This window comes from Rhodococcus sp. LB1 (assembly GCF_001583455.1).
GTDB classification, from domain to species: domain Bacteria; phylum Actinomycetota; class Actinomycetes; order Mycobacteriales; family Mycobacteriaceae; genus Rhodococcus_F; species Rhodococcus_F opacus.
This window is the reverse complement of the sequence record NZ_LTCZ01000406.1, coordinates 1-46,619: the sequence shown is the minus strand read 5'-3', so window position 1 is coordinate 46,619 and position 46,619 is coordinate 1. Positions and strand designations below refer to the sequence as shown.

Below are 46,619 nucleotides of genomic sequence, written 5' to 3'. Positions count from 1 at the left end.
GCCACCGCGCGCGGTGGCACCGTCGTGCAGGTGGGAAACCTGCCGGGTGCCCCAGTTCCGGCGAACCTCGGCGATCTCGTCACCCGGGAGATCACGTGGATCGGTTCCTACCGATTCGTCGACGAAATCACCGACGCGGTCGGGGCGATGCACGACGGACTCGATGTGAGCCCACTGATCACGCACCGGTACCCGATCGACCGGGCCGGCGAGGCGATGGACGTCGCCGCCGACCGCGGCAGCGGCAGCAGCAAGGTGCTCATCCGACTGTCGTCGTGACGTCGTCGGGCGGCGGCCCGCTGTCGCCGCCCGACGACGCACCGCGAAGGCTGCCGGCCGCGCGGCGGCGCTCGAAGAGAAACCACGCGGCCGCGCCCAGGAGCGGGACGATCCAGACGGCGACGAACCAGAGCGCGCCACGGAGGACGCCTGGTCTCGCCAGGACGATCGAGAGGGTCGCCGACATCGAGATCGCGAACGCCATTCCAATGGTGAAGAGCGTGAGCAAGAAGAGAACGAGGAACGTGCCGAAGCCCGGCATGCAGTCCATGTTCGCCCGCGCGCATTCGCTGAGGCCGGCTTCGGCGAATGCGCTCATGGAACCGAGCGTAGTGATCGCCTGTGCACAAACGCAGGTGACGGCTGCAATTACCGGGGCACGGCAGGTTCGCGGTCGTCGCCGGTGTCGACGGTCGTCTTCTGCCTGCTCGGCCACCAGAAGGCGCGACGTTCGAGTGCCGACAGGCTCGGTACCAGCATCGGGGCCATCGCGAAGGCTCCGATGGCGACACCGATCGCGACACCGAAGCCGAGTTCGGCGAGGTTGGCCAGTCCGGTGAGGGTCAGGGAAGCGAAGGTCAGCGCCAGGATCAGACCGGCGGCGGCCACGGTGGGGGCGTCGTTGGAGACGGCGATCCGCGCGGACTCACGCGGGGTGTACCCGTTGCGGAATTCCTCGCGCAGTCGCGAGGCCAGCAGGATGTTGTAGTCGGTGCCGATAGCGACGACGAACAGGTACAGCACGATCGGAATCGAGAAGTCGATCCCGTCGTAGCCGAGGCCGTGCAGGAACAGGAGCACCACGGCGCCGAGGGTGGCGACGAACGTGAGTGCGACGCACACCAGCAGGTTGAGCGGGGCGAGCACGGCGAGCAGGAGGAGGGCGAGAATCAACGCGATCGCGACTGCGGCGACGGGGAACACGAGGCGCGTATCCGCCGCGAGTTGCGCGCGGACGTCGACGAACGTGGACGTCTGCCCTCCCACAACGACTTCCGAACCGGGGACCGCGCCGTGGGCGGCATCGCGGATCGGTCCCTCGACGAGGTCGAGGGACGCGTTCGAGTAGGGGTCGTCGGCGAGTACGACGTTGACGAGCGCGGCGCGACCGTCCTGACTGGGTCGCGGCGGGGCGACCGAGGACACTCCCGGCACCTGCGTGAGAGCGGTGACGAGCGGGGTCAGCGACGCGGGATCGAGTGGTCCGGGAGCCACGACGTACACCTGGGTCGGGCTCAGCGCACCCGCGGGGAAGGATTGATCGAGGGTGTCGAACGCCCGCTGTGACGGCGTGTCGGAGGGCAGTTCCCCCAGCGTGTTGTACGTCGACTTGTAGCCGGACGCGAAGGAGGCGAGCGCGATCAACACGACGCCGATCGCGATGGCGAACACGGCTGGGCGGTGCCCGATCGCGGCGCCGATCGAGGCGAACGGTGTGTGGGGGCTGTCGTGCCCCGGTCCGAGCGGCCAGAACAGGCGGCGGCCCAGCACGGTGAACACGGCGGGGATGAGCGTCAACGCCGTCACCAGCATGACGGCCACGGCGACGATGAGTCCCGGCGCGAGCGTGGTGAGCGAGCCGAGTTTCGCCAGCAGCAGGGCGGCGAACGCGACGATGACCGTGAGCGCCGACGACGCCACGACGCGCCCGACGACGTCGGTGGAGAACACGAGAGCTTCTCGATGCGTGTCGGTGGTGGACCCTGCCGCGGCCTGCTGCCGGAGACGTTCGCGATAGCGGAACAACAGGAAGACGATGTAGTCGGTGCCGACACCGAAGAGAACGACCACGAGTATGGATTGCAGCGACGTGCTGACCTGGAAGTCGAACAGATCGGCGAGCACGGCGGTCAGTCCGGTGACCACCGACAGCACCACGCCGATCACGAGTACCGGCAGGACGGCGATGACGGGGCTGCGGAAGATCAGGCCGAGCAGGGTGAGGATGACGATCACCGTGGCGATCGTGATGACCTTGTCGGCGTTGTCGTAGGCGGCGGTGGTGTCGACCTGAATGGCTGCGTTCCCGGTCAGCCCGCTCACCAGGCCTGTGCCGTTCAGTTGCTGCTCGGCGTCGCCCCGGATGACCGGCACGGCGTCGTTGACCTGGTCGTCGCCGGGTTGTCCGTCGAACACCACCTGCAGTGCGGCAGCCTTCCCGTCGGCGGACAGCGACGCAGGCGACCCCTGCACGCTCACAACTCCCGGGATCGCCGAATTCTGCAGCGAGGTCGCGAGATTCAGTGCCGTCTGCTGGTCGGCGGGTGACAGTGGGGCGGCGTCGGCACGGACCACCACCAGGCTGCCGGTGGCGCCCGACAGGCTCGGGAAGTATTCATTGCCGACGGCCTGCGCCTCGGAGGACTCGAATGAACTGGGCAGGAACGTCTGCTGGTTACCGGTGGTGTAGTCGTCGAGACTCGGTGCGAACAGGATGACGGCTATCGCCGCGACCACCCAGGTCGCGATGACGTGCCACGGGTGTGCGACGACGGTGCGCGCGATATAGGCAAACATCATTCCCCGTTCCGGGAGATGAAGGGTCGGCCGGCGCCCGGCCGGGCGGTCGAACCGTGCTCAGTCATCGTCGCATGCAGGGCGGCGCGAAGGCTACGGGTTTCGCGGCATCGACAGACCGCGGCCCCGCTCCGACGTCAGGGAGCGGGGCCGCGGTACGTCATGGTGCTCGCTACCGCAAGGGGGTGAAATCCCGGCTACCGAGATAGTCGGGGCGCGGTGCGGGCGCCGAGAACGGTGCCGTCAGGGTGTTCTCGACACTGTTGAACACGATGAAGAGGTTGGAACGCGCGAACGGCGTGATGTTGCCGTTCGAACCGTGTATGCAGTTGGAATCGAACACGGTGGCGGAGCCGGCCGGTCCGGTCATCATGTCGATGCCGTACTCGTTCGCCATCCGGGTGAGCGTCGGCTGATCGGGCGACCCCGTGGGTGGAACGTAGCTGACCAGCGATTCCTTGTAGTAGTCCTCGGGGGTTTCGCCGGCGCACGACACGAACGCGCGGTGAGATCCGGGCATGATCATCAGCCCGCCGTTGTGCCCGTAGTTCTCGGTGAGCGCGATCGAGATACTCGCGGCGCGAGGAGTGGGCATGCCGTCCTCGGCGTGCCAGGTCTCGAAGTCGGAGTGCCAGTAGAACGGGCCGCCGGTGAAACCGGGCTTGAAATTGAGTCGCGACTGGTGGACGTAGACGTCCGAACCGAGGATCTGCCGGGCGATACCCACGACCTCGGGGCGGCGGATGATCTCGTCGACGACGTCGCTGAGGCGGTGGACGTCGAACACGGAACGGACGGCGCCGTCGCCGTTCTCCCGCACGACGCGGTCGTCGCCGCGCAGTGTGTCGGTCTCGGCGAGGCGGGTCATCTCGTCGACCAGGTTGAACACGTCGCGTGGTGGGATGATCGACTCGGCGGAGTGATATCCGCGTTTGTCGTAGACGGCAATCTGATTCGCGGTGAGCGGACCGGAGCGGATATCACCCCGTTTCTGGTCCGACCAGGTGACCGGGTCCTGGCGGACGGTCATCGTGCACTCGTTGCGGTCCCTCGTGGGGTAGTTGTCGGCTACGGCCGTACGCATAACTCGTGTTTCACCCTTTCGGATTGGACAACGCTTTACTCTTCCGACGTTCCCACTGGTCGTCGACGAATGCAACCCGGACACAGGTCCACCGAGGCCGGACTGGACCGCGACGGCGCGGCGCCGCGGTGGGATCGTCACGGGCATGATCGATTCGGCGGCGGTATTCGGAGTGGCGGCGATCGCCCTCGGCATGGTTCTCACACCGGGACCCAACATGGTGTATCTGGTCTCGCGCAGCATCACTCAGGGCAGGGCGGCGGGACTGGTCTCGCTGGCCGGTGTCGCTCTCGGATTCCTGTGCTATCTGGCTGCTGCGACACTGGGTATTTCGGCGGTGTTCTCCGTCGTACCGCAGGCGTACACCGCGCTGAAGCTGGCGGGCGCGTGCTATCTGGGCTGGCTGGCGTGGCAGGCGTTGCGGCCCGGCGGGCACACACCGTTCGCGCCTGCACGGACGCTGCTGCCCCGGGATTCGTCTGCCCGGCTGTTCCTGATGGGTCTCACGACCAACCTGCTCAATCCGAAGATCGCGGTGATGTACCTGGCGCTGATCCCGCAGTTCGTCCATCCCGGCGCCGGGCCGGTGTGGTTGCAGAGCCTGCTGCTGGGCACCGTGCAGATCGTGGTCGCGCTCACCGTGAACGCGCTGATCGTCTGCGTCGCAGGAACTGTCGCGACGTTCCTGTCCGGACGCCCGGTGTGGCTGCGTGCGCAGAAGTTCGTGATGGGAAGCGTCCTCGGCGGCCTCGCCGTTCACCTCGCCCTCGACCGGACGCGGCCCGCGACGGTCTGAATCGGCAGTGGCCTGAATCATGCACGCATGAGCATGTTTCGCGGGTACCGTCGGAAGCGACGACGACGAAGGGGCGAGAGATGGCGGAGACCATGCGGGCGCAGCGATTCCATGCCGACACGAAAAGCATTGCGGTCGAAGATGTTCCGATTCCGGAACCCGGCCCCGGTGAAGTGCTCGTCAAAGTGGAGTTCTGCGGCATCTGCCATTCCGACCTGAGCCTGATCGACGGCACGTTTCCCGCACTGCTGCCCGAGGTGACGCAGGGCCACGAGGCGTCGGGCACCATCGCGAAACTCGGTGCCGGAGTGACCGGCTGGTCCGAGGGAGACCGCGTCGTGCCGTCCGCGGGCAGGCCCTGCTTCGCGTGCCGCAACTGCCGCCGCGGGGACCTCACGAACTGTCTGAACATCCAGCTCATGGCGTTCGCCTACGACGGCGCGTGGGCCGAGTACACGGTGGCGCAGGCCGGGGGACTGACCCGCATCCCGGACAACGTTCCGTTCGAGCAGGCGGCCATCCTCGCCGACGCGGTGTCGACGCCGTTCGGCGCGGTCGTGCGCACCGGCAAGGTGGTGGTCGGGGAGACCGTCGGGGTGTGGGGCGTGGGTGGAGTCGGCACTCACATCGTGCAGCTGGCACGCCTGGTCGGAGCTGTCCCCGTGATCGCGTTCGACATCAATCCCGCTGTGCGGGAACGTGCCCTGGAGCTCGGGGCCGATTACGCGTTCGACTCCCGGGACGAGAACCTGAAGGAGAAGGTCGCCGAGGCGACGGGCGGCCGGATGCTCGACGTCGCGTTCGACGCGGCCGGACTGAAAGTGACATTCGAGCAGGCACTCGACTGCCTGACGGTGGGTGGCCGACTCGTCGCGGTCGGGCTGAGCGCGCAGGAGGCCTCGGTGGGAACGACCGCACAGTTCGGGCTGTCCCAGAAGCAGGTGCTCGGCCACCTCGGCTACAAGAACGTGGACATCGAAACCCTCGCCGAACTGGTGTCCCGTGGCCGCCTCGACCTGTCGCGGTCGATCAGCGAGATCATCCCGCTCGAAGACGTCGCAAAGGGCATCGAGAAACTCGCGAACCATGAGGGAGATCCCATCCGGATCCTCGTCAAACCCTGAAACCGGCAGGTCCTGGACTCGGCTCACCGGCACCTGTCGGTGCCCCGCTGTACCGTCGGGCCATGGGATATGAATTTCAAGTCACAGTGGACTCGGAGAACCCGCATACCCTGGCCAAATGGTGGGCGCAGACGCTCGGCTGGGAGGTGGAGCCGAGCAACGAGGAGTTCATCCGCGGGCTCGTCCAGGCCGGCCACGCGCAGGAGTCCGACACCATGGAGTTCGAGGGTGTCCTGGTCTGGCGGGAGGGTCAGGCCATCCGCGATCCGGAGCACCCGGAGCGCCCGCGTGTGCTGTTCCAGCTGGTTCCCGAACGGAAGACGGTGAAGAACCGGCTCCACCTGGACATCAGGGTCGGGGACGCCCGCTACGAGGTCGCCGAGAAGCTGGAGCAGTCCGGCGCCACCGTGCTCCACCGCGGCCGGCAGGGGCCGAGCGAGTGGGTCACGATGGCAGACCCCGAGGGCAACGAGTTCTGCGTCAGCTGACGCGCTGTCACGCTCCGCGGTAGGAGCTCGGGGTGCTGCCGGTCCAGCGTTTGAAGGCGCGGCGGAACGCGCTGGGCTCGGAGAAGCCGAGCCGCGCCGACAGGTCCTCCACGGTCTCGCCGCGCCGGAGCCCGGCCACGGCGGCGTCGCGGAGCACTTCCTCGCGCAGCTGATTCAGCGACGTCCCGTCCTGCCGGAGCAGGCGGCGCAGGTGGGGGACGCTGATCGACAGCATCTCCGCGATGTCCTCGGCCGTCGACGTCCGGCCTTTCATGCCCAGCTCGAGGACCCGGCGCACCTGCGCCGACGCCGTGCTGTCGTAGTCACGCTCCGACATCAGCAGCGTCGGTGACTCTCGGAGGTAGTCCTCGAGCGTCTCCTCGGTCTGGATGATGGGCGCCCGCATCACCGCGTTGTCGAATTCGACTGCGGGAATATCGGAATCGAAAGTCACGGGGACGCCGAAGATGTGATCGTAGTTCTCGGCGAGCTGCGGCAGCGGCGCCGGATACGGCAGTTCCACCGCCAGCAACCGGACCCTCTTGCCCACGAGCCACGCCGCGAAACGATGAAGCAGGATCAGCAGGAAATCGGTGGTCACCCGCGTCGCCTCGAGCGACGACTGCACGTCTTCGATGGACCGTTCGGCCGCGGCCGGGCGGATGTCGATGGTCATCCGGGTTCCGCCGTTGACACCGGGACCGATGTGCAGCGCGGGCAGTGACGGCAGGGCGCGCAGGATGTCGGCCATCCGCTCGAGGGCGGCGGACAGATCCGCGGTGTGGATCAGTGCGAGGCAGACGAGCCGAAACGTGCCGCGGGGGACCGGGGCCGGCCCGAGGCCGAACAATTCGTCGCCCGTGATCTGCCAGACCGCCTGGGTGAACGCGGTGACCTGGGTCGGCGTCAACCGGGCCAGCGGATCCTCCAGCGACGCCGTCGTGATTCCCGCCGCCGACAGCGCGGGGGAGAGATCGACCCCACTGCGCGCCGACAGTTCGAGCGACCGCCGGACGAAGTCGGCGGGGATGGTGCGGGCAGTCACGATCCGGGCTCCCCGAGGGTCCGGAGCCGCCGCGCCGCCTCCTCGAGCACGTGATCCTGCTTGCAGAACGCGAACCGCACCAGCGGGTTCCACGGCTGCGGATGGTCGGTGAACACACTGACCGGCACCGCGGCCACGCCGATGCGCTCCGGGAGCCCGCGGCAGAAGTCGATGCCGTCGCGTTCGCCGATCGCGGTGATGTCGGCGCACAGGTAGTACGTGCCGCCGCCCGAATAGACCTCCAGACCGGACGCGACGAGCGCGTCGTACAGCACGTCCCGCTTGGCCTGGAGACTGTCCCGCAGCTCTTTCACCCACTGCTGCTCGTGGCTCAGCGCATGCGCCACCGCGGGTTGGAACGGTCCGCCGCCGACGAAGGACATGTACTGCTTCGCGGTCCGGACGGCGTCGATCAGTTCCGCCGGACCGCACGCCCAGCCGATCTTCCACCCGGTGACGTTGAACGTCTTGGCGGCGCTCGACACCGAGACGGTCCGTTCGTACATTCCCGGCAGAGTGGCCAGGGCGGTGTGCGTCCGGCCGTCGAACACCAGGTGCTCGTACACCTCGTCGCTGAGAACCAGCAGGTCGTGCTCGCACGCCAGCTCCGCGACGGCGGCGATCTCCTCCGGGGTGAACACGGTGCCGGTCGGATTGTGTGGGGTGTTGATCACCAGCATCCGGGTCTTCGGTGTGATCGCGGCGCGCAGAGCGTCGAGGTCGACGACGAACTTCGTGCCGGAGCGGGTGAGCGGCACGCTGCGGCGCACCGCCCCCGCCAGCGCGACAGACGCCGCGTAGGAGTCGTAGTACGGCTCGATCAGCACCACTTCCTCACCCGGTTCGACCAGCCCCAGAATGGCGGCGCTGATGGCCTCGGTGGCGCCGACGGTGACCAGCACCTCCGAGTCGGGGTCGTGGTCGAGCCGGTACCGGGCCAGGCGGTCGGCCGCGATCGCCTGGCGGAGCACGGGCATGCCGGGGCCGGGCGGGTACTGGTTGAGCCCGTCCGCGATGGCTCGGCGCGCGGTGTCGAGCATGGACGCGGGACCGTCGGTGTCGGGGAAACCCTGACCGAGGTTGATGGCGTCGTGGCTCACGGCGAGCGCCGTCATCTCGGCAAAGATGGTGGACGCGAACGGCTGCAAGCGCTGGACGGTGCGGTTGCGCGGCGTTGCGGGCATTACTGCAGCGTAGTCGGTGTGACGGCGAGGGTTGCACAGGGCCGCGTCACGTTCTGCAGGGCTGTCTCGTCTTCTCGGTAGACGGCGCGCGAAGGGCGCCCGGTGACGATGGAGGACGCAATGCCCCGCATTCCCGCAGTGGCCCCGGCGGACGCGAGCCCGCTGGTGAAGGTCGCCTACAAATATGCTGCCCACAAGTTCGACGAGGTGCCCGAGCCGTTCACCGTGCTCGCCCATCACCGCAAGCTGTTCGTCGCCTCGGCCCGGCACGAGCTGGCGGTGCAGAAGGCGTCGACCGTGCTTCCCGCGAACGTGCGGGAGATCGCCGTCTACCGCGTGGCGTGGACGATCGGCTGCTCGTGGTGCGTGGACTTCGGCACGATGCTGCAACGCCTCGACGGCCTCGACGTGGAGCGGCTCCAGCACATCGCCGATTACGCCGACTCGCCCGCGTACAGCGAGGACGAGCGCGCGGCCATCGCATACGCCGACGCGATGACGGCGACGCCTACCACGGTCACCGACGAACAGGTCGCAGACCTCGAGCGCCGGTTCGGCCGGGCCGGTGTCGTCGAACTGTCCTACCAGATCGGCATCGAGAACATGCGCGCCCGGATGTACTCGGCGCTGGGCATCACGGAGCAGGGTTTCGGCACCGATTCGTGCCGGGTGCCGTGGGCCGACGACGCCGCGGTCACGAAGGAGGGTCCGGGAGCCTGATCCCGCCGAACTTCTCCGGATTGGCGATGTCGTACGCCGCGTAGACGAGTCCGTCCCGGACGGTGAACCCACCCACTCGCGGCGGCGAGCTGCGGTGGGCCTCGTCGCCGGTGAGTGCGGAACTGAAGAAGCCCAGCTGGCCGTTGACCAGGACCGGCTGCATGACGGTGAACACCGCCGGCCCGTACCGCTCGATGAGACCGAGGAAGAAGCGGGCGAACTTGTCCGCGCCGCGGATGACGTTGACGGCGGTGCTCGTGGTGCCGTTGGCGTCGCCGATGACGAGAGCGTCCGGGTGCAGCGCCGCGACCACCGCGTCGAGGTCGCCGGCGGCGAGTGCCTCGAGCAGTCGCTGCACGGCGAGCGCATGCTCCTCGTCGGGAACGGCGGGTGTGGTTGCGGCAGCGGCCTTGCGGGCCCGCGACGCGAGCTGACGCGCCGCGGGCGTCTCGATTCCGAGAATCCCGGCTACCTCGTCGAACGGCACCCCGAAACCGTCGTGCAGCACGAACGCGACCCGTTGCGCAGGGGTGAGCGTGTCGAGCACGATCAGCGCGGCGAGGCGGTTGTCCTCGTCCCTGACGACCGCTTCCAGCGGGTCCGGCTCAGCTGACGGCGACAGTCCGGTGACGATGGGTTCCGGAAGCCATTGGCCGACATACTGTTCCCTCCGCACCGCGGCCGACCGCAACCGGTCGAGGCAGATCCGCCCGACCACCGTCGTGAGCCACGGCCGGAGGTCGCGGATGTTCGCGGCGTCCGCGTCGTCGAGTCGTAGCCACGACTCCTGCACGGCGTCCTCCGCGTCGCTGACGCTTCCCGTCAGCCGGTACGCTACGGAGAGCAGATGCGGCCGGTGGGACTCGAATTCGTCTACCAGCGTCGCAGTGGGCATGCCGATATCCTACGTGCGGTCCAGACATAAAATCCGTCGTGTGCGTAACCGTTGACCCTGGTGGTGGGTCCGGACGTATGGTGTGGCGACCACACCACGTCCAGGGAGTCTGCCATGTTCCAGTGTTTCGGCTGTCGTAGCTGACCTGGCTTTTTCGCACCCCTTTTTCTTCTGCACGTCCTGCTCACCCGTCCGGCGACCGCCGGGCGGGTTCGGGAGTGCGCTCGCACGACCCGCCGCTTCGTCGTGTGCGGGCATCACACACTAGGAAGACCTTCGATGATTCGTCCACGTTTCGCGCGGACTCTGGCCGCAGCGGCCGCCCTTCTCACGTTCACCAGCCTCGCTGTCGCGTGCTCCGGTTCCGAGACCACCACGACAGCCGACGGGAAGACGGTGTTGCGCTACGAGGGGACCACGGGGCAGGTCTCGTTCCCGGAACTCGCGGCCGACCTGGGCTACTACCAGAAGGTCGAACTGAACTGGATCGGCGACACCACCAGTGGGCCGCAGAGCATCCAGAATGCGGCCACGGGGCAGACCGACTTCGGTGGCGCGTTCAACGGTGCGGTGTTGAAGCTGGCCGCGGCCGATTCGCCGATCACGTCCGTCATCGGCTACTACGGCTCCGACAAGGAGACGTTCAACGGGTACTACGTGCTCGACGGAAGCCCGATCACGTCGGCACGTGACCTGATCGGCAAGAAGGTCGGCATGAACACGCTCGGCGCGCACCACGAGTTCCTCGTGCGTGAGTGGCTGGCGCGGGAGGGCCTGACCCCCGACGAGATCAAGCAGGTCGAGTTGACCGTCGTTCCGCCGGTGAACACCGAACAGGCGTTGCGGCAGGGTCAGATCGACGTCGGCACGCTCGGAAGCGTGTTCCGCGACAAGGCGGTCGAACGCGGCGGCATCCGCCCGCTGTTCACCGACGAATCCATCTTCGGTTCCTTCACCTACGGTTCGCTGCTGTTCCGCGACGACTTCATCGCGAAGAACAAGGACGCCGTCGCGGACTTCGTGCAGGGCACGGCACGCGCGATCCGCTGGACCCAGACGACTCCGCGCGACGACGTGATCGCGAAGTACAAGGACATCATCACCAAGCGCGGCCGCAACGAGACCACCGACCTCGTCGACTACTGGAAGTCGCCGGGTGTGGCGGGTCCCGGTGGCGTGATCACCGACAAGGAGATTCAGACCTGGATCGACTGGCTGGTCCGCAACGGGGAACTCGAGGACGGCAAGCTCACACCCGCCGACGTCTACACCAACGAGTACAACCCGTACGCCAACGGCACGTACCCCGCCGACAGCGGCCCCGACGGACAAGCGCTGGCCGCCAAGTGAACTCCACCCCAGATCCCCACGAGAAGAAAGTGACGTCGATGTCCCACTCCCGGTTCCGGCGCGGCGCCGTGCGCGCCCTCGCGGCAACCGCAGCACTGTTCACGTTGGCCTCGGGAGTGGCGGGGTGCGCCGGCTCGTCGGAGACCGCCACCACAGAGGACGGGAAGTCGGTCCTGCGCTACCAGGGGTGGGCCGGGGACGTGGGATTCCACGAACTCGCCGAGGACCTGGGGTATTACGACAAGATCAAGCTCGAATGGGTCGGCGACACCACCAGCGGCCCGCAGGACATCCAGTCGGCGGCCACCGGTGACATCGAGTTCGGCTCGGCGTTCAACGGAGCCGTCGTCAAACTCAATGCCGCGGGGGCACCGATCACGTCGGTGCTGAGTTCCTACGGTGCGGATGCCGGCGAGTACACGGGATACTTCGTGCTGGACGGCAGCCCCATTCGCTCGGCGCGCGACCTGATCGGTAAGAAGGTCGGGATGAACACGCTCGGTGCGCACCACGAGTTCCTGGTCCGGGAGTGGCTGGCCCAGCAGGGGTTGACCCAGGACGAGATCAAGCAGGTGGAGCTGACCGTCGTCCCGCCGGTGAACAACGAAGCGGCCCTGCGCGAAGGTCAGATCGACGTGGCCGCCATCAACGGGATCTTCCGCGAAACAGCCCAGGAGCGTGGGGGTATCCGGCCGCTGTTCACGGACCGGGATCTGTTCGGCGCATTCAGCTACGGAACCTACGTGGTGCGCGACGACTTCCTGGCGAAGAACAAGGACGCCGTTGCGGACTTCGTGCAGGGCACGGCCCGGGCCATCCGATGGACCCAGGTGACTCCGCCTGAGGAGGTCGTCGCACGGTTCAAGAGCATCATCGACAAGCGTGGCCGCAACGAGAGCGACGAGGCCATCGACTACTGGCGCAGCTCCGGGATTCCCGTCGCTGGGGCCGTGATCCAGGAGAAGGAGCTGCAGACCTGGATCGACTGGCTCGTCCGCAACGGTGAGCTCGACGAGGGCAAGTTGACCGCAACCGACCTCTACACCAACGAATTCAACCCGTACGCCAACGGCACGTTCCAGCCCGAGAGCGGGCCCGACGGAGAAGTACTGGAAGGACAGAAATGAGCACCACCGCCTCGAACCCCGATCGGGTTCAGACGCCCAAGCTCCGCCTCGAGCACGTCACCAAACAGTTCGACGTGCGAGGGTCCAAGGACAAGTTCACCGCGATCGAGGACATCGACATCGATCTCGCGGACGGTGAATTCCTCGTCCTCGTCGGGCCGAGTGGTTGCGGGAAGTCCACGCTGCTCGACCTGCTCGGCGGACTCAGCACCCCCACGTCGGGCCGGATCCTGCTCGACGGGCAGCCGGTGACCGGGCCGGGTCTCGACCGCGGAATCGTCTTCCAGCAGTACGCACTCCTGCCGTGGCGGACGGCCCGGCACAACATCGAGTTCGGGCTCGAGGCCAAGGGACTGCCCAAGAAGGAACGGCGCGAACTCGCCGAGCACTACCTCGAACTCGTCGGCCTGAAGGGCTTCGGCGACCGGTACCCGCACGAGCTGTCGGGCGGCATGAAGCAGCGCGTCGCGATCGCCCGCAGCCTCGCGTTCGATCCCGAGGTGCTGCTGATGGACGAGCCGTTCGCGGCGCTCGACGCGCAGACCCGTGAGTCGCTGCAGGACGAATTGCTACGCATCTGGAAGGCCACCGGCAAGACCATCCTGTTCATCACGCACGGCATCGACGAGGCCATCTACCTCGGGCAGCGGGTCGCCGTCCTGACGTCGCGGCCCGGCCGGGTGAAGACGTTCGTCGACATCGACATCGACCGCAGCGGTGAGGACGTCCGGTCCAACGAGCAGTTCCGGCACTACCGCCACCGCATCTGGACGCTGCTGCACGGCGAAGTGGAGCGTGCACAGGTAATCGAGAAGGAGGAAGCACATGTCTAGCGCACTCGCGTCACCGGAGGCTCCCGTCGCAATCGATCGACCCGGGACCTCGGCTCCGTCGCCCGCTTCCACCCCGCCGCAGCCGGGTGCCGTCCAGCGTGCCGGTGCGGCACTGCGTCCGATCGTCTGGCGGATCCTCAAGCCGTCCGTCGCGATCGTCGCCTTCCTGGCACTGTGGGAGATCGCTCCGCGGGTCGGTCTCGTCGACGAGGTGTTCCTTCCCCCGTTCACCACGGTGGTAGAGGCATTCTTCGATCTGGTCAAGAGCGGTGAGCTGTGGCAGCACGTCTCCGCCAGCCTCTCCCGCGCCCTGATCGGATTCTTCGTGGCGGTCGTGATCGCGATCCCGCTGGGCATCGCGATCGCCTGGTACCGCCCGGTGTCGGACTTCCTGAACCCGATCCTGGAGCTGTTCCGCAACACGGCGGCGCTGGCGTTGCTCCCCGTGTTCATCCTGATCCTCGGCATCGGTGAGGAGTCCAAGATCGCCCTGGTGATCTACGCGTGCACCTTCCCGATCCTGCTGAACACGATCTCCGGTGTGCGCACCGTCGACCCGTTGCTGATCAAGTCGGCGTCCTCGCTGGGACTGTCGCCCGTGCGCCTGTTCCAGAAGGTCGTGCTGCCCGCCGCCGTTCCCACCATCTTCACCGGAATCCGCATGGCGGCGGCGTCGTCGATCCTCGTGCTGATCGCCGCCGAGATGGTCGGGGCCAAGGCAGGCCTCGGCTACCTGATCACCGCCTCCCAGTTCAACTTCCAGATCCCCAACATGTATGCGGGCATCGTCGCCATCTCGGTTCTCGGGCTGACGCTCAACGCCGTTCTCGTACTGATCGAACGCAGGCTGTCCCGCTGGCGGGTCTAGTCACTTACCGGAAAAGAAACTCCACATGTCACAGGATTCCCAGTTCCACCTCAACGCCTTTCTCATGGGTGTGGGACATCACGAGGCGGCGTGGCGCCATCCCCGCACCGAGGCGCACCGCGTTCTGGACGTCGCACACTTCCAGGAACTCGGCCGGATCGCGGAGCGGGGCAAGCTCGATTCCGTGTTCTTCGCGGACGGTCTCGCCGTCGGACCGCGGATCAAGCACAACACGCAGGCGATCTTCGAGCCCGTCACGTTGCTGTCGGCGATCGCCGTCGCCACCGAACACGTGGGACTGATCGCCACGGCCTCCACGAGCTACTCCGACCCGTACAACCTGGCACGCAAGTTCACGTCGCTCGACCACATCAGCGGCGGCCGGGCGGGGTGGAACATCGTGACCTCGGCCGGTGCGGACGAGGCGGCGAACTTCGGCGTCGACGGCATCCCCGCGCACAGCGGACGGTACGAGCGCGCAGAGGAATTCGTCGACGTCACGCTCGCCCTGTGGGACAGCTGGGAGGACGGCGCGGTGGTGCTCGACCCGGAGACCGGCGTGTTCGCCGACCCCGGCAAGGTCCACACCATCGACCACGACGGACCGCGGTTCCGGGTCAAGGGGCCGCTCAACTCGCCGAGGTCCGCCCAGGGACGGCCGCTGCTGGTGCAGGCCGGCTCCTCCGAGAGCGGCAAGGAGTTCGCCGCGCGGTACGCCGAGGCCGTCTTCACCGCACAGCGCACCCTGGAGCAGGGTCAGGAGTTCTACCGCGACCTCAAGGCGCGTGTCGTCAAGCACGGCCGGAATGCCGGCGAACTGAAGGTGCTCCCCGGCATCGTTCCGTTCGTCGCGGACACCGAGGAGGAGTCGAAGGCGCTCGAGCAGTCGTTCACCGACCTGATCTCGCCCGAGTACTCGCTGCGGCAGCTGTCCACGATGCTCGGTGTCGACCTCACGAAGCATTCCCTCGACGCCCCGCTTCCGCCGCTTCCGCCGCTGGACGAGATCCAGGGCAACAAGAGCCGCTACCAGCTGGTGAAGGATCTCGCGGCGGACGGTTCGCTCACCGTCCGGCAGCTGATCGGGCTGCTCGGTGGCGGACGCGGGCACCGCACGTTCGCCGGAACGCCCGAACAGGTGGCCGACGAGCTGCAGACGTGGTTCGAGCAGGGCGCGGCCGACGGTTTCAACATCATGCCGCCCTACCTGCCCGGCGGACTGGACGACTTCGTCGACCGTGTCGTCCCGATCCTGCAGCAGCGCGGACTGTTCCGTACGGAGTACACGGCGACCACCCTCCGCGGTCACTACGGTCTCACGGACGTCGGTAACCGGTTCGCGGGCGCGGTCGACGAAGCGAGCGCATGAGCGGCGAGACCGGTCTGAAACCTCTCGTCACCACCGTCTTCGTCCCTGCTGCGATCTTCGGCATCGGCCAGGGGGCCGCCGCCCCGGTCATGGCACTGACGGCCCGCGAACTGGGTGCGTCCGTGGCCGTGTCCGGGCTGATCGTCGCGGTCGTCGGGCTCGGCGCAGTCCTGGGAGACCTGCCCGCAGGCCGGATCGTCGCCAGGTTCGGGGAGCGGCGGTCCATCATCGGCGGCAGTACCGTCGGCGCCGCCGGAGTGCTGGTCTGCCTGCTCGCGCAGACACCCTGGATGCTGGGTGTGGGCGCACTGCTGACCGGGCTCGCCAACGCCGTGTGGGGGCTGGCCCGCCAAAGCTACCTGGCCGACGCCGTGCCGATCGGGCTGCGCGCCCGGGCGATGTCGTCGTTCGCGGCGATGTGGCGGCTCGGCTTCTTCGTGGGACCGCTGCTCGGCGCCGCCGTGATCCTGGTGGTCGGCGCCCGGGGCGGATTCATGGTGCAGTTCGTCGGCGTCGTGCTGTCCGGGTGGCTGATGTCGAGGGTCCCCGACCCGCCGAGGCGCCACGCAGGCACCGCCGGTACCCACGCGACGCTGCCGTCGATTCTGCGCCGGCACCGGAAGTTACTGGCCACGCTCGGCGCCGGGTCGCTCCTGATGGGTGCGGCCCGCGCCTCGCGGGAGGCGGTGCTACCGCTGTGGGCTGCCCATCTCGGACTCGATGCCGCCCAGGTCAGCCTCGTCTTCGGGGTCGGAGCGGCCGTCGATCTGCTGTGCTCGTATCCGGCCGGACACTTCATGGACCGGTACGGTCGCCGGTTCATCGCGGTGCCGTCGCTTCTGGTGATCGGGGTGTCCTACCTGGCGTTGCCGTTCTCGCACGACCTCCTGTCGATCGGGGCCGTCGCCGTCGTGATGGGAATCGGCAACGGGCTCGGCAACGGCGTCATCATGACGCTCGGCGCCGACATCGCCCCACCGGCGACGCGCGCCGAATTCCTCGCGGCCTGGCGGCTCACCCACGACACCGGCATGTTCGCCGGACCCTTCGGGGTCGGCGCGCTCGCCGCGGTGGTGCCGCTCGGGGCCGCCGTCGCCGCGATCGGGGGAGCGGCGCTGGTCGGCGCCGGACTCCTGTTCCGGTTCATCCCGGTCTATTCTCCGTGGCCACCGCCGCCCGCGTCGGAGCCCGATTCCTCACCGCTCGAAAAACAGGAAGCATAGGTACATTCGTTTCATGCGCTTCGGATTGTTCGTTCCTCAAGGTTGGCGTCTGGATCTCGTCGGAATCGATCCCGCGGATCAGTGGTCGGTGATGCGCGACTTCGCGTTGCGCGCCGATCAGGGTTCGTCCTGGGATTCACTGTGGGTCTACGACCACTTCCATACTGTCCCGGCACCGACGGAGGAGGCCACGCACGAGGCGTGGACCCTCATGTCCGCGTTCGCGGCGGTCACCTCGCGGGTGCGTCTCGGCCAGATGTGTACGGCGATGAGCTACCGCAACCCCGCCTATCTCGCGAAGGTCGCCGCCACCACCGACCTCATCTCGGGCGGACGCGTCGAGATGGGCATCGGCGGCGGCTGGTACGAGCACGAGTGGCAGGCGTACGGATACGGATTCCCCTCCGCCGGTGTGCGTCTCGGCCGCCTCGACGAGGGCGTGCAGATCATGCGACAGGCCTGGATCAACGGCACCGCAACCCTCGAAGGCAAGCACTATCAGGTCGACGGGGCCATCGTCCGCCCACTTCCGTTGCAGGAAGGCGGCATTCCACTGTGGATCGCCGGCGGCGGCGAGAAGGTGACGTTGAAGATCGCGGCAAAGTACGCGCAGTACACCAACTTCGACGGCACACTCGAGGGCTTCGCGCAGAAATCCGAGATCCTGCGGAAGCACTGCGACAGCGTCGGCACCGACTTCGACGCCATCACCCGCTCGGCCAACTACAACGTCGCGATCGGCACCACCGAGGCGGAGGTCGAGCAGCGGTTGCTCACCCTCAAGGACCGGCTCACGCCGCACGTCGGCGCCGAGGCCGCCGAGGGTGCGCTGGGAGCCTTCCGCGGAATGCCCGGTGTGGGAACGCCGGAGCAGATCGTCGAGAAACTGTCGGCGCTGAAGGAGCAGGGCCTGTCCTACGGCATCTTCTACTTCCCCGAAGCCGCGTACGACACCTCGGGCATCGAACTGTTCGAGAAGGAGGTCCTGCCCGCGCTGCGTTGACGGGCAGACCGCGTCACCGGGCATAGAGTGGCGGGCATGTTCGTCGTCACCCTCGCCGCCGGCAACGTGTGGCTGAGCCCGCCGGTCGTCACCGACATCGACGAGATCTGCGCGGCGTGCAGCGACGCGTCGATCGCCGACTGGACGACGATGCCCGCGCCGTATGCCCGCTCGGACGCCGAGCAGTTCGTGCGGCAGACGGTGCCATCCGGGTGGGCCGATCGCAGTCCCACCTGGGCGCTGCGCGAACGCGAGGACGGTCCCGTGCTGGGGATGATCGGACTGATGGCGCGGGACATTACGGCGGCGGAGATCGGATACTGGCTGTCGCCGGCGGCACGGTCGCGGGGTCTCATGACGACCGCGGTGAACCTGGTGTGCGATTTCGCGTTTCGGCCGGACGGCATGGGACTCGAACGCATCGAATGGCGCGCGTTCGTCGGCAACCTCGACTCGGCGGCGGTCGCCCGCCGGGTCGGCTTCCGGTTCGAGGGCGTCCAGCGCGCCGGGCTCGTGCAGCGCGGCGTCCGCCGAGATTCGTGGGTGGCCGCGCTGCTCGCCGGCGACCCGCGGCAACCGGCCGAAGACTGGCCCGACTAGTGGCCGATCAGCGCAGGCCCTCCGGAAGGTCGTGCTCGGACACCGCGACTCGCTGGTCGGGGCTGGTCCGGATCTGCTCGGACTCGGGGATCCGGCTCAGCAGGAAATCCCACTCGACCTGATCGATGGCATCCTCCGCGCGGGCACGCACGGCCGCGTCGCGGGTGCCCCACGCGATCGGCATCGGGCTGACCATCTCCCACGTGCCGGCGTCACTGTGGGTGCTGCGGTCGTTCAGCAGGGCGACGGACGGCACCCTGTCACCCACCCTCTGCTTCTGACCGGTCCGGATCGGAACGTTGCGGGTCACGAGGGCGTACGACGCCCGGCCCGCGGAGGGCTTCGCGACGTCGATCAGCGACAGCAGGGTGACCGCACGGGGATGGACCTCCGAGACGACGGCAGGCACCAGCGGGCTCTTCGCGTACAACTCCTCGATGCTGCCGACCTTCTTCGGCACCCAGAACGCCACCCACACGGACGTCAGTGCGGCGATCGCCACGACGACACCGAGGATGATCGACCAGGGGTGGGCGAGCAGGATCAGACCGACAGCGGCGGCCGCGAACAACAGCGCCACCACGATCGCCGACACCTGCAGGCGTCGCATGTCGGCGAACGTCTGGTTGACAGACTTCGCGTAGGGCCGGTCGACGGTGAACTCGAAATGTCGCACGGCCCCCAGCTTAGAGCCCCCGGTCCGGTGGCCCGGCGGTTACCCGATGGCCGGGCCCAGCAGGTCGTCGGCGTCGGTGATCCGGTACGCGTACCCCTGCTCGGCGAGGAAGCGCTGCCGGTGGGCGGCGTACTCGGCGTCGAGCGTGTCGCGGGCCACCACCGAGTAGAAGTGGGCCTGGCCGCCGTCGTGCTTGGGTCGCAGCAGGCGGCCCAGCCGCTGAGCCTCCTCCTGGCGGGAACCGAACGTACCCGAAACCTGGACGGCGACAGATGCTTCCGGCAGGTCGATCGAGAAGTTCGCGACCTTGCTGACGACCAGCGTCTGGATCTCGCCCGCCCGGAAACGGTCGAACAGTTCCTCCCGCTCCTTGTTCTTGGTCGACCCCTTGATGACCGGTGCGTTCAACGCCTCACCCAGTTCGTCGAGCTGGTCGAGGTACGCGCCGATGATCAACGTCGGTGCGTCGGTGTGCCGTTCCAGGATCGACTTCACCACCGCGATCTTGGTGTGCGCGGTGGAACACAGCTTGTACCGTTCGTCGGGTTCGGCGACGGCGTAGGACATCCGTTCGGCGTCCGTCAGCGTCACCCGCACCTCGACGCAGTCGGCGGGCGCGATCCACCCCTGCGCCTCGATGTCCTTCCACGGCGCGTCGTACCGCTTGGGTCCGATCAGCGAGAACACGTCGCCCTCGCGGCCGTCCTCGCGCACCAGGGTGGCGGTGAGGCCGAGGCGTCGACGGGACTGCAGGTCGGCGGTCATGCGGAAGACCGGGGCGGGCAGGAGGTGCACCTCGTCGTAGATCACGAGACCCCAGTCGCGGGAATCGAACAGTTCCAGATGCTTGTATTCGCCCTTGGTGCGCCGGGTGATCACCTGGTACGTGGCGATCGTGACCGGCCGGATCTCCTTGCGCTCGCCCGAGTACTCGCCGATCTCCTCCTCGGTGAGCGACGTGCGCGCGATCAGCTCACGCTTCCACTGCCGTCCCGCGACCGTATTCGTCACCAGGATCAACGTGGTGGCCTTCGCCTTGGCCATCGCCGCCGCACCGACCATCGTCTTACCCGCACCACAGGGCAGGACCACGACGCCGGACCCGCCCGCCCAGAACGAGTCGGCGGCCATCTCCTGATAGTCACGCAGGTGCCACTGGCCGTCCGCGGACCCGGGGGACGTGCCGTCGAAGTCCAGGTCGATGGCGTGCGCCTCGCCGTCGACGTACCCGGCGAGGTCCTCCGCCGGCCAGCCGACCTTGAGCAGCAACTGCTTGAGACGGCCGCGCTCGCTCGGGTGGACCACGACGGTGTCGTCGTCGACGCGGGCACCGAGCATCGGGGCGATCTTCTTGTGCCGGGTCACCTCGGTGAGGACCGCGCGGTCCAGGCTGACCAGCGTCAGACCGTGGGCCGGGTTCTTCACCAGCTGCAGCCGCCCGTACCGGGCCATCGTGTCGACGATGTCGACCAGCAGAGGCTGGGGCACCGCGTACCGGGAGAAGTTGACCAGCGCATCGACCACCTGCTCGGCGTCGTGTCCGGCGGCGCGCGCGTTCCACAGGGCCAGCGGGGTGATCCGGTAGGTGTGGACGTGCTCGGGCGCGCGCTCGAGTTCCGCGAACGGCGCGATCGCCTGGCGGGCGTCGTTCGCGCGTTCGTGATCGACCTCCAACAGCAGGGTCTTGTCGGATTGGACGATCAACGGTCCGTCGGTCACGGAAGCCTCCTCGAAAATGCGGTGCCGGATGTAGCCAGCCTGTCCATTGTCCTGATCTGAGCGACACCGCGCCACGTCGCGGCTTTCGACGCGGCCCGATACCTGCACATCCGCGGCGGTCGGGGCCTAAATTGAGGTGCAGCCGGATGGATCGACCCAGAGACGAGGCTCGCGATGACACAGCCCCCCGACGACCCCAACCGTCCCGATCCGAACGTCCCCGGCGAACCGCCGAACAACCCGCAGCAACCGTACCCGCAGGGTGGGCCGCAGCAGCCCTACCAGCAGGGGCAGTACCCGCAGCAGCCGTACCCGCAGGGGCAGTACGCCCAGCAACCCGGTCAGTATCCGCCCGGCCGGTACGGGCAGCAGCCCGGTCAGTACCCGCCCGGTCAGTACCCGCCCGGTCAGTATCCGCCACCGCCGAAGAAATCGAGGAAGGGGTTGTTCATCACTCTCGGTGTCGTCGCCGTCGTGATCCTCGCCGCCATCGCCGCGTTCGGGGTGTTCGCCGTGAAGAGCGCCGACAAGAACGCCCTCGACGTCGGCGACTGCCTGTTCTTCGAGTCCGCGTCGACGACCGCGGCCGACACCTCACACGAGAAGCGGGACTGCTCCGACAGCGAGGCCACGTACGAGGTGGCGCAGAAGAACGACGGCGACGTCCAGTGCTCGGAGGACTACTTCTCCTACACCCTCGTGAGCGAGGACGAGGGTGTGCAGACCACGCTCTGCCTCGTTCCGAACATGATCGAGGGGTCCTGCTACCTGCTCGAGGACGACGGCCGGATCGTGCCGTCCGACTGCACCGACACGCAGACCGTCAAGGTCGTCAGACGCGCGGACGGCGAGAACGACGAAACCCTGTGCAACGAGTTCGACACCGCATTCCCCATCGCGTTCTCCGAACCCGAGCGCACGTACTGCATCGAGGTCAATCTGGGCGGCTAGCCCCCGTGAGTACTTATTAACCGCCCGGCGTTGACAAGTACTCACAGGGAGTTAAATTCACGGGAATCGAGTCCGTTGAACTGCACGTTCCCCTTCGTTAGCGTTCGAGATCAACCAAGATCACTGCGCGCGGGGAAGGTGGGAACGATGGCGCGAACCCAGCCCGACACCCGGCGTGGTGCCGGCCGTTCCGGCGCCAGCGCGGGCACGGTGCTGCGCACCGTCCTCGACCGCGGGCCGATCGCGCGCAGCACGATCGCACGGGTCACCGGGCTCTCACCCGCGACGGTGACCACCGCCAGTGCGCAGCTCGTCGAACGCGGTCTGCTGCGGGAACTGCCGGAGATCTCGGGTCCCACCGGTCTGGGACGGCCACACGTCCCGGTGGACCTCGACGACAGCCGTTTCGTCGTCTACGGCATCCATCTGGCGATGACCCACGTGACCACAGCGTTGCTCGACCTGCGCGGGCAGGTGCTGGCGCGATCCCGTGATCCGCACTTCGGGCTGGGACCGGCCGAGATCCTGCGGAACGCCGTGACGACCCTCGAGGCGCTGGCCGCCCGACACGGCGACGTATCCGTCCCGATCGGCGTCGGTTTCGCGGCCGGCGGCTGGATCGACTCGGAATCGGGTGTGGTGCGTGAGCATCCGATCCCGGGATGGAACGGGTACCCGGTCCGGGCGGATCTCGAGCACCGCACGGGTCTGGACGTCCGGATGGATTCGCACGCGCGCGCCCTCATCGACGCGGAGGTGCTGTTCGGGGAACCGCGGGCGCGGGACAGCGTAGTGCAGCTCTTCGTCGGGAACGTGGTGGACGCCGCATTCGCCACGGGAGGCGTGGTCCACCACGGCCCTCGCGCGGCGGCAGGCGCGGTGGCGCACGTGCCCGTCGAGAACAGTGTCGAGGAGTGCACCTGCGGGCGTACCGGATGCGTGCAGGCCACCCTGTCGGATCGGGTGCTGGTGCGCCGGGCGATGCAGCTCGGCATCATCGAGCAGCCGATCTTCGGCGACCTTCTCGACGCGGGTCGACGTCGGCAGCCGGCGGCACTGGCGCTGTTCGAGGAACGGGCGCACGGCGTGGGGGTGGTCGCGGCGCGTCTGCTCGACCTGTTCAATCCGGAGGTCCTGATCGTCTGCGACCAAGGCGTGAGCCGGATTCCGGGTACCCTCGACACGGTTCGGCGAGCAGTCGGGGAGTCGTCGGCGACGTGTGACGACCCCTCGCGGTCCGTGTTGTCCACCAGTTTTCCCGGGCGGGCACTGCCGGTATCCGCCGGCTCCGTGATCCTCGCGGAGCTCTACCGGGCACCTCTCACCAGTTTCGTGCGGCCGCTGGCCGGCATATCGTGACATGTATCACAGGGCCGGAGTTAATTCGGTGGGAAGTAATGTTGACGTCGATTGCACTGGATCGCAAGGATATTGGTGTGAACACCACCATGGCGGACAGCGTGCGTACATCCTCGTGTCGCTCCGAGTCCTGTTGTCGCCGCACGCGACCGGGTCGCATCTGACGCCTCCGCGCTGACCTCGGCGGACGCTCGAAACACCTTTCCGTTCTTCCTTTCTCGCTCCACTGTGGCACTCGACCGACCGCGTCCGGTGTGCCCGACCGGAGATCACATCCTTCGAAGGATCAATCATGTCCAGTTCACTCGTGTCTTCCGCCGGGTATCGGCGCCTCACACGCGCCGCCTTCGCCGGCGTCGTGGCGCTCGGGCTCGCGTCCTGCTCCTCCGGTTCCTCCGGCGGGCTGGCTCTCGATGACGCTGTGCCCGATCAGGTTCCGGACGGAACCTCGCTCAGCGTGTCGATCAAGACCACCCGACTTCAGCTCGAGGCGACCGACCAGCTCGCGGACCTCCCGTTCACCGTGTCGGACTGGCCGGACGTCAGTGCCGGTCCCGACGTGATCCAGGCCTTCCGGGGCAACGCGGTCGATCTGGCCACCAACGCCGCGATCCCGCCGATCCAGGCGCACGCCACCGGGCTCGACGCGAAGATCGTCGCGGTCCGGGAGAAGGAACAGCCGCAGTACCTGCTGGCCACCGCGCCCGGCTCGGACATCACGGAACTGCCGGACCTGCGAGGCAAGAAGATCGCGTTCTCACCCGGGCAGGCTCAGGGTGTGGTGATCCTGCGAACGCTGAAGGCGCAGGGTCTGACCACGAAGGACGTCCAGCTCGTCGAGCTCCCCAGCCCGCAGTTCCTCACCGCGCTGCAGTCGAAGCAGGTGGACATCGCGCCGCTGTCGGAGCCGACGGTGACGAAGTACCTGAACCAGTACGGGCCGGACGGAGCCAAGGCGTTGGCCACCGACGCCGTGGACGCGCTCACCGTGCTCTGGGCACCGGTGGAGGTCCTCCAGGACCCGGCCAAGGCCGCGGCGATCAAGGCGTTCATTCCGTTCTGGGCCCGCGGGGAGGTCTGGGCGTGGGAGAACCAGGACGCCTGGATCCAGAAGTACTACGTCGAGAGCGAACAGGTATCGGCCGAGGACGGCAAGCGCATCGTCGCCTCCGTCGGGCAGCGTCCGGTCTACCCGGCCAACTGGGACGCCGCCGTCGAGTGGACGCAGGACACCGTCCAATTGCTCTCCGATGCAGGCTACTTCAGTGAGTTCGATGCCGACGAGTTGTTCGACCGCCGATTCGAGACGATCGCCGCCGACGCTGTTCCGGCCGAGTACCGGGGCGGTGTGCAGCGATGACCAGTATTCTCTCCGCGCCCGCAGCTGCACCGGCACGCACTGCCGCCCCCGAGGTCGACAGGCTCGGCGTCGCCGATCGGCAGATCCGCCGACTCGGGTTGCGAAAGGCGTTCCCGTTCTCCCGGCTGGCCGGTGTCCTGCTGCTCCTCGCGGTGTGGGCGGTGGGAAGCCTGACCGGCTTCATCGACGCACGAAAGCTGTCCGCACCGTGGACCGTGGTCACCACGGCCGTCGACCTGATCTCCACCGGCATCCTGCAGGAGCATGTCCTCGCGTCGTTGAGCCGTGCCGCCATCGGTTTCGCGTTCGGCGTGGTGATCGGGACGGCCCTGGCCGTCGCCGCCGGTCTGACGCGTTCCGGTGACGCCCTGATCGACGGGCCGATCCAGCTCAAACGCGCCATCCCGACGCTCGGCCTGATCCCGCTGCTGATCCTCTGGCTCGGTATCGGCGAGACGTTCAAGATCGTGATCATCGCGCTCGGTGTCGTCGTCCACATGTACATCCAGACCCACAACTCGTTGACGTCGATCGACAACCGCTACGTCGAACTCGCCGAGGTCCTCGGGCTGTCCCGGGCCACGTTCATCCGCAAGGTCGTACTGCCGGGTGCGATGCCGGGATTCTTTCTGGGACTGCGCCTCTCGGTGACCGGCGCCTGGCTCACCCTCATCGTCGTCGAGGGAATCAACGCGGTGACCGGTTTGGGAAAGATGATGTACAACGCGCAGAACTACGGACAGTCCGACGTGATTCTCGTGGGGCTCGCGGTCTACGGCATCTTCGGTCTCCTGTCCGACTCCGTCCTCCGTTACGTCGAAAGGCGGTCGCTGTCATGGCGCAAGACACTCGCCGGCTAGAACCCGCCGCCGTGCAGGTGCGGTCCCTCGTCCGCGGATTCGGCGACAAGACCGTCCTCGACCGCCTGGACCTCGACATTCCCGAAGGGCAGTTCGTGGCCCTGCTCGGAAAGAGCGGGTCCGGCAAGAGCACGCTGCTCCGTGCGCTCGCCGGCCTCGACTACGACGTCGAGGGCCGTGGCGGAACCCTCACCGTGCCCGAGGAGGTGTCGGTGGCGTTCCAGGACTCACGGCTGCTGCCGTGGCTGAGGGTGCTGGACAACGTGACGCTCGGGCTGGGCCGCACCGGCACGAGCAAGGGAGCAGCGGCGCTCGCGGAAGTCGGGCTCGCGGGCCGGGAGAAGGCGTGGCCCAGCGAATTGTCCGGCGGTGAACAGCAGCGGGTGGCGCTGGCCCGAGCGCTGGTCCGCGAGCCCCAACTGTTCCTGGCCGACGAGCCCTTCGGCGCCCTCGACGCGCTGACCCGGATCAAGATGCACGCTCTCCTGCAGGAGTTGATCCGTCGCCACCGCCCGACCGTCCTGCTCGTCACCCACGACGTCGACGAGGCGATCGCGCTCGCCGACCGGGTGCTCGTTCTCGACCGCGGGCAGATCGTCGTCGACGAGATCATCGACATTCCGAAGCCGAGAGTGCTCGGCGACAGCAAGTTCCACGAGTTTCGCAACACGCTGCTCGGCGCCCTCGGCGTCGAGGTAGCGGCACAGTAAGGGAGTTACACCATGAGTTCGTCACCACAGCGCCGGCTGCATCTCAACGCATTCCTGATGGCGATCGGACACCACGAGGCCGCCTGGCGCCTGCCCGAGAGCGATCCGAACGCCAATCTCGATATCAAGCACTACATCTCGTTGGCGCAGACCGCCGAACGCGGAAAATTCGACTCGGTGTTCCTCGCCGACAGCCCGGTGCTGTTCAGCAATCCGGAACGCAGGCCGAGCGGCAAGCTGGAGCCGACGATCATCCTCACGGCGATCTCGGCGGCCACCGAGAAGATCGGTCTGATCGCGACCGCGTCGACCAGCTACAACGAGCCGTACAACCTGGCGCGGCGGTTCGCGTCCCTCGACTTCGTCAGCGGCGGACGAGCCGGCTGGAACATCGTCACGACGGCAGGCGCCGATGCGGCGCAGAACTTCGGTCTCGACGACACCCCCGCACACCGGAGCCGGTACGAGCGGGCCGCGGAGTTCGTGGAGGTGTCCACCAAGCTGTGGGACAGCTGGGAGGACGACGCCATCGTCGCGGACAAGGAGGTCGCGATCCATGCGGACTCCGCCAAGGTGCACGTCATCGAACACGAGGGCCGGTTCTTCAAGGTGCGGGGACCACTCAACGTGCCGCGGTCGCCGCAGGGATACCCGCTGCTCGTGCAGGCGGGGTCGTCCGAGGACGGAAAGGATTTCGCCGCCCGGTATTCGGAGGCCATCTTCACTGCCCAGCCCACCCTGGACGAGGGGAAGGCGTTCTACGCGGACGTCAAGGACCGTGTCGCGAAAGTGGGCCGGGACCCGGAGGAAGTGCTGATCCTGCCCGGCATCGTGCCGGTCATCGGGGACACCGAAGAGGAGGCCCGCGAACTCGAGGCCGAACTGGAGCGGTTGATCTCGCCGGAATATGCCCGCAAGCAACTGGCGCAGCGGTTCAATCTCGAACCGGAGCAGCTCCCGCTGGACGAGGAACTGCCCGAGGACTTGCCGTCCGAGGACGAGATCGAGGGTGCGAAGAGCCGGTACACGCTGATCGTGGACCTCGCCCGCCGCGAGAAGCTCACCGTCCGGCAGCTGATCGGGCGACTCGGTGGTGGTCGCGGTCACCGTACGTTCGCGGGCACCCCGCTCCAGGTGGCCGACACGATCGAGCACTGGTTCCGGAACGGCGCCGCCGACGGTTTCAACATCATGCCCGCGGTCCTTCCGTCCGGGTTGGAGAAGTTCGTCGACTCCGTGGTCCCGATTCTGCAGGAACGCGGACTCTTCCGCACCGACTACACCGAGACCACACTGCGCGGGCACTACGGTTTGCCACGGCCCGCCAATCAATTTGCGGTCGAGAAGGATTCCACGCTGGTGTCTGCGCAGTGACGACGGGAGCTTCGGGGGAGAACACGGGCTGGCTGCGGTACCTGTTCGGGTACTGTCTGCGCCAGCGCCGCAATCTCGTTCTCGCGTACGGGGCGGCGGCCATGGCGGCCGCGGCCACCGCCACCATTCCGCTGGCCGTCCGGCACGTGATCGACAACGCCGCGATCGACACGAATCATGCACTGGCGCCGTGGATCGCGGTGCTCATCGCCCTCGCATCGATCCGTTTCGCCGCCGCGTACACGCGACGGTACCGCTCCGGGCAGCTGTCCCTCGGAGTGCAGTACGACCTGCGGGGCGACGCCTTCCGGTCACTGCTGCGGCTCGACGGCGTCAAGCAGGACGGACTGCAGACCGGGCAGGTGGTCAGCCGATCGATCTCGGACATCACGCTGATCCAGATGCTTCTGCAGTTACTGCCGCACATGGCGGGGAACCTGCTCATGTTCACGATCTCCCTGGCCGTGATGGCCGTGCTGTCGCCGATCCTCACCCTGGTCGCCCTCGCTGTTCTGCCTGCGCTGTGGTTCATCTCCATGCGAAGCCGCGTCGACCTGTTCCCCGCCAACTGGCATGCCCAGGAACAGGCAGCCGTCGTGGCCGGGGGAGTGGAAGGCGCCGTCACGGGAGTTCGCGTCGTCAAGGGATTCGGTCAGGAAGACCGCGAACTCGAAGACCTCGAGAAGCGGGCAGGAGACCTGTTCCGTTCCCGGCTGCGCGTTGCACGGCTGACCAGCCGGTACAACCCTGCACTGCAGGCGGTCCCGATGCTCGGCCAGGCACTGGTCCTGGCACTCGGCGGATGGCTGGCGCTGCACGGCACGCTGTCGCTCGGCACGTTCGTCGCCTTCACCACGTACCTGGCGTCGTTCGCCTCACCCGTGCGTCAACTCGCCACGCTGCTGACCGTGAGCCAACAGGGCCGGGCAAGCGTCGAGCGCGTCCGCGAAGTGATCGACAACGCCCCGGCCGTCACGACCCCACCCGACGCCGTGGACTTGCCGGGTGGGCCGCTCGAGGTGGTGTTCGACGACGTGGCCTTCGGATACGACCCGTCGAATCGCCTGCTCGACGGACTGTCGCTGCGGATCGCACCCGGGGAAACGGTGGCGGTGGTCGGCGCCGCCGGGTCGGGGAAATCGACTCTGGCCATGCTCGTTCCGCGGTTGTACGACGCCGACGCGGGTGCGGTCACCGTCGGGGGGATCGACACCCGCCGGCTGTCGCTCGAGTCACTGCGCTCCGCGCTCGGCGTCGTCTTCGAAGACAGCTACCTGATGTCCGAGACCATCCGCGCCAACGTGTCCTACGGCCGGCCGGATGCCGACGAGGCACTGGTGCGTGAGGCTCTCCGAGTGGTACAGGCGGAGGAATTCGTCGACGCACTGCCGGACGGCCTCGACACCGTCGTGGGGGAGCAGGGGGTGACGTTGTCGGGTGGCCAGCGGCAGCGGATCGCGCTCGCCCGGGCATTAGTGACCGATCCGCGGATCCTGGTGCTCGACGACGCGACATCGGCGGTCGACGCCCGTGTCGAGGCCGCCATCCACCACGAACTGTGCGTCGCGACCAGCGAACGGACCACGCTGATCATTGCGCATCGCCGGTCGACCCTCGCGTTGGCCGACCGCATCGCGGTGCTGGCGCACGGGCGCATCGTCGATGTGGGCACGAGCGCCGAACTCGACGAGCGGTGCCCGCTGTTCCGCGCGCTGCTGTCGAGCGCGGACGACGTGACCGCTCCGGACCCGTCACCCGGGCCGCCGGACGTCGACGGTGTCACCGCCGAACTGTGGCGCCGGGAGGACGGCGACGAGGCATCCGGGGTGTTCGACGCCAGAGCCGCAGCGGCTTTCGCGACCGCAGCCGCGGGCGCCAGTGGACCGTCACGCGGAGGCGCGTCGGGCGGAATCCTCTCGTCGGCGCCGCCCAGCCCCGAAGTCATGGCTCGGCTCGACGACCTGCCGCCACTCACCGGAGACCCGGACGTTGCCGCGGACGAGGCTCGGGCCGCCGACCCGGCGTTCGGGCTCGGCTCGCTGTTGCGGCCGCTCCTCCTGCCGCTGGTCGGGGGCTTGGCGCTCGTCGGGCTCGACGCCGTCGCGCAGATCGCGGTGCCGGTCCTCGTCCGTACCGGGGTGGATCGGGGAGTGCTGCAGGGCGCCCGCGACCTGCTGCTGCTCGCGGCAGCCGCGACCATTCTGGTGGTGCTGCTGGACTGGGCCGTCAACATCGCCCAGGCGCGGGTGACCGGGCGTACGGGCGAACGGCTGCTGTACACGTTGCGGGTCAAGACGTTCGCGCAGCTGCAGCGGCTCGGGTTGCAGTACTACGAGCGAGAACTGGCCGGCCGGATCATGACACGCATGACCACCGATGTCGACAGCCTGTCCAACTTCCTGCAGACGGGTCTGGCCACGGCGGTGGTGAGCGGGCTGACGATCTCCGGTGTGCTGGTGGCACTCCTGGTGATCGACGCGGAACTGGCCCTCGTGCTGGTCCTCGTGGTGCCCGTCCTCGTCGCGGCCACCGTGGTGTTCCGCCGAAAGTCCGTGCCCGCCTATGCGGAGGCCCGCGACCGCGTCGGGATCGTCAACGCCTACCTGCAGGAGAACGTGACGAATATCCGCGTCACCCAGGCATTTCGGCGCGAGAACTACAACGCGGCCCAGTTCGCCCGGCGGGCCTGGGACTTCCGGGAGTCGCGGCTACGGGCCCAGCGGTACATGGCACTGTACTTTCCGTTCGTCGAGTTCCTGTCCGTGGTGGCGACCGGACTGGTGCTCGCGGCCGGGACGGCGCGGATCCACGGCGGGACCCTCACCGTCGGCACACTGATTGCCTTCGTGCTCTACGTCGAACTGTTCTTCGCTCCCGTGCAACAGCTTTCGCAGGTGTTCGACGGCTACCAGCAGGCGGTGATCGGACTCGGCCGACTGCGGGGTCTGATGAGGACGCCGACCACCACGCCGCAGGCGGGCGATCCGGTCGTCCTCGACCGCCTCCAGGGCGGCATCGTGTTCGACGACGTCCACTTCGCGTACGAATCCGGCAAGGGGGAGGCGCTGCGAGGGGTGACGCTTTCCATCGAACCGGGCGAGACTGTCGCCCTCGTCGGCCAGACCGGCGCGGGCAAGTCGACGGTGCTCAAGTTGCTCGCCCGGTTCTACGACCCCACAGAGGGCGCGGTGCGGGTCGACGGCATCGACACCCGGTCACTGGACCTCGCGTCGTTCCGGCAGCGACTCGGTGTCGTTCCGCAGGAGCCGCACCTGTTCGGCGCCACCGTCCGCGACGCCGTCGCCTACGGGCGCCCGGACGCGACAGACGCGGAGGTGGAGGCCGCCAGCCGAGCGGTCGGGGCCCACGAGATGGTGTCCGGGCTCGCCCTCGGCTACCTGCAGCCGATCGGGGAGCACGGGCGCAACCTGTCGGCGGGGCAACGCCAGTTGCTGGCTCTCGCCCGCGCCGAATTGGTGGACCCCGACATCCTGCTGCTGGACGAGGCCACCGCATCACTGGACCTGGCCACGGAGGACCGCGTCCGGCTCGCGACCGAGAACCTGTCCCGGTGGCGCACCACCGTCGTCGTGGCGCACCGGTTGAGCACCGCGGCGCGAGCCGACCGGGTGGTGGTCCTCGATGGCGGACGGGTAGCGGAAGTCGGAACACACGCCGAGCTGCTCGACCGGGGTGGCGTCTACCGGGAACTCTGGGACGCCTATGCGGCTTCGCCGCCCGTGAGTACTTATTAACCGCGGGACGTTAACAAGTACTCACGGGGCCGGAGGCCATGGTCAGGCGCCGATCGACGCCTTCATCATCGGCAGCATGGCCCACAACTGGTCCTGCCAGTAGCCCCAGCTGTGGGTTCCCGTCGCCGGAAAGTCGTAATGCGCGGGGATGCCGAGGGTGTCGAGCCGCACCTGGAAGGCACGGTTCTGGGCCAGCGCGATGGCCTCGAGGCCCATGCCGGTGCCGACGTTGAAGACGTCGATGGCGGATTGCGGCTGATCGTGCGGGCCGGGGAGGCCGGCGCCCGCCGAGATCCACATCGGCAGCCCGCGCATGAGGGGCGCCGCGACGAACGGGTCGTTGCGGAGCCACGCCGGATCCCACGGCGGGCCCCACATGCAGTCGGCGTTGTAGCCACCGGAGTCGAGCATCGCGATCCGGATCGCCTCACGCATGCCCGGGGCCGACAGGTTCAGGTACCCGGACATCGACCCGGCGAACGTGAACTGGTCGCGGTGGTAGGCGGCGAGGATGAGGGCCGCGTTGCCGCCCATCGACAGTCCGGCGATGGCGTTGCTGGTGCGGCTGATGCCGTAATTGTTCGCCAGGAAGTCGGGCAGGTTCTGGGTGAGGAACGACTCCCACTTGTACGTGTACGGCTGACCGTTGGTGTTGCTGGGGGCGTACCAGTCCGTGTAGAAGCTGGACTGCCCGCCGACCGGTTCGACGACGGTGATCCCGTGGTCGGACAGCCACGCGGCGTTGGTTTCGTGTTCCCACCCGCTGACGTCGTTGGTTGCGCGGAGGCCGTCGAGCAAATAGAGGGCCTTGTTGCTGCCGTTGTTCGCGAGCCACATGCGCACCTTGATCTGACCGACCCCGCCAGGTGCGTCGACCCAGTGCTCGCGCAGACGGCTGTACGGGTCGGCGGAGGCCGTTCCGCCGCCGACGAGGACGAACGCCAGCGGCAGGATCACCACGGCAACCATCAGCCGGACGACGCCTCGTAACCAACCATGTGACGGCTTCGTTGCTGTGACAATCACGGTTCTGCCTCCTGGTAGTCGTCCCCGGCCAGGTACATACCAGCATCACGGTATTGCGCGCCCCGGAATTCCTCGGCGTTTGCGCAGAATCGTTATCTGACCCGTGAGTACTTGTTAACAAGTACTCACGGGTCAGTCGACGCGGGCGACAGACGTGATGCGGTGGAGGGTGAACCGCCGGACCGCGCCGCTCGCCGGGTCGAACGCGTCGAGCTGACCGCCGCCGACGCTCACGGGATCGACGATGCGGTGCGTCGCCACGCCCTGCGCATCGACGTAACCGATCGTCACGCTGGTGCGTTCCCGCGCCGCGGCGTTGAGCAGGGCGATGGTCGCGGCGCTGCTGGCCCGCGACCCGTCGGACCGGATGCTGCCGGAACCCCGGGCCGACGCGGCCAGGTCACCCGCGCGGAGGGTCCGGACCACCGCGTCGAGCTGGGCGTCCGTGGCGACGGCCGGGGTGCGGCCGGCGGGAGCCTTGCGCCGGGTCAGGACCCGGGCGCCGCGGGGGCGCAGGTCGACCAGGGCGCCGGACGAGTCCTCGCCTGCGGGCGCGAAACCGGCCGCCCGCAGTTCGCCCAGTACTTCCCGCAGCGGTGCCTGCGACACCGCCACCGTCGGTGCCAGCGCGCGCAGGGCCAGAGATGCGGCCACCGGCGACGCCAGGACCTCCGCGAGCAGCGTGGGGTCCTCGCAGCGGACGAACGACGCCGCGACGCCCGCCCGGAGCCGGCCGTGCCGCCTCGCGACGTCGTCGATCAGATACGACAGCGACTGCGGGACGGGTGTGCGTGACCGTGTCGCGAACAGGCTGTGCAGTTCGGCTGCCGTCATCCCGACGTCGAGGGCGCGGCGGACGCTGTCTTCGCTGATCCGGTACATCGACGCCGCCCCGGCGGACTCGATGTCCGCGACCAGGGTGATCTGCTCCAGCAGGTCGGGGGTCAGCGGGCCGGGGGCGACGACGGTCAGGTCGGCCTGGACGAGGACGTGGTCGACGGGTTCGGGCAGTGACGCGTGCATCTCGGCCTCGGCGTCGCCGCCGTGGAGCAGGGCGCGTCCGGGTGAGCTGAGCGCTCCGCGGGCGACGAGTCCGAGCGTCGCGGCCTCGTCGAGGGTGCGTTCCACCGCGTGGACCCGCAGCCGGGCACCCCAGCGGGGGCGACGCCACGCCAGCAGCCGGCTGACGTCCGCGGGATCCGCCGAGTGGCCGCTGCCGAGCTCCGCCAGCAGTCCGAGGATCGCCTGCCGGTCGCGCGGAGCGGACGGCGCGCGCACTTCCTCGGACAGCGCGGCGACCGGTTTGTCGTTGGCGTCGCGCATGCCGATGAACCACGCCATCCGCGGCAGTTCCAGCCACGCGGCGGCCAGGGCGTGCCACCGCCGGGCGACCGGCGCGGTGAGCCAGTTGTCGACCGTGGTGGTCGGGGCCCAGTAGTTCTCCCCGCTGTCGGACGTCGGGGCCGGGTCCGGGGTGCCGCTCGCGATCAGTCCCGCGGCCGAGAGCAGCTCGACGAGCAGACTCAGCCGGTTCTCGTCGATGCCGGACGTCTTGGCGATCCGCCGCAGTTCGCGGACACCGAGACCACCCGCCCGCAGCGCGGGCGCCGGGATCTCGCCGAGAGCCTTGACGACGTCCTCGCAGTGGCGAACCAGTTCGAGCGCCTCACCTGCCGCGGCGGCATTGATGTCGGCCGGCTTGTGTTTGCGGCCGGTCACGGTGGGCGCGGCCAGCGACGTGGGGTCGAAGACGGCCTCCCCGCGCAGGACCTGCCGCACCTGGTAGGGCAGTTCGACGGTTTCGTCGTCGATCCACCGCAGTAGCCCGGCGGCGAGGAGTCGCTGCACGGGACGGTCGGGGGGTGTTCCGGGGGCCGCGTCCCGCGTCCGTCCGATCGAACTCGACTTCGACAGGGTCTCGAGGATGTCCCGCTCGACGCTCTGCAGTCCGTCCAGCGCGGCCGTGATCCCGGGTTCGTCGAGCGTCTCGACAGGCTCGGCGCTGCGCCCGACCCGCCACGGGATGGTGGCCACGACAGCGGGAACGATGCGCAGCGACGCCTTGTCCCCCCAGACGATCCCCACGGACCGCAGGCCGTCCAGCGTGGCGTCGACGGTCTTCTTCGTCGCCCGCGAGCCCACCGCGTCCTGCAGGGTGGCTCGCGGTACGGCGATCTCGTCGGCCCGTTCGAGCGCCAAGAGTTCGAGGATGCCGAAGTCCAGGGACGTGAGGTTGTCGGCCGCGCGGGCCACCGATGCCCGCTGTTCGGCGCGGCCGGCGAGGACGACGATCGTGGCCGGCGGTGGAACCGCCAGGTCGGGGCGTTTGCGAAGCAGATCCGTCAGTTCGGCGTCGCTGCGCGCGGCCAGCCAGTCCGCGAGGGTCGCGGCGCCGCGGGACGAGGCTGCGGTGCCGTGGGTGCTCGCGGTGGTGTCGTCGGTGTCGGTCATCGACTATCAGATTAGAGACCTGGGCTGTACGTCGCCGAATGCTCCTGTCAAAATGGCACCGTGGCTAACAATTCGAAGAAGCAGTACGTGGATCCAGGGTGGCCCGAAACCGCCGATGGAGATAGCGCCGTGACCGAACTGTCGTCGAGCCGTGCGGGCGGATTGTCCCCGTTCGGCGAGGACACCGAGTTCCCGCTGCCGGCGGACTCACTGCCGTACGCGCATCCGCACACCGTGATCAACCGCTGACCCGACGACAGAAGAGGGGCCCTGCACCTTCTGTGAATTGCGGGGGGATTACTGCGGGAGCAGTCCCTTGTTGGCGTCGATGAGCTGCAGGATCTGGGGATCGATCGCGATGCCCTGAGCCTTGACGGCCTCGATCGCGTTGTCGACGGCACCGGCGTACTGCGAGGTGCCGTTGGTGCTGGGGACGCCGCCCGTGAGGTCGGGGAGTGCCGGCGCCGCGGGGGCCTCGGGCACGGTTGCGGGGGCGGTGCGCTGGGTGGGTGCGCTGCTCAGGCCGAGGCTCGAGGAGCAGGACGGCCATGCGCCCCAGCCCTGGGAGTCGAGGACCTTCTCGGCGACGACGATCTGCTCTTCACGCGAGGCCTGGTTGGCGGTGGCCGCGTACTGGGTTCCACCGTGTGCGTTCCAGGTGCTCGGGGAGAACTGGAGTCCGCCCTGGAAGCCGTTTCCGGTGTTGATTCCCCAGTTTCCGCCGGACTCGCACTGCGCGAGGCGGTCCCAGTCGGAGTCGGGTGCCGCGTTCGCGGTGCCCGAGAAGGCTGCTCCGGCGACGCCCATGATGGCGCCGGTGACGGCGACCTTGGCGACGGTGCGGCCGGTGGTGGTGGGCTTGCGATGGCGTCCGCTCATAGTGGTCGAGATCCTCTCCACACGCGCCTGCGAGGTCAGCTGTCGGGTTCGGGCTGAGAGGTCGCCCGGCCTCGCCTCTCCTGGCTGGAGAGGGTCTGGCTTCACCCCAAGATCCGAGTGTGCGAGGCACATTCGGGCCGGTGTCCGTCTGAGAACTTGCGTTCCCTGGAGGACTTTGGGTCCCCCGTCCTCGTCCCTGGAATGCTTCGTCGGGACTCCGGTACCCGCGGGACGAGGTTTGGCGCGGCGGGCCGGATGTGGCCGATGTTTCCTCGGCCGGTGACGACGGTAACGGGCCGAGGCCGCAGTGTCACCATTTGATAACGCGGAGTGTCTTCGCCTGTTGCGGGGCCTCATTGGGCGCGCAGGGACTCTTCCCAGCTAGTGGGGACAAGACGTGCGTATCGCCGAGCCGTTGCCCTTCCGTTACCGGGCCGTTATGTGAGGAAGCTCACATCACTGGGGAGCGTCGACGATGTCCTTGCCGAGAGGCATGAGCGAGATGGGGATCATCTTGAGATTCGCGACCGCGAGCGGGATCCCGATGATCGTGATCGCCATGGCGATTGCCGTGACGACGTGCCCGATCGCGAGCCACAGACCAGCGATGACGAACCAGATGACGTTGCCGATCAGCGAGGCCACACCGGCCGTCGGCTTGTCGACCACCGTCTTGCCGAACGGCCACAGTGCGTAGACGCCGACCCGGAACGACGCGATGCCGAACGGGATCGTGATGATCAGGATGCAGCAGAGGATTCCGGCGACGAAGTACCCCAGCGCCAGCCACAGACCGCCGAAGATCAGCCAGATGATGTTGAGCAGAATTCTCATGATCGTCCCATCGGTCGGTGGTCGGGTGTGTCAGCGCGAGCGTCTGCCCTGCCTCAGTGCCGCGACGATTCCGAGAAGGAAGCCGATCGGGCACGCGAGGGCGATGAGATAGAGAACGAGGCCCGGTTCGGAATCGGAGAGCACCGGGGTCAGGAAGATCGCCACGATCGCGACGAAGCCGATCGCGAAGAGGGCGAGTGCGACGCGCAGCAGTCCGTCGCCCCTCCGGGGTGTCTGAGGAGTGCTCGAAGGAGTCGGTTCGTGGGCCACACCAGCAACGATAGTGCCTGGAAACCCGGATGCCGGAGGGGGTCTCTGCAAGGTAGACTGTGGGCACTGCGCGTCCCGCACCAGAGGTGGGGCGCGCTGTTTTGCATACCAAGTGCAACCAACTGCACTCCAAGTGATGAGCGGGTGAACGCGGTGCCGACCGGCAAGGTGAAGTGGTACGACGTCGAAAAGGGCTTCGGCTTTCTGTCGCAGGAGGAGGGGGAGGACGTCTATGTGCGTTCGTCCGCTCTTCCCGAGGGCGTCGACGGCCTCAAGGCCGGCCAGCGCGTCGAGTTCGGCATGGCCGCCGGTCGACGCGGACCCCAGGCTCTGAGCCTCAAGGTGCTCGACCCGGCGCCGTCGCTGCGTCAGAACGCCGCGCGCAAGGAGCCGTCCGCCAAGAAGCACACGCCGGACGAACTCCACGGCATGGTCGAGGACATGATCACGCTGCTCGAGGCGAAGGTCCAGCCCGACCTCCGCAAGGGCAAGTACCCGGACCGCAAGACGGCCCAGCGCATCTCCGAGGTGGTCCGCGCCGTCGCGCGCGAGCTCGACAGCTGATTCGACGGACGACGAAAAGGCCCCTGCGCTTCGACGCAGGGGCCTTCTTCGTGTGTCGTGCTAGGCGGTCTTGATCGACCAGGCGGCCCGCGCCTGCGTGAGCCCCTGCTCGTCGATGACGGCGGACGGCAACTGGATCTCGACGCCTGCCAGCTGCAGGTCCTCCGACGACGGCACGGTCACGGCGCGGGTCTCACCGGCACGGTGAGCCTGTTGCTGGACGACGACCTGCCCCGATGCGTCCTGGTACACGACGAGCATGCGCCACGGTGCATCGACGATCTCCTGCGGCAGCGACAGCTGCAGCGAGGAGCCGGGGGGCACGTCGAGTTCGGCGAGGTCGCCGGTCGTGCAGTCCTCGAGATACAGGTTGCAGTACGCCAGCGGGGGGATCTGCTCGGCCCGGTTGTGCGCGAAGGCGGTGATCTCGGGCAGGCGGGGCGAGGAATTGCGGATGAGCGCGTACATGACTCCGACGAAGGCCACCAGGACCACCATCAGGCCCACCACGATCAGTGCCAGGATCTTCTTGGTTCGCGCCTGCATTCTCACTTACGTCACATTTCCTGTCGATCGGTCGGCCCGGTGGGTCGAGTGGGGCTCGGTCACTTCTTGTTCGGCCAGGTCGGGGCGTTTTCCGCCGAGTCCGGGCAGAAGGGTGCTGCCGCGGTAGGTGAGGACGGTCTGGACGAGCCCGATGGTCATGACGGCGGACACGACCGAGAACCCGATCCAGTACTCGGTGGGCAGCAGTACGCCCAGCGCGCCGCCCACGACCCAGCTCAGCTGCAGAACCGTCTCGGATCTGCCGAATCCGGACGCGATGGACTCCTCGGGCAGGTCGTGCTGCAGCGACGCGTCCAGCGACACCTTGGCGAGGGCGCTGGCCGCCGACGCGACGAGGGTGGCGAGGGCGGCGGTGAGCAGGTTGTCGGTGATCGCGGCGAGGACGGCGATGATCCACACGGCACCCGTGCAGCGCAGCACGATCAGGGCGGGGCGGCCGAGTTTGATCCGGGCGCCCGCGGCGTTGCCGGCGAAGTTGCCGATGCCGGCGGCGGCGCCGACCAGACCGAGCATCGCGGCCTGCACCAGCGGCTCGTGGTCGGTCTTCGACTTCGCGACGAACGCGATGTACAGCGTGAGGAACCCGGTGAGCACGCGGATGGTGCTGTTGCCCCACAACCCGGTGATGACCGCGCGGCCCAGCGGTTGCCTGCGTTTACCGGATTTTGCGGTGGCCGCGGCCTCGGGCTGCAGCACGCGGGTGCGTCCCAGCACCTCGGTCGGGTGCTCGTCGCCGTGGTACGTGAGGGTGGCGGGGACCTCGCCCTCGGTGACCTCCACCCACGACGGGATCCGCATGCTGAGGTACGCGCCGAGGGCGGTGATGACCGCCGCCAGCCACAGCGCGCCGACGGACCCGGTGGCCATGGCGAGACCACCCGCGAGGGCGCCGGCACCGATGGTTCCGCCGAGAAGTCCGAACACGGTGAGCCGGGAGTTGACCCGCACCAGGTCGATCTCCGGTGGCAGCACACGTGGTGTGACCGCACTCTTGAGCACCGAGAAGGACTTGCTGAGCACCATCATTCCGAGCGCGGCCGGATACAGCACCCAGCTGTCGAAGTTGAAGACGAGGACGATCGCCAGGATCGTCCGGAGGCCGAACGACGTGGCCAGTGCGACGCGACGGCCGTGCTGAAGCCGGTCGAGCATCGGACCGATCAGCGGAGCGATGACGGCGAACGGGGCGATGGTGATCAGGAGGTACAGCGCGACCTTCGTCTTGTCCTCGCCTGTCGCGGCCGAGAAGAAAAGTGTGTTCGCCAGTGCGACGGCGATGGCCGCGTCGGTCGCGTTGTTGGCCATCACCGCGTAGGTGAGCGCGGTCAGCCCCGACTTGTCCGCACCGTCCGCCTTGGCCGCGCGATGGAACGTCGCGATGCCCTTGTTGGTGAGTTCCCGGCTGCGCATCGCCGCGACCCGGGTGACGGTGAGTTTGCGCGGCATCGGCGGCGCCTTGGGGGCGTCCGCCCGTTCCTCGTCGGAACGGGGACGCTGCCCGCCGCCGACCGGATGGAGGGGTGGGAGCGGTGTGCGTCGACCTCCCGAGCGTGCGGCCGGCGGGTATTTGTCGTAGCCGGGATGAACGGGGGGCCCGGAATTCTCGTCAGGAGCCCGACCGCCGTCAGGCTCGTAGGGTTCGCGCGGTCCGGTCACTCCCTAATTCTGTCCTAGTCGGGAGACATGCGACCACAGCAACCCCGGCCAATGCTGGTCAGATCGGCCTGTCAGGGAACGAACCGCACCTCGAACATGCGCGGCCAGTACTTTCCGGTGACGAGGAAGCGGTCCGTTCCCGGGATCTGGGCGATGCCGTTGAGGACGTCGACGTCCCGCGGGCCCGGCGGAAGCGCGTCGCGCAGGGCCGAGGCGTCGACCTCCGCGGTGACCCGCCCGTCCGAGGGATCGATGCGGACGAGGGTGTCGGTGGTCCAGACGTTCGCGTAGATCGCGCCGTCGTCCGCGCATTCGAGTTCGTTGAGGCGGGACAGCGGGCTTCCGTCCTGCGCCGCCTGCACGGTGCGCCGGGGTTCGAACGTGACCGGGTCGCGGAACGTGAGGGTGGGTGAGCCGTCACTGGTGACGAGGGCGTCGGGCAACGCGCAGATGCCCCACCCTTCGCCGTCGAACGGGACTCGCCGCTGTTCGGCGAGTGTCGCGCGATCCCGGGCGACGGCCACCCCGTCACGCCACGTCAGCTGCCAGATCGTGTCGCCGCTCACCGTGATGCCCTCGCCGAACAGGGGAGACGGCAATTCCGCGCGCGCCCGGACGGTGCCGCTGTCGAGGTCGGTGGCCTGCACCCAGGACTCGCCGGGGCGGCCGGTGCCCTCGAGCAACTCGGGGCCGTCGATCTCGAGTCCCTGGGTGAACGCATTCGGGTCGTGGTCGAGGGTGCGGACGATCTCCACGTGAAGGTCCGCGTCGGACGCGCCCGCCGCCACGGGACTCTGCGGGGAGCACGCGGTGACCATCCACGCCACCGCGAGCAGGGCTGGGACGAGGTGCCTCCGGCCGGTCATCGGACCAGCATGACAGCCCAGGTGGGCACGCACTTGCGGTGGTGCGGCAAACTGGTGGTGTGAGTGTTGCTTCTTCCGACGAGCGCGCAGTGGCGCGTCCCGTACTGACCGACGCCGTCGAGCTCGCCCGAACCGCCTTGGTCGAACTGCAGGAAGGGGGAGTCGGCGACTACCTGGGCGTCACGTCCGAGGACGCGTGCGCCGCGACTCACCGCTTCGTTGCGGATCTTCCGGGATACCGGGGCTGGCAGTGGGCGGTGGTGGTGGCTGCCGATCCCGAAGCGGACCATGCCACCGTCAGCGAACTCGCCCTCCTCCCCGGACCCGATGCGCTGATCGCACCCGAGTGGATTCCGTGGGACCAGCGCATTCGCCCCGGCGACCTGTCCGCGGGCGATCTGCTGGCACCGCCGGCCGGTGACCCCCGCCTCGTCCCCGGCTATGTGGCGACGGGTGACCCCGAGATCGACGAGGTCGCTCTCGAACTCGGCCTGGGTCGCAAGCAGGTGATGAGCCTCGAGGGTCGCGTCGATGCTGCCGAACGCTGGCACGACGGCGACTACGGCCCCGATTCCGAGATGGCCAAGGCCGCGCCGTCGACGTGCGGGCTGTGCGGCTTCTACCTCCCGCTCGCCGGTTCGCTGCACGCGTCGTTCGGGGTGTGCGGCAACGAGATGGCCGCCGACGGGCACGTAGTCGACGCCACCTACGGTTGCGGCGCCCACTCCGACACCCTGCTGCCTTCGGGTGCCGGTTCGCCTCAATTCGACGCCTACGACGACGGCGCCGTCGAGGTCGTCGAGCGGGCCGTCGCCGACACGGAGACCGAGGCCGAATCCGAGTCGCGGCCCGAGCCCGAAGCTGCTGCCGAGGTCACCGAGGCCGAGGAATCCGCATCGACCAGCTAGCCGATCCTTTCGGCACCGCCGCCCTGAGGGATTCGACGCTTCTGGCGTGGCGAACGTCCCCGACCCGTCTGCGGGAGGATGCGGCGGCCGAATCCGATCTGGCGCGCGCCGGCTACCGCGACCGGCTCCTCACCGAGCTGGCGCAGAACGCGGCCGACGCCGCCGCCCGAGCCGAAGTGCCCGGTGAGCTGTCCGTGCAACTCGACGGACGCGTCCTGAGCGTGTCCAACACGGGCACCCCGCTGGACGAGCCGGGAGTCCAGGCGCTCGTCGCGTTGCGCGCGTCGAACAAGTCCGGGACGACCGTCGGCCGCTACGGCGTCGGTTTCACTGCGGTGCTGTCGGTGAGCGACGAGGTCGAACTGCGGTCGACGTCCGGTTCTGTGCTGTTCTCCGGGGAACGGACGAGGTCGGAACTCCGGGAACTCGACGGTGCGGACCCGGGAGCGGACGTGCCCGCCCTGCGGCTGGCGTGGCCGACGGAGAACCGGCCGGCCGCAGGCGCGGCGTCGGAAGTCGTGTTGACGCTGCGCGAGGACGTGGACGGCGAGTCGCTGCTCGCCTACATGGCCCGCGAGGCACCCGACCTCCTGCTCGAACTCCCGGCACTCGTCTCGATCACCGTGGGCGACAAGCAGTTCCGTCGGCGCGAACGACCACTCGATTCCGGGTTGACCGAGGTCGCGATCGGCGACGACCGCTGGTGGCAGTACGAGTCCGGGCGCGCACGCTGGCTCGTCCCGGTTCGCGACGGCGTCGTCTCACCCGTGACGGAGGACGTCCTTCGCGCCCCCACACGGTCGGACGAGGAACTGTCGATACCCGCGATCCTCGTCGCGGACATCGCCATGCAACCCGACCGCAGGCGCATACTGCCCGGCGCGTCGACCGCCGAGTTGGCGTCCGGATACGCCGAGTTCGTGGCCGCGGTGCCACCCGAGCAGCGACTGTCGCTGGTTCCCGCTCCCGCGTTCGCACGCAGCGAGGTGGACTCGGCGTTGCGGGACCATCTCGTCACCGAACTCCGGGAGCAGCCCTGGCTGCCGACCGTCGGCGGCACGAACAAGGCCCCCGTTCGGGCGTCGGTGGTCCCCGGGCTCACCGAGGAACTCGCCGAACTCCTCACCGAGATCGTCGACGGGCTCGTCGTCCCGGATCTGTCCGGGCCACGCTGGGCGCCCGCGCTGGCCGCCGTCGACGCCCACCGCCTCGGCCTGGCCCGCCTCACCGAACTTCTCAGTGGCATCGAGCGGACACCGTCCTGGTGGCAGCGCCTGTACGCGGCGCTCGAACCGCTGGCCGTCGACGCCCTCGCGGCGGAGGAACTGGCGTCGATCCCGGTTCCGCTGTCCGACGGCCGCACGGTGACCGGTCCGCGAACGGTGTTGCTGGGTCACGACATCGACGGCGTCCTGGGGGTCGACTGGACGCGGCTCGTCCACCCGGATGCCGCGCACCCGCTGCTGTCGCGGCTCGGCGCGAAGACCGCCACGGCCGTCGACCTGCTCTCGGATCCCGCGTTGCGGGCCGAGATCGAGGATCTCGACCCCGACGACGCGGCGGCAGAAGAACTGTCGACCGCGGTGCTCGCGCTCGCCGGGCGCGTCGACCCCGGCACCCTGCCGTCGTGGCTCGGCCAGCTGCCCCTCCCGGACGTCGACGGGGAGTTGCGCGGTGCGGACGAATTGCTGTTGCCCGGTGCGCCTCTCGCCGACGTCCTGGTGGACGACTCACCGTTCACGTGCGTGGACGCCGCGTTCGCCGAGCGGGTGGGGGAGGACGCCCTCCGCGCCGTGGGTGTCGGCTGGGGTTTCACCGTGCTGCGCACCGAACTCCCCACCGGCCCCGATCACGACCTCGACGACGAGGACCGCTGGTGGGACACGCTCGACGACGACCCCGACGAGATCGGGGCGGTGCGCGACCTGGACCTGGTGGACGAGGACCGCTGGCCGCAGGCGCTGACGATGCTCGCCCGGGACCCGTCGACGCGTCCGCTGCTCGCCGACCGCGCCGGGTACACGGCCTGGTGGCTGCGTCACAACGCAGAGTTGGACGGTCAGGTGCTCGGTCTGCTCCGCGACCCCACCGACGAGACGTTCGCCGGACTGCTCGACCCCGTCGAGCACCCGGAATCCGCCGTGTTCGCGGCGGCCCTGGCGCCGTCGACGGTCGACTCCCCCGAACTCGCGCAGCTCCTCCTGGATCGACTGGCCGATCCGGACCGCGAACCGAGCCCGGCGGTGATCGCGCGGGCGCACAGCCTGCTCGCGGCCGCCGCGGCCGCACATCTTCTCGACCTCGAGGAACTTCACCTGCCCGAACACGTGCGCGGCCTGACGGGCGCACTCGTCGACCCCGGCGACGCCCTGGTGCTGGACGCACCGTGGCTGGCCGCCGCGGTGCCGCGCGAGCGACTGGTGGTCGGGAGCCTGGACACCGCCGAGGCTCTCGCCGATCTGCTGGACCTCCCCCTCGCGTCCGCGGCCATCCGCGGCACCGTCACCGGTTCCGGCCGCGAATCCTCGTGGGAACGCGAACCCGCCGCGGTGCTCGCCTTCGCCGCACTCGGCCGCGACCTGCCGCACGGTCCCGTCGTCGTCCATCCCCGGCTCACGGTGAAGCTCACGGGCGCGGTCGACACCGAGATCGCGGTCCCGTGGTGGGTGGACGAGCAGGGGACCACCCATTGCTCCGAGTCGTGGGCCGAAGGCACGTGGGGCGCCGCCGGTGTCGTTTGACCAGAGCGTTCTCGACAGTGCCGTCGGGGACCGCACACCGTGGTTGATCGACGTCGTCACCGTCGTCACGCACAGCGGCGGAACCGTCGCGGCCTGGATCGTGTCCACCGTCCTGACGATCGCCCTCCTGCTCCGGGACCGTCGGCGCGAAGCCGTCCTCGTGGCCGGCGCGATGCTGTCGGGTCTGGCCGTGATGACCACGCTCAAGAATCTGTTCGAGCGGCAGCGCCCGCCACTGCCGGATCGGCTGGTGGAGATCTCGACGTTCTCGTTCCCGTCCGGTCACGCGATGATGACCGCGATCCTCGCGAGCGTTCTCGTCGCCGTGACCCTCCGGGTCGTGCTGGTGGGGTACGTCCGGATCGCGCTGGTCGTCCTGCTGGTGCTGTACACGCTGGCGGTGGGGCTGTCGCGCGTCTACCTCGCCGCGCACTGGACGACCGACGTCCTCGCCGGGTGGGCGTTCGGCGCGCTGTGGGCGGCGTTCTGGATCCTGCTGACCCGCACCCGGCCCCGCCGCGCCCTGACCCCCAGCGAGATCTAGAGCAGTCCCTGCTGCATCACTAGAGCAGTCCCTGCTGTGCCCCGCGGCTGCCGCGCCGGGCCGCCCGCCGCTGCAACGCGAACAATCCGTAGCCGAGGAATCCGACGACGACCCCCGCTATACACGTCGGAAGCGCATCCGACCACCGGTCGCCCGTGACGATCACCACGACGGCCGCGACCGCCCACGCCAGCGTTCCCAGTATCAGCGCAGGTCGCGGGTCGGCGAGGCGCTGAGTGAGGGGTGGGCGATCTGCGGATTCGTTCACCGAATGAACGCTACCCTCGCCGTGGTGCCCTAATCTCCAAGGGCGACGCGCGACTTCTGGCGATGGGGACTGAACAATGGGTGCTGCTCCGAAACTGCTCGACAACTACTTCAAGATCACCGAGCGTGGTTCGACGGTAGGCGCGGAGATCCGCGGCGGAGTGGTGACGTTCGTCGCGATGGCATACATCGTGGTGCTGAACCCGCTCATCCTCGGTAGCTTCTCCGCCGACGACGCCGTCGCGAAGACCGACGTCCTCGGCAACATCCTCCCCGTCAACCAGGTGGCCGCGGTCACGGCCCTGGTGGCGGGACTGATGAGCATCGTGTTCGGGGTCGTCGCGAACTATCCCTTCGCGATCGCGGCGGGCCTCGGCATCAACAGTCTTCTCGCCGTCACCATCGCACCGCAGGTCACCTGGCCCGAGGCGATGGGCCTCGTGGTGATCGACGGTGTCATCATCGTCGTGTTGGCGCTCACCGGATTCCGGACGGCCGTGTTCAATGCCATTCCGGCCGAGCTCAAATCCGCCATCGCCGCCGGTATCGGCATGTTCATTGCGTTCATCGGTCTCGTCGACGCCGGTTTCGTGCGGCGCATCCCGGACGCCGCCGGCACCACCGTCCCCGTCGGCCTGGGCATCAACGGATCGATCTCCTCCTGGCCGACCGTGACGTTCGTGTTCGGTGTGCTGCTGATGGGTGTCCTGGTGGTGCGCAAGGTGCGCGGCGGTCTGCTGATCGGCATCGTCGTCACCACCGTGCTGGCCGCGATCATCGAGGCCGTCGCCGGCGTCGGACCGTCGCTGGGCGTGAACCCCCACGGCTGGAACCTCAGTGTCCCGGCCGCACCCGATGTGCTGGCGGAACTTCCGGATCTCAGCCTCGTCGGCGACGTCAGCATCTTCGGCGCGTTCACCCGCATCGGCGTACTCGCGGCCAGCCTGCTGGTGTTCACGCTGGTGCTCGCCAACTTCTTCGACGCCATGGGCACGATGACCGGGCTCGGCAAGGAGGCGGGCCTCACCGATGAGGACGGCAACCTGCCCAACATCGGACGGGCCCTGGTCGTCGAGGGCACCGGCGCCATCGTCGGTGGCGGCGCGTCGGCGTCGTCCAACACGGTGTTCGTGGAATCCGCTTCGGGTATCGCCGAGGGCGCCCGCACCGGACTCGCGAATGTGGTGACGGGACTACTGTTCCTGGCCGCGATGTTCCTGACCCCGCTGTATTCGGTGGTGCCGATCGAGGCCGCCGCCCCGGCGCTGGTCGTGGTGGGCGCGATGATGATCGGTCAGGTCCGCGACATCGATTTCACCCAGTTCTCGATCGCGCTGCCCGCGTTCCTCACCATCGCCGTCATGCCGTTCACGTACTCGATCGCCAACGGCATCGGCGTCGGATTCGTGTCGTGGGTCGTGCTCAATGCTGCGAGCGGTGGTATCAAGAAGATTCACCCGTTGATGTGGGTGGTGGCGCTTCTCTTCGTGGCCTACTTCGCGGTCGGTCCGATCACCGACGCAGTAACGTAAACGGCGGCCGATCGGTCCCGTATTGTCATTCCCGTGACCACGGATACGCGAGCACTCGCCAGCGACCTCTCCCTGGCTGTCGTGCGCCTCACGCGTCACCTGCGTGGGCGCCGCGTCGACGCCCAGGTATCGCTGACCCAGCTGTCGGCTCTGGCCACCCTTGCCCGCGACGGCGCCATGACGCCGGGCAATCTCGCGGCTCGTGAGAAGGTGCAGCCGCCGTCGATGACCCGGGTCATCGCGTC

General features: G+C 68.3%; 43 protein-coding genes, 1 pseudogene and 1 riboswitch. Of the genes and pseudogenes, 27 read left to right on the top strand and 17 right to left on the bottom strand.

Going from position 1 to position 46,619, the window contains the following annotated elements:
• Window positions 1-279, top strand: a pseudogene (locus AZG88_RS40355) (L-idonate 5-dehydrogenase); the annotation flags it as partial.
• Here the strand turns inward: AZG88_RS40355 and AZG88_RS40350 are convergent.
• From AZG88_RS40350 to thpD, 3 genes are all read right to left on the bottom strand, one after another.
• The gene (locus tag AZG88_RS40350) at window positions 260-598 is read right to left on the bottom strand and encodes a hypothetical protein (RefSeq protein WP_061043533.1); all 339 of its coding nucleotides are present in this window, start codon (window positions 596-598) and stop codon (window positions 260-262) included. The pseudogene AZG88_RS40355 and the gene AZG88_RS40350 sit on opposite strands and share 20 nt — an antisense overlap.
• A 50-nt stretch (window positions 599-648) precedes the next feature.
• Window positions 649-2,799: an MMPL family transporter gene (locus AZG88_RS40345; protein WP_061700917.1), complete on the bottom strand. Its 2,151-nt coding sequence runs from the start codon at window positions 2,797-2,799 to the stop codon at window positions 649-651.
• A gap of 169 nt (window positions 2,800-2,968) precedes the next feature.
• Window positions 2,969-3,880, bottom strand: coding sequence for an ectoine hydroxylase (thpD, locus tag AZG88_RS40340; protein WP_061700916.1), 912 nt, complete (start codon window positions 3,878-3,880; stop codon window positions 2,969-2,971).
• 145 nt (window positions 3,881-4,025) lie between these two features.
• Between thpD and AZG88_RS40335 the strand changes: the two genes are divergently transcribed.
• The 3 genes from AZG88_RS40335 (at window position 4,026) to AZG88_RS40325 (ending at window position 6,288) form a co-directional block, all read left to right on the top strand.
• Window positions 4,026-4,676: a LysE family translocator gene (locus AZG88_RS40335; protein WP_005244212.1), complete on the top strand. Its 651-nt coding sequence runs from the start codon at window positions 4,026-4,028 to the stop codon at window positions 4,674-4,676.
• Between the two features lie 80 nt (window positions 4,677-4,756).
• Window positions 4,757-5,800 carry a zinc-binding dehydrogenase gene (locus tag AZG88_RS40330; RefSeq protein ID WP_005244210.1) on the top strand — a complete coding sequence of 348 codons (1,044 nt, stop codon included), beginning with the start codon at window positions 4,757-4,759 and terminating at the stop codon, window positions 5,798-5,800.
• Window positions 5,801-5,862: 62 nt separating this feature from the next.
• On the top strand, window positions 5,863-6,288 hold the full coding sequence (locus AZG88_RS40325) for a VOC family protein (RefSeq protein ID WP_005255234.1): 426 nt from the start codon (window positions 5,863-5,865) through the stop codon (window positions 6,286-6,288).
• Window positions 6,289-6,295: 7 nt separating this feature from the next.
• Here AZG88_RS40325 and AZG88_RS40320 read toward each other — a convergent pair whose 3' ends face one another.
• Both AZG88_RS40320 and AZG88_RS40315 read right to left on the bottom strand, forming a co-directional pair.
• Window positions 6,296-7,333 (bottom strand): AraC family transcriptional regulator, encoded by a 1,038-nt coding sequence (locus AZG88_RS40320; RefSeq protein WP_061700914.1) that lies wholly within the window; start codon window positions 7,331-7,333, stop codon window positions 6,296-6,298.
• The gene (locus AZG88_RS40315) at window positions 7,330-8,517 is read right to left on the bottom strand and encodes a pyridoxal phosphate-dependent aminotransferase (protein WP_061700911.1); all 1,188 of its coding nucleotides are present in this window, start codon (window positions 8,515-8,517) and stop codon (window positions 7,330-7,332) included. The genes AZG88_RS40320 and AZG88_RS40315 overlap by 4 nt, the downstream gene beginning before the upstream one ends.
• Window positions 8,518-8,637: 120 nt before the next feature.
• Between AZG88_RS40315 and AZG88_RS40310 the strand changes: the two genes are divergently transcribed.
• On the top strand, window positions 8,638-9,237 hold the full coding sequence (locus AZG88_RS40310) for a carboxymuconolactone decarboxylase family protein (RefSeq protein WP_005244202.1): 600 nt from the start codon (window positions 8,638-8,640) through the stop codon (window positions 9,235-9,237).
• On the opposite strand, the gene AZG88_RS40305 is transcribed toward AZG88_RS40310, so the two are convergent.
• Entirely contained in the window at window positions 9,212-10,132 is a 921-nt protein-coding gene (locus tag AZG88_RS40305; RefSeq protein WP_005244200.1) for a sigma-70 family RNA polymerase sigma factor, read from the bottom strand. The two genes, AZG88_RS40310 and AZG88_RS40305, sit on opposite strands and share 26 nt — an antisense overlap.
• A gap of 279 nt (window positions 10,133-10,411) precedes the next feature.
• Here AZG88_RS40305 and AZG88_RS40300 point away from each other — a divergent pair, with 279 nt between their 5' ends.
• Genes AZG88_RS40300 through AZG88_RS40265 form a run of 8 tightly spaced genes read left to right on the top strand, consistent with a single transcriptional unit; the run spans window position 10,412 to window position 18,505 of the window.
• Window positions 10,412-11,482, top strand: coding sequence for an ABC transporter substrate-binding protein (locus AZG88_RS40300; RefSeq protein ID WP_061700909.1), 1,071 nt, complete (start codon window positions 10,412-10,414; stop codon window positions 11,480-11,482).
• Between the two features lie 38 nt (window positions 11,483-11,520).
• On the top strand, window positions 11,521-12,609 hold the full coding sequence (locus AZG88_RS40295) for an ABC transporter substrate-binding protein (RefSeq protein WP_082833605.1): 1,089 nt from the start codon (window positions 11,521-11,523) through the stop codon (window positions 12,607-12,609).
• Window positions 12,606-13,442, top strand: a complete 837-nt coding sequence (locus tag AZG88_RS40290) for an ABC transporter ATP-binding protein (RefSeq protein WP_005244194.1) — start codon at window positions 12,606-12,608, stop codon at window positions 13,440-13,442. The genes AZG88_RS40295 and AZG88_RS40290 overlap by 4 nt, the downstream gene beginning before the upstream one ends.
• Entirely contained in the window at window positions 13,435-14,310 is an 876-nt protein-coding gene (locus tag AZG88_RS40285) for an ABC transporter permease (protein ID WP_005244191.1), read from the top strand. The genes AZG88_RS40290 and AZG88_RS40285 overlap by 8 nt, the downstream gene beginning before the upstream one ends.
• Before the next feature lie 25 nt (window positions 14,311-14,335).
• The gene (locus AZG88_RS40280) at window positions 14,336-15,679 is read left to right on the top strand and encodes an LLM class flavin-dependent oxidoreductase (protein ID WP_061700907.1); all 1,344 of its coding nucleotides are present in this window, start codon (window positions 14,336-14,338) and stop codon (window positions 15,677-15,679) included.
• The gene (locus AZG88_RS40275; RefSeq protein ID WP_025431895.1) at window positions 15,676-16,902 is read left to right on the top strand and encodes an MFS transporter; all 1,227 of its coding nucleotides are present in this window, start codon (window positions 15,676-15,678) and stop codon (window positions 16,900-16,902) included. The genes AZG88_RS40280 and AZG88_RS40275 overlap by 4 nt, the downstream gene beginning before the upstream one ends.
• A gap of 13 nt (window positions 16,903-16,915) precedes the next feature.
• Complete coding sequence (locus AZG88_RS40270; RefSeq protein ID WP_005244187.1) at window positions 16,916-17,905, top strand: LLM class F420-dependent oxidoreductase; 990 nt, start codon at window positions 16,916-16,918, stop codon at window positions 17,903-17,905.
• 36 nt (window positions 17,906-17,941) lie between these two features.
• Complete coding sequence (locus AZG88_RS40265) at window positions 17,942-18,505, top strand: GNAT family N-acetyltransferase (RefSeq protein ID WP_061700905.1); 564 nt, start codon at window positions 17,942-17,944, stop codon at window positions 18,503-18,505.
• Window positions 18,506-18,512: 7 nt separating this feature from the next.
• Here the strand turns inward: AZG88_RS40265 and AZG88_RS40260 are convergent, their stop codons facing one another.
• Together AZG88_RS40260 and AZG88_RS40255 are read right to left on the bottom strand one after the other, a co-directional pair.
• Complete coding sequence (locus AZG88_RS40260) at window positions 18,513-19,181, bottom strand: DUF3239 domain-containing protein (protein WP_061043524.1); 669 nt, start codon at window positions 19,179-19,181, stop codon at window positions 18,513-18,515.
• 39 nt (window positions 19,182-19,220) lie between these two features.
• The gene (locus tag AZG88_RS40255) at window positions 19,221-20,900 is read right to left on the bottom strand and encodes a DNA repair helicase XPB (RefSeq protein ID WP_005244182.1); all 1,680 of its coding nucleotides are present in this window, start codon (window positions 20,898-20,900) and stop codon (window positions 19,221-19,223) included.
• A gap of 174 nt (window positions 20,901-21,074) precedes the next feature.
• Here AZG88_RS40255 and AZG88_RS40250 point away from each other — a divergent pair, with 174 nt between their 5' ends.
• From AZG88_RS40250 to AZG88_RS40220, 7 genes are all read left to right on the top strand, one after another.
• Window positions 21,075-21,851: an LppU/SCO3897 family protein gene (locus AZG88_RS40250; protein WP_061700904.1), complete on the top strand. Its 777-nt coding sequence runs from the start codon at window positions 21,075-21,077 to the stop codon at window positions 21,849-21,851.
• 147 nt (window positions 21,852-21,998) lie between these two features.
• Window positions 21,999-23,210 carry an ROK family transcriptional regulator gene (locus tag AZG88_RS40245; RefSeq protein WP_061043549.1) on the top strand — a complete coding sequence of 404 codons (1,212 nt, stop codon included), beginning with the start codon at window positions 21,999-22,001 and terminating at the stop codon, window positions 23,208-23,210.
• 292 nt (window positions 23,211-23,502) lie between these two features.
• Window positions 23,503-24,570, top strand: coding sequence for an ABC transporter substrate-binding protein (locus tag AZG88_RS40240; protein WP_061700902.1), 1,068 nt, complete (start codon window positions 23,503-23,505; stop codon window positions 24,568-24,570).
• Window positions 24,567-25,430 carry an ABC transporter permease gene (locus tag AZG88_RS40235; protein WP_005244174.1) on the top strand — a complete coding sequence of 288 codons (864 nt, stop codon included), beginning with the start codon at window positions 24,567-24,569 and terminating at the stop codon, window positions 25,428-25,430. The genes AZG88_RS40240 and AZG88_RS40235 overlap by 4 nt, the downstream gene beginning before the upstream one ends.
• On the top strand, window positions 25,406-26,140 hold the full coding sequence (locus tag AZG88_RS40230) for an ABC transporter ATP-binding protein (RefSeq protein WP_061043521.1): 735 nt from the start codon (window positions 25,406-25,408) through the stop codon (window positions 26,138-26,140). Before AZG88_RS40235 ends, AZG88_RS40230 begins: the two co-directional genes overlap by 25 nt.
• A gap of 12 nt (window positions 26,141-26,152) precedes the next feature.
• Entirely contained in the window at window positions 26,153-27,514 is a 1,362-nt protein-coding gene (locus AZG88_RS40225; RefSeq protein ID WP_061700900.1) for an LLM class flavin-dependent oxidoreductase, read from the top strand.
• A complete protein-coding gene (locus tag AZG88_RS40220; protein ID WP_061700898.1) occupies window positions 27,511-31,269 on the top strand; it encodes an ABC transporter ATP-binding protein in 3,759 nt (1,252 codons plus the stop codon). The genes AZG88_RS40225 and AZG88_RS40220 overlap by 4 nt, the downstream gene beginning before the upstream one ends.
• 42 nt (window positions 31,270-31,311) lie before the next feature.
• On the opposite strand, the gene AZG88_RS40215 is transcribed toward AZG88_RS40220, so the two are convergent.
• Both AZG88_RS40215 and AZG88_RS40210 read right to left on the bottom strand, forming a co-directional pair.
• Window positions 31,312-32,295, bottom strand: a complete 984-nt coding sequence (locus AZG88_RS40215; RefSeq protein WP_257014693.1) for an alpha/beta hydrolase — start codon at window positions 32,293-32,295, stop codon at window positions 31,312-31,314.
• A gap of 132 nt (window positions 32,296-32,427) precedes the next feature.
• The gene (locus AZG88_RS40210) at window positions 32,428-34,746 is read right to left on the bottom strand and encodes a helicase-associated domain-containing protein (protein ID WP_025431898.1); all 2,319 of its coding nucleotides are present in this window, start codon (window positions 34,744-34,746) and stop codon (window positions 32,428-32,430) included.
• Between the two features lie 60 nt (window positions 34,747-34,806).
• Here AZG88_RS40210 and AZG88_RS40205 point away from each other — a divergent pair, with 60 nt between their 5' ends.
• Window positions 34,807-34,995: a hypothetical protein gene (locus tag AZG88_RS40205; protein ID WP_025431899.1), complete on the top strand. Its 189-nt coding sequence runs from the start codon at window positions 34,807-34,809 to the stop codon at window positions 34,993-34,995.
• A gap of 48 nt (window positions 34,996-35,043) precedes the next feature.
• Here the strand turns inward: AZG88_RS40205 and AZG88_RS40200 are convergent, their stop codons facing one another.
• From AZG88_RS40200 to AZG88_RS40190, 3 genes are all read right to left on the bottom strand, one after another.
• Window positions 35,044-35,625 (bottom strand): transglycosylase family protein, encoded by a 582-nt coding sequence (locus tag AZG88_RS40200; protein ID WP_005244159.1) that lies wholly within the window; start codon window positions 35,623-35,625, stop codon window positions 35,044-35,046.
• A gap of 8 nt (window positions 35,626-35,633) precedes the next feature.
• Window positions 35,634-35,847: riboswitch (cyclic di-AMP (ydaO/yuaA leader) on the bottom strand.
• A 234-nt stretch (window positions 35,848-36,081) separates the two neighbouring features.
• Complete coding sequence (locus AZG88_RS40195; protein ID WP_005244158.1) at window positions 36,082-36,459, bottom strand: YccF domain-containing protein; 378 nt, start codon at window positions 36,457-36,459, stop codon at window positions 36,082-36,084.
• Between the two features lie 30 nt (window positions 36,460-36,489).
• A complete protein-coding gene (locus AZG88_RS40190; protein ID WP_005255274.1) occupies window positions 36,490-36,729 on the bottom strand; it encodes a hypothetical protein in 240 nt (79 codons plus the stop codon).
• A gap of 153 nt (window positions 36,730-36,882) precedes the next feature.
• On the opposite strand from AZG88_RS40190, the gene AZG88_RS40185 reads away from it, so the two are divergent.
• Window positions 36,883-37,293, top strand: a complete 411-nt coding sequence (locus tag AZG88_RS40185) for a cold-shock protein (RefSeq protein ID WP_025431900.1) — start codon at window positions 36,883-36,885, stop codon at window positions 37,291-37,293.
• A gap of 60 nt (window positions 37,294-37,353) precedes the next feature.
• On the opposite strand, the gene AZG88_RS40180 is transcribed toward AZG88_RS40185, so the two are convergent.
• The 3 genes from AZG88_RS40180 to AZG88_RS40170 all read right to left on the bottom strand — a co-directional run bounded on the left by AZG88_RS40180 (window position 37,354) and on the right by AZG88_RS40170 (window position 40,382).
• Window positions 37,354-37,839 carry a DUF2771 domain-containing protein gene (locus tag AZG88_RS40180; RefSeq protein WP_061700896.1) on the bottom strand — a complete coding sequence of 162 codons (486 nt, stop codon included), beginning with the start codon at window positions 37,837-37,839 and terminating at the stop codon, window positions 37,354-37,356.
• A 6-nt stretch (window positions 37,840-37,845) separates the two neighbouring features.
• A complete protein-coding gene (locus tag AZG88_RS40175; RefSeq protein WP_005244150.1) occupies window positions 37,846-39,516 on the bottom strand; it encodes an MFS transporter in 1,671 nt (556 codons plus the stop codon).
• A 71-nt stretch (window positions 39,517-39,587) separates the two neighbouring features.
• A complete protein-coding gene (locus tag AZG88_RS40170) occupies window positions 39,588-40,382 on the bottom strand; it encodes a glutaminyl-peptide cyclotransferase (RefSeq protein WP_005244147.1) in 795 nt (264 codons plus the stop codon).
• A 38-nt stretch (window positions 40,383-40,420) separates the two neighbouring features.
• Between AZG88_RS40170 and AZG88_RS40165 the strand changes: the two genes are divergently transcribed.
• The 3 genes from AZG88_RS40165 (at window position 40,421) to AZG88_RS40150 (ending at window position 44,575) form a co-directional block, all read left to right on the top strand.
• A complete protein-coding gene (locus tag AZG88_RS40165) occupies window positions 40,421-41,290 on the top strand; it encodes a DUF3027 domain-containing protein (protein ID WP_005244145.1) in 870 nt (289 codons plus the stop codon).
• 176 nt (window positions 41,291-41,466) lie between these two features.
• Complete coding sequence (locus tag AZG88_RS40155) at window positions 41,467-44,031, top strand: hypothetical protein (RefSeq protein WP_061700894.1); 2,565 nt, start codon at window positions 41,467-41,469, stop codon at window positions 44,029-44,031.
• Window positions 44,021-44,575 carry a phosphatase PAP2 family protein gene (locus AZG88_RS40150; RefSeq protein WP_061700892.1) on the top strand — a complete coding sequence of 185 codons (555 nt, stop codon included), beginning with the start codon at window positions 44,021-44,023 and terminating at the stop codon, window positions 44,573-44,575. Before AZG88_RS40155 ends, AZG88_RS40150 begins: the two co-directional genes overlap by 11 nt.
• A gap of 19 nt (window positions 44,576-44,594) precedes the next feature.
• Here the strand turns inward: AZG88_RS40150 and AZG88_RS40145 are convergent, their stop codons facing one another.
• On the bottom strand, window positions 44,595-44,843 hold the full coding sequence (locus tag AZG88_RS40145) for a DUF2530 domain-containing protein (RefSeq protein ID WP_005244138.1): 249 nt from the start codon (window positions 44,841-44,843) through the stop codon (window positions 44,595-44,597).
• A 76-nt stretch (window positions 44,844-44,919) separates the two neighbouring features.
• Between AZG88_RS40145 and AZG88_RS40140 the strand changes: the two genes are divergently transcribed.
• Together AZG88_RS40140 and AZG88_RS40135 are read left to right on the top strand one after the other, a co-directional pair.
• Window positions 44,920-46,374, top strand: a complete 1,455-nt coding sequence (locus tag AZG88_RS40140) for an NCS2 family permease (RefSeq protein ID WP_005244137.1) — start codon at window positions 44,920-44,922, stop codon at window positions 46,372-46,374.
• A gap of 33 nt (window positions 46,375-46,407) precedes the next feature.
• The coding region (locus AZG88_RS40135) for a MarR family transcriptional regulator (protein WP_156517743.1) at window positions 46,408-46,619 on the top strand (212 nt) is incomplete at its 3' end.

Excerpts from the sequence above, each read along its gene's own strand:
- AZG88_RS40350 (WP_061043533.1), bottom strand. The coding sequence starts at position 598 with ATGAGCGCATTCGCCGAAGCCGGCCTCAGCGAATGCGCGCGGGCGAAC.
- AZG88_RS40345 (WP_061700917.1), bottom strand. The coding sequence starts at position 2,799 with ATGATGTTTGCCTATATCGCGCGCACCGTCGTCGCACACCCGTGGCAC.
- thpD (WP_061700916.1), bottom strand. The coding sequence starts at position 3,880 with ATGCGTACGGCCGTAGCCGACAACTACCCCACGAGGGACCGCAACGAG.
- AZG88_RS40335 (WP_005244212.1), top strand. The coding sequence starts at position 4,026 with ATGATCGATTCGGCGGCGGTATTCGGAGTGGCGGCGATCGCCCTCGGC.
- AZG88_RS40330 (WP_005244210.1), top strand. The coding sequence starts at position 4,757 with ATGGCGGAGACCATGCGGGCGCAGCGATTCCATGCCGACACGAAAAGC.
- AZG88_RS40325 (WP_005255234.1), top strand. The coding sequence starts at position 5,863 with ATGGGATATGAATTTCAAGTCACAGTGGACTCGGAGAACCCGCATACC.
- AZG88_RS40315 (WP_061700911.1), bottom strand. The coding sequence starts at position 8,517 with ATGCCCGCAACGCCGCGCAACCGCACCGTCCAGCGCTTGCAGCCGTTC.
- AZG88_RS40310 (WP_005244202.1), top strand. The coding sequence starts at position 8,638 with ATGCCCCGCATTCCCGCAGTGGCCCCGGCGGACGCGAGCCCGCTGGTG.
- AZG88_RS40305 (WP_005244200.1), bottom strand. The coding sequence starts at position 10,132 with ATGCCCACTGCGACGCTGGTAGACGAATTCGAGTCCCACCGGCCGCAT.
- AZG88_RS40300 (WP_061700909.1), top strand. The coding sequence starts at position 10,412 with ATGATTCGTCCACGTTTCGCGCGGACTCTGGCCGCAGCGGCCGCCCTT.
- AZG88_RS40295 (WP_082833605.1), top strand. The coding sequence starts at position 11,521 with ATGTCCCACTCCCGGTTCCGGCGCGGCGCCGTGCGCGCCCTCGCGGCA.
- AZG88_RS40290 (WP_005244194.1), top strand. The coding sequence starts at position 12,606 with ATGAGCACCACCGCCTCGAACCCCGATCGGGTTCAGACGCCCAAGCTC.
- AZG88_RS40285 (WP_005244191.1), top strand. The coding sequence starts at position 13,435 with ATGTCTAGCGCACTCGCGTCACCGGAGGCTCCCGTCGCAATCGATCGA.
- AZG88_RS40280 (WP_061700907.1), top strand. The coding sequence starts at position 14,336 with ATGTCACAGGATTCCCAGTTCCACCTCAACGCCTTTCTCATGGGTGTG.
- AZG88_RS40275 (WP_025431895.1), top strand. The coding sequence starts at position 15,676 with ATGAGCGGCGAGACCGGTCTGAAACCTCTCGTCACCACCGTCTTCGTC.
- AZG88_RS40270 (WP_005244187.1), top strand. The coding sequence starts at position 16,916 with ATGCGCTTCGGATTGTTCGTTCCTCAAGGTTGGCGTCTGGATCTCGTC.
- AZG88_RS40265 (WP_061700905.1), top strand. The coding sequence starts at position 17,942 with ATGTTCGTCGTCACCCTCGCCGCCGGCAACGTGTGGCTGAGCCCGCCG.
- AZG88_RS40250 (WP_061700904.1), top strand. The coding sequence starts at position 21,075 with ATGACACAGCCCCCCGACGACCCCAACCGTCCCGATCCGAACGTCCCC.
- AZG88_RS40245 (WP_061043549.1), top strand. The coding sequence starts at position 21,999 with ATGGCGCGAACCCAGCCCGACACCCGGCGTGGTGCCGGCCGTTCCGGC.
- AZG88_RS40240 (WP_061700902.1), top strand. The coding sequence starts at position 23,503 with ATGTCCAGTTCACTCGTGTCTTCCGCCGGGTATCGGCGCCTCACACGC.
- AZG88_RS40235 (WP_005244174.1), top strand. The coding sequence starts at position 24,567 with ATGACCAGTATTCTCTCCGCGCCCGCAGCTGCACCGGCACGCACTGCC.
- AZG88_RS40230 (WP_061043521.1), top strand. The coding sequence starts at position 25,406 with ATGGCGCAAGACACTCGCCGGCTAGAACCCGCCGCCGTGCAGGTGCGG.
- AZG88_RS40225 (WP_061700900.1), top strand. The coding sequence starts at position 26,153 with ATGAGTTCGTCACCACAGCGCCGGCTGCATCTCAACGCATTCCTGATG.
- AZG88_RS40210 (WP_025431898.1), bottom strand. The coding sequence starts at position 34,746 with ATGACCGACACCGACGACACCACCGCGAGCACCCACGGCACCGCAGCC.
- AZG88_RS40200 (WP_005244159.1), bottom strand. The coding sequence starts at position 35,625 with ATGAGCGGACGCCATCGCAAGCCCACCACCACCGGCCGCACCGTCGCC.
- AZG88_RS40195 (WP_005244158.1), bottom strand. The coding sequence starts at position 36,459 with ATGAGAATTCTGCTCAACATCATCTGGCTGATCTTCGGCGGTCTGTGG.
- AZG88_RS40180 (WP_061700896.1), bottom strand. The coding sequence starts at position 37,839 with ATGCAGGCGCGAACCAAGAAGATCCTGGCACTGATCGTGGTGGGCCTG.
- AZG88_RS40170 (WP_005244147.1), bottom strand. The coding sequence starts at position 40,382 with ATGACCGGCCGGAGGCACCTCGTCCCAGCCCTGCTCGCGGTGGCGTGG.
- AZG88_RS40140 (WP_005244137.1), top strand. The coding sequence starts at position 44,920 with ATGGGTGCTGCTCCGAAACTGCTCGACAACTACTTCAAGATCACCGAG.